Annotated in this window: 50 protein-coding genes and 1 pseudogene; 28 read left to right on the top strand and 23 right to left on the bottom strand. The window is 72.9% G+C overall.

Annotated features, from left to right (window positions below; translation table 11 throughout):
* Positions 1–343: 343 nt before the first annotated feature.
* Complete coding sequence (locus AC07AB_RS32405; protein ID WP_478574540.1) at positions 344–1,357, top strand: DUF4232 domain-containing protein; 1,014 nt, start codon at positions 344–346, stop codon at positions 1,355–1,357.
* Between the two features lie 103 nt (positions 1,358–1,460).
* On the opposite strand, the gene AC07AB_RS32400 is transcribed toward AC07AB_RS32405, so the two are convergent.
* Positions 1,461–2,852, bottom strand: a complete 1,392-nt coding sequence (locus AC07AB_RS32400; protein ID WP_478574685.1) for an amidase — start codon at positions 2,850–2,852, stop codon at positions 1,461–1,463.
* Positions 2,853–3,117: 265 nt separating this feature from the next.
* On the opposite strand from AC07AB_RS32400, the gene AC07AB_RS32395 reads away from it, so the two are divergent.
* The 8 genes from AC07AB_RS32395 to AC07AB_RS32360 all read left to right on the top strand — a co-directional run bounded on the left by AC07AB_RS32395 (position 3,118) and on the right by AC07AB_RS32360 (position 9,719).
* A complete protein-coding gene (locus AC07AB_RS32395; protein WP_478574537.1) occupies positions 3,118–3,789 on the top strand; it encodes a TetR/AcrR family transcriptional regulator in 672 nt (223 codons plus the stop codon).
* Positions 3,790–3,885: 96 nt separating this feature from the next.
* The gene (locus tag AC07AB_RS32390; protein ID WP_478574534.1) at positions 3,886–4,329 is read left to right on the top strand and encodes a hypothetical protein; all 444 of its coding nucleotides are present in this window, start codon (positions 3,886–3,888) and stop codon (positions 4,327–4,329) included.
* A gap of 143 nt (positions 4,330–4,472) precedes the next feature.
* The gene (locus AC07AB_RS32385; RefSeq protein WP_478574531.1) at positions 4,473–5,606 is read left to right on the top strand and encodes a sensor histidine kinase; all 1,134 of its coding nucleotides are present in this window, start codon (positions 4,473–4,475) and stop codon (positions 5,604–5,606) included.
* Positions 5,603–6,211: a response regulator transcription factor gene (locus AC07AB_RS32380; RefSeq protein WP_478574528.1), complete on the top strand. Its 609-nt coding sequence runs from the start codon at positions 5,603–5,605 to the stop codon at positions 6,209–6,211. Before AC07AB_RS32385 ends, AC07AB_RS32380 begins: the two co-directional genes overlap by 4 nt.
* A gap of 279 nt (positions 6,212–6,490) precedes the next feature.
* The gene (locus AC07AB_RS32375) at positions 6,491–7,225 is read left to right on the top strand and encodes a polysaccharide deacetylase family protein (RefSeq protein ID WP_478574525.1); all 735 of its coding nucleotides are present in this window, start codon (positions 6,491–6,493) and stop codon (positions 7,223–7,225) included.
* Between the two features lie 92 nt (positions 7,226–7,317).
* Positions 7,318–8,163: an SDR family oxidoreductase gene (locus AC07AB_RS32370; RefSeq protein ID WP_478574522.1), complete on the top strand. Its 846-nt coding sequence runs from the start codon at positions 7,318–7,320 to the stop codon at positions 8,161–8,163.
* Between the two features lie 222 nt (positions 8,164–8,385).
* Complete coding sequence (locus AC07AB_RS32365) at positions 8,386–9,195, top strand: AAC(3) family N-acetyltransferase (RefSeq protein ID WP_478574519.1); 810 nt, start codon at positions 8,386–8,388, stop codon at positions 9,193–9,195.
* Positions 9,196–9,284: 89 nt separating this feature from the next.
* Positions 9,285–9,719 (top strand): SRPBCC family protein, encoded by a 435-nt coding sequence (locus tag AC07AB_RS32360; protein ID WP_478574516.1) that lies wholly within the window; start codon positions 9,285–9,287, stop codon positions 9,717–9,719.
* Between the two features lie 111 nt (positions 9,720–9,830).
* Here AC07AB_RS32360 and AC07AB_RS32355 read toward each other — a convergent pair whose 3' ends face one another.
* From AC07AB_RS32355 to AC07AB_RS32300, 12 genes and pseudogenes are all read right to left on the bottom strand, one after another.
* Entirely contained in the window at positions 9,831–10,160 is a 330-nt protein-coding gene (locus AC07AB_RS32355) for a putative quinol monooxygenase (RefSeq protein ID WP_478574514.1), read from the bottom strand.
* A gap of 192 nt (positions 10,161–10,352) precedes the next feature.
* A pseudogene (locus AC07AB_RS32350) lies at positions 10,353–11,375 on the bottom strand (acetamidase/formamidase family protein).
* 193 nt (positions 11,376–11,568) lie between these two features.
* Positions 11,569–12,339 carry a maleate cis-trans isomerase family protein gene (locus AC07AB_RS32345; protein ID WP_478574512.1) on the bottom strand — a complete coding sequence of 257 codons (771 nt, stop codon included), beginning with the start codon at positions 12,337–12,339 and terminating at the stop codon, positions 11,569–11,571.
* A gap of 54 nt (positions 12,340–12,393) precedes the next feature.
* Entirely contained in the window at positions 12,394–12,867 is a 474-nt protein-coding gene (locus tag AC07AB_RS32340) for a MarR family winged helix-turn-helix transcriptional regulator (RefSeq protein WP_478574509.1), read from the bottom strand.
* The gene (locus AC07AB_RS32335) at positions 12,860–13,774 is read right to left on the bottom strand and encodes an alpha/beta fold hydrolase (RefSeq protein ID WP_478574507.1); all 915 of its coding nucleotides are present in this window, start codon (positions 13,772–13,774) and stop codon (positions 12,860–12,862) included. Before AC07AB_RS32335 ends, AC07AB_RS32340 begins: the two co-directional genes overlap by 8 nt.
* A gap of 41 nt (positions 13,775–13,815) precedes the next feature.
* Positions 13,816–14,472: an isochorismatase family protein gene (locus tag AC07AB_RS32330; RefSeq protein WP_478574505.1), complete on the bottom strand. Its 657-nt coding sequence runs from the start codon at positions 14,470–14,472 to the stop codon at positions 13,816–13,818.
* Positions 14,469–15,200 carry an SRPBCC family protein gene (locus tag AC07AB_RS32325; protein ID WP_478574503.1) on the bottom strand — a complete coding sequence of 244 codons (732 nt, stop codon included), beginning with the start codon at positions 15,198–15,200 and terminating at the stop codon, positions 14,469–14,471. Before AC07AB_RS32325 ends, AC07AB_RS32330 begins: the two co-directional genes overlap by 4 nt.
* A gap of 33 nt (positions 15,201–15,233) precedes the next feature.
* Positions 15,234–15,758, bottom strand: coding sequence for a (2Fe-2S)-binding protein (locus tag AC07AB_RS32320; protein WP_478574502.1), 525 nt, complete (start codon positions 15,756–15,758; stop codon positions 15,234–15,236).
* A complete protein-coding gene (locus AC07AB_RS32315) occupies positions 15,755–18,214 on the bottom strand; it encodes a xanthine dehydrogenase family protein molybdopterin-binding subunit (RefSeq protein WP_478574499.1) in 2,460 nt (819 codons plus the stop codon). The genes AC07AB_RS32320 and AC07AB_RS32315 overlap by 4 nt, the downstream gene beginning before the upstream one ends.
* Positions 18,211–19,077: an FAD binding domain-containing protein gene (locus AC07AB_RS32310; protein ID WP_478574497.1), complete on the bottom strand. Its 867-nt coding sequence runs from the start codon at positions 19,075–19,077 to the stop codon at positions 18,211–18,213. The genes AC07AB_RS32315 and AC07AB_RS32310 overlap by 4 nt, the downstream gene beginning before the upstream one ends.
* Positions 19,078–19,285: 208 nt before the next feature.
* The gene (locus AC07AB_RS32305; RefSeq protein ID WP_478574494.1) at positions 19,286–20,554 is read right to left on the bottom strand and encodes an FAD-dependent monooxygenase; all 1,269 of its coding nucleotides are present in this window, start codon (positions 20,552–20,554) and stop codon (positions 19,286–19,288) included.
* 112 nt (positions 20,555–20,666) lie between these two features.
* Entirely contained in the window at positions 20,667–21,698 is a 1,032-nt protein-coding gene (locus AC07AB_RS32300; RefSeq protein ID WP_478574491.1) for a 2,5-dihydroxypyridine 5,6-dioxygenase NicX family protein, read from the bottom strand.
* A 544-nt stretch (positions 21,699–22,242) separates the two neighbouring features.
* Between AC07AB_RS32300 and AC07AB_RS32295 the strand changes: the two genes are divergently transcribed.
* Positions 22,243–22,530, top strand: coding sequence for a hypothetical protein (locus tag AC07AB_RS32295; RefSeq protein ID WP_478574488.1), 288 nt, complete (start codon positions 22,243–22,245; stop codon positions 22,528–22,530).
* Between the two features lie 548 nt (positions 22,531–23,078).
* Here the strand turns inward: AC07AB_RS32295 and AC07AB_RS32290 are convergent.
* Both AC07AB_RS32290 and AC07AB_RS32285 read right to left on the bottom strand, forming a co-directional pair.
* On the bottom strand, positions 23,079–23,261 hold the full coding sequence (locus tag AC07AB_RS32290; protein WP_478574485.1) for a hypothetical protein: 183 nt from the start codon (positions 23,259–23,261) through the stop codon (positions 23,079–23,081).
* Between the two features lie 71 nt (positions 23,262–23,332).
* Complete coding sequence (locus tag AC07AB_RS32285; RefSeq protein ID WP_478574482.1) at positions 23,333–24,364, bottom strand: fatty acid desaturase family protein; 1,032 nt, start codon at positions 24,362–24,364, stop codon at positions 23,333–23,335.
* A gap of 243 nt (positions 24,365–24,607) precedes the next feature.
* On the opposite strand from AC07AB_RS32285, the gene AC07AB_RS32280 reads away from it, so the two are divergent.
* The 3 genes from AC07AB_RS32280 to AC07AB_RS32270 all read left to right on the top strand — a co-directional run bounded on the left by AC07AB_RS32280 (position 24,608) and on the right by AC07AB_RS32270 (position 29,907).
* Positions 24,608–27,580 carry an SNF2-related protein gene (locus tag AC07AB_RS32280; RefSeq protein WP_478574479.1) on the top strand — a complete coding sequence of 991 codons (2,973 nt, stop codon included), beginning with the start codon at positions 24,608–24,610 and terminating at the stop codon, positions 27,578–27,580.
* Between the two features lie 14 nt (positions 27,581–27,594).
* Positions 27,595–28,914 (top strand): SWF or SNF family helicase, encoded by a 1,320-nt coding sequence (locus AC07AB_RS32275; protein WP_478574476.1) that lies wholly within the window; start codon positions 27,595–27,597, stop codon positions 28,912–28,914.
* 123 nt (positions 28,915–29,037) lie between these two features.
* Positions 29,038–29,907 carry a YceI family protein gene (locus tag AC07AB_RS32270; protein ID WP_478574473.1) on the top strand — a complete coding sequence of 290 codons (870 nt, stop codon included), beginning with the start codon at positions 29,038–29,040 and terminating at the stop codon, positions 29,905–29,907.
* Positions 29,908–30,124: 217 nt separating this feature from the next.
* Here AC07AB_RS32270 and AC07AB_RS32265 read toward each other — a convergent pair whose 3' ends face one another.
* Positions 30,125–30,682 (bottom strand): hypothetical protein, encoded by a 558-nt coding sequence (locus tag AC07AB_RS32265; protein ID WP_478574470.1) that lies wholly within the window; start codon positions 30,680–30,682, stop codon positions 30,125–30,127.
* 224 nt (positions 30,683–30,906) lie between these two features.
* Between AC07AB_RS32265 and AC07AB_RS32260 the strand changes: the two genes are divergently transcribed.
* Positions 30,907–31,404, top strand: coding sequence for a hypothetical protein (locus AC07AB_RS32260; RefSeq protein WP_478574467.1), 498 nt, complete (start codon positions 30,907–30,909; stop codon positions 31,402–31,404).
* On the opposite strand, the gene AC07AB_RS32255 is transcribed toward AC07AB_RS32260, so the two are convergent.
* Positions 31,352–32,221: a phosphatidylinositol-specific phospholipase C/glycerophosphodiester phosphodiesterase family protein gene (locus AC07AB_RS32255; protein WP_478574464.1), complete on the bottom strand. Its 870-nt coding sequence runs from the start codon at positions 32,219–32,221 to the stop codon at positions 31,352–31,354. The two genes, AC07AB_RS32260 and AC07AB_RS32255, sit on opposite strands and share 53 nt — an antisense overlap.
* Positions 32,222–32,427: 206 nt before the next feature.
* On the opposite strand from AC07AB_RS32255, the gene AC07AB_RS32250 reads away from it, so the two are divergent.
* From AC07AB_RS32250 to AC07AB_RS32240, 3 genes are all read left to right on the top strand, one after another.
* The gene (locus tag AC07AB_RS32250; protein WP_478574461.1) at positions 32,428–33,684 is read left to right on the top strand and encodes a phosphodiester glycosidase family protein; all 1,257 of its coding nucleotides are present in this window, start codon (positions 32,428–32,430) and stop codon (positions 33,682–33,684) included.
* 119 nt (positions 33,685–33,803) lie between these two features.
* Entirely contained in the window at positions 33,804–35,216 is a 1,413-nt protein-coding gene (locus tag AC07AB_RS32245) for a family 2B encapsulin nanocompartment shell protein (RefSeq protein WP_478574458.1), read from the top strand.
* A 169-nt stretch (positions 35,217–35,385) separates the two neighbouring features.
* Positions 35,386–36,798 carry a family 2B encapsulin nanocompartment shell protein gene (locus AC07AB_RS32240; protein ID WP_478574455.1) on the top strand — a complete coding sequence of 471 codons (1,413 nt, stop codon included), beginning with the start codon at positions 35,386–35,388 and terminating at the stop codon, positions 36,796–36,798.
* A gap of 132 nt (positions 36,799–36,930) precedes the next feature.
* Here AC07AB_RS32240 and AC07AB_RS32235 read toward each other — a convergent pair whose 3' ends face one another.
* On the bottom strand, positions 36,931–37,614 hold the full coding sequence (locus AC07AB_RS32235; protein WP_478574452.1) for an AfsR/SARP family transcriptional regulator: 684 nt from the start codon (positions 37,612–37,614) through the stop codon (positions 36,931–36,933).
* Between the two features lie 366 nt (positions 37,615–37,980).
* Positions 37,981–39,651, bottom strand: a complete 1,671-nt coding sequence (locus AC07AB_RS32230; protein ID WP_478574449.1) for an MDR family MFS transporter — start codon at positions 39,649–39,651, stop codon at positions 37,981–37,983.
* A gap of 146 nt (positions 39,652–39,797) precedes the next feature.
* On the opposite strand from AC07AB_RS32230, the gene AC07AB_RS32225 reads away from it, so the two are divergent.
* The 6 genes from AC07AB_RS32225 (at position 39,798) to AC07AB_RS32200 (ending at position 46,431) form a co-directional block, all read left to right on the top strand.
* Positions 39,798–40,325, top strand: a complete 528-nt coding sequence (locus AC07AB_RS32225; RefSeq protein ID WP_478574446.1) for a MarR family winged helix-turn-helix transcriptional regulator — start codon at positions 39,798–39,800, stop codon at positions 40,323–40,325.
* Positions 40,326–40,381: 56 nt separating this feature from the next.
* A complete protein-coding gene (locus AC07AB_RS32220) occupies positions 40,382–41,659 on the top strand; it encodes a beta-ketoacyl-[acyl-carrier-protein] synthase family protein (protein WP_478574443.1) in 1,278 nt (425 codons plus the stop codon).
* Complete coding sequence (locus tag AC07AB_RS32215; RefSeq protein WP_478574440.1) at positions 41,656–42,915, top strand: ketosynthase chain-length factor; 1,260 nt, start codon at positions 41,656–41,658, stop codon at positions 42,913–42,915. The genes AC07AB_RS32220 and AC07AB_RS32215 overlap by 4 nt, the downstream gene beginning before the upstream one ends.
* 91 nt (positions 42,916–43,006) lie before the next feature.
* The gene (locus tag AC07AB_RS32210) at positions 43,007–43,303 is read left to right on the top strand and encodes an acyl carrier protein (RefSeq protein WP_478574437.1); all 297 of its coding nucleotides are present in this window, start codon (positions 43,007–43,009) and stop codon (positions 43,301–43,303) included.
* Between the two features lie 12 nt (positions 43,304–43,315).
* Positions 43,316–45,166: an asparagine synthase (glutamine-hydrolyzing) gene (gene asnB / locus AC07AB_RS32205; protein WP_478574434.1), complete on the top strand. Its 1,851-nt coding sequence runs from the start codon at positions 43,316–43,318 to the stop codon at positions 45,164–45,166.
* Positions 45,163–46,431 (top strand): FAD-dependent monooxygenase, encoded by a 1,269-nt coding sequence (locus AC07AB_RS32200; protein WP_478574431.1) that lies wholly within the window; start codon positions 45,163–45,165, stop codon positions 46,429–46,431. The genes asnB and AC07AB_RS32200 overlap by 4 nt, the downstream gene beginning before the upstream one ends.
* A gap of 131 nt (positions 46,432–46,562) precedes the next feature.
* Here the strand turns inward: AC07AB_RS32200 and AC07AB_RS32195 are convergent, their stop codons facing one another.
* From AC07AB_RS32195 to AC07AB_RS32180, 4 genes are all read right to left on the bottom strand, one after another.
* Positions 46,563–47,597: a methyltransferase gene (locus AC07AB_RS32195; RefSeq protein ID WP_478574428.1), complete on the bottom strand. Its 1,035-nt coding sequence runs from the start codon at positions 47,595–47,597 to the stop codon at positions 46,563–46,565.
* A gap of 88 nt (positions 47,598–47,685) precedes the next feature.
* The gene (locus AC07AB_RS32190) at positions 47,686–47,985 is read right to left on the bottom strand and encodes an antibiotic biosynthesis monooxygenase family protein (protein WP_478574425.1); all 300 of its coding nucleotides are present in this window, start codon (positions 47,983–47,985) and stop codon (positions 47,686–47,688) included.
* Between the two features lie 168 nt (positions 47,986–48,153).
* A complete protein-coding gene (locus tag AC07AB_RS32185) occupies positions 48,154–49,842 on the bottom strand; it encodes a class I adenylate-forming enzyme family protein (protein ID WP_478574422.1) in 1,689 nt (562 codons plus the stop codon).
* A 44-nt stretch (positions 49,843–49,886) separates the two neighbouring features.
* Entirely contained in the window at positions 49,887–50,342 is a 456-nt protein-coding gene (locus tag AC07AB_RS32180; protein ID WP_478574419.1) for a nuclear transport factor 2 family protein, read from the bottom strand.
* Positions 50,343–50,592: 250 nt separating this feature from the next.
* Between AC07AB_RS32180 and fabG the strand changes: the two genes are divergently transcribed.
* The 5 genes from fabG to AC07AB_RS32155 are packed head-to-tail and all read left to right on the top strand — an operon-like array spanning position 50,593 to position 55,666.
* Positions 50,593–51,381, top strand: coding sequence for a 3-oxoacyl-ACP reductase FabG (fabG, locus tag AC07AB_RS32175; protein ID WP_478574416.1), 789 nt, complete (start codon positions 50,593–50,595; stop codon positions 51,379–51,381).
* Between the two features lie 49 nt (positions 51,382–51,430).
* Positions 51,431–52,381 carry an aromatase/cyclase gene (locus tag AC07AB_RS32170; protein ID WP_478574413.1) on the top strand — a complete coding sequence of 317 codons (951 nt, stop codon included), beginning with the start codon at positions 51,431–51,433 and terminating at the stop codon, positions 52,379–52,381.
* On the top strand, positions 52,371–54,026 hold the full coding sequence (locus AC07AB_RS32165) for an FAD-dependent oxidoreductase (protein WP_478574410.1): 1,656 nt from the start codon (positions 52,371–52,373) through the stop codon (positions 54,024–54,026). The genes AC07AB_RS32170 and AC07AB_RS32165 overlap by 11 nt, the downstream gene beginning before the upstream one ends.
* Before the next feature lie 57 nt (positions 54,027–54,083).
* Positions 54,084–54,848: an SDR family oxidoreductase gene (locus AC07AB_RS32160; RefSeq protein WP_478574407.1), complete on the top strand. Its 765-nt coding sequence runs from the start codon at positions 54,084–54,086 to the stop codon at positions 54,846–54,848.
* Positions 54,845–55,666, top strand: coding sequence for a cyclase family protein (locus AC07AB_RS32155; protein ID WP_478574404.1), 822 nt, complete (start codon positions 54,845–54,847; stop codon positions 55,664–55,666). The genes AC07AB_RS32160 and AC07AB_RS32155 overlap by 4 nt, the downstream gene beginning before the upstream one ends.
* The last annotated feature ends 568 nt before the right edge of the window (positions 55,667–56,234 follow it).

Below are 56,234 nucleotides of genomic sequence, written 5' to 3'. Positions count from 1 at the left end.
GGACACTTCCGCGACGCCGCACCGGAAGACACCGCGCCAGAAGCGGAACTCAAGACGCCTGCCCGTACGCACCGTTGTCGGTGTGTACGGGCAGGCGTAAGAGCCGCGCGGTCACGAGCGGGACCGCGCCGCTTGCGGACGAGGCCGCGCAAGCGACGGCGTCACCGCGTGGTGAAGGCTCCGCCGGTGACGAGCACGGTGCGGGACAAGGTCAAGGTTCCTCCTGCTCTTGCGCGTTTAGGTCTAAACCTAGCAGGTCGGCCCGGGTTTCCCGCGACAGGCTGCGATGCGCAGTGCGCTTCTCAGATGGTCCGAAATGATCTATTCCTGATTAACTCAGCACATGCGCAACGTCCCCCTCGCTCTCCCCGCCGCCGCCATCGCCGGTGTCTTCCTGCTCACGGCTTGCGGCTCGCAGAAGGCCGACTCCGGCTCGCCGGGCGACGGCTCGGCGCACGCGGAGGGCGCCGGTTCCCCTGGCGGTCGCCCCGGCGCGGCCTCCTCCTGCGGACCCCAGACCTCCGGCGCCTCGGCCACTCCCAGCGCGCCGGTCCCGCTCGGAGACCCTTCCCGCCTGGAGAAGGACGGGGTAAAGATCACCGGCATGGGCGGCGGCGTCCAGGCTTGCGCCGACTTCACGGTCACCAACCGCGAGTCCAAAGCCCTCACTTACACGATCGCGTTCACGTTCGTGTCCGACGCCGGAGCAGCGCTGACGAACACGGAGAAGACCGTGCCGTCCGTAAAGCCCGGGCAGACCGTGAAGCACACGGTCACCGCGAGTGACCTTCCCCCGGACGCACGTCGCAACGCACATGTGCGCATCAGCACGGTACGGAGTGTCCCCGCAGCCGAAGCGCCCTCCAAGGGGGGAGCATGCCCGCCTTCGGGAGTGCGGGTGTACGCCGATGACGGCGATGCCGCCATGGGGCTCCGCGCCGTGAGCATCCATCTGGAGAACTGCGGCGATCGCATCAGCCAGCTCAACGGCTATCCGCAGCTCCAGCTGCTCGACGCGGCTCATAAACCGGTCGACAGCGTAAAGATCCTGCACGGCGGCGGCTCCATCTCCTCCGGCACCGGAGCCGACGGCGCGCCGCAGCCACTGGCCCTGAAGCCCGGCGAACGCGCGTACGCCGTGCTGGTCTGGCGCAACACCGTCGAGGCCGGTGCTCCCGTGAACGCCCCGTACGTGCGGGTGCGGGTGAAGCCCGGCGCGGACCCGGTGACCGTGACCCCTGAACTCGACCTGGGCACGACGGGAAAGCTCGGCATCGGCCCCTGGAAGAAGGGCGAGACCCGTCGGCCGCCCGTCACCGACGGCGCGTCCGGCGCGCCCGCCCGGACCCGGCCCTGAAGGGATCGGCAGCCGCGCGGGCTGAGAAGCCGGGCCGCATCTCGGCAGCTCGATCTCGTTCGGGGCCGACGCTCCCCCTCGGCTGACGCGCGGACCCTGTGGGCTACGCCGGGTCGATCGGGGTGAGGACTCCGAGGCGGTCCTCGATCGACTGGGCCGCCGCCAGGCATATGTCCTCCCGGAACGCGCGCCCGACGATCTGCACCCCCGACGGGAGGCCGTCGGCCACCCCTGTCGGCACGGCCACCCCGGGCACGCCCACGAAGCTGGTCACCGTGCACAGGCGCATTCCCGACCCGACCCGGTCCCGGCCCGCCCTGTCGCGCGACTCCAGCCCTGGTTCGACCGGCGGCTCGGTGAACGACGGCCCGAGCAACAGCGGGTATTCGTCGAGGAATTCGGCCCATGAGCGGCGGATATTCAGCCAGGTGCCCATCAGCTGCATGAGCTCTTCGGCGTTCGCGGGCGGGGTCTGTTCCATCGCCATGGCGATATAGCGATCCCCGCCGTCACCCAATAGTTTGCGCACCACCGGCCAGGTCGGGGCGAATTCGGTCACGGTGATCCGGCCGTACGCCTCCAACGCCTCGTCCAGGCGCGGTACGTCCCGTACCTCGCGCACGTCGTATCCGGCGTCGGCGAGCGCGTCGGCCGCGGTCGCCACGGCCCTGCGGACCGTGGGGTGGACGCCGTGGCCGCCGGGGTCCGCCACGACGGCGACCTTCACCGGGCCGGGGAGCGGCTCGCCGTAGGCGGGCGCCGGTACGGCCCGCGGGTCGCGTGGATCAGTGCCGGCCAGCACCTCGTAGGCCAGCCGCAGATCGCCCACATTCCGGGCCAGCGGGCCGTCGGTGACCAGCATCTGGGAGGCCGGGCCGGGGTCGTCCGGGCCGAAGACGCGGTGGTCCGCGGGGAACCTGCCGGTGGACGGCTTCAGCCCGGCCACCCCGCAGAACTGGGCCGGGATGCGCACCGACCCACCGGAGTCGTTGCCGAGCCCGAGCGCCGCCATGCCCGTGGCGACGGCCACCGCGTCTCCCCCGCTGGACCCGCCCGGGGTCCGAGTGCTGTCCCAGGGGTTGACGGTGTCGCCGAACAGTTCGCTGCGGGTGTGCATCCCCGCCAGGATCAGCGTCGGCATGTTGCTGTGCCCGATGGGGATGGCCCCGGCCGCGCGCAGCCGCGCCACCGGGGGCGCGTCGGCCGGTGCCACCAGGTCACGGAAGCGCTCCGTGCCGAACGTGGTGGGCACGCCTTCGACGGCGGTGCTCTCCTTCACCGTGAAGGGCACGCCCGCGAGCGGTCCCATCGACTCACCGGCCGCCCGTCGGCGGTCCGTCCGCGCCGCGACCTCACGCGCGCGCTCCCCCATGAGCTGCGTGACCGCGTTCAGCTGGGGGTTGACCTCGGCGATGCGGTCCAGGTGGCTGTCGATCAGCTCGACGGCGGAGATGTCCGCGCGGCGCACCGCCGCCGCCTGCTCGGCGGCCGACATCTTCCACAACGCATCCGCGTCCCGCACCGCCCTGCCTCCCCCGGACTTGTCCCGCTCAGCCACGCCCTTGTCCCGCTCGGCCTTGTCCCGCATGGCCCTGCCTTTCCCGTTCGCGCGTCTTCCGTCCACACGCCGACGCACCCGTGCCCCGCACTGGAATCCCGTACCGATGCGCTTGCATCGGAACCGTATCCTGGAACTGATACGAGCGCATCGAATAAAGTGCGCCACGAACGGAGCGCCACACGACAGGAAGGTCACGCAGATGCCCAGGCAGGTGGATCACGTGAGCCGACGCCGCCTCATCGCCGAGGCCGTCTGCCACCTGACCGACGAACGAGGGCTGGAGGGCGTGACCCTGCGCGACGTCGCCACCCGTGCGCGGGTGTCGATGGGCGCTGTTCAGCGGTGCTTCCGCACGAAGGAAGAAATGCTCGTGTTCGCTCTCGGGCACATCGGCGGGCGAATCAACGAGCGCGTGCGGGCCCGCCTCGTCAGGAGCCCGGCGCAGTCGGCCAGGACCGCCCTGGGGCACGCGGCCACCGAAATCTCACTGCTCCGGGAAGACCACCGCGCCGAGGCCAGGGTGTGGCTCGCCTTCGTCGCGCAGGCGGCTGTCAGCGAGGCGCTCGCCACGACGCTCAAGACCAACTACGCGGCGCTGCAAGAGGTGTTCACCGGCCTCGTCTCCGAGGCGTCGGCAGCGGTGGAAGCGGCGGAGCCCGTCGAGGAGGACGGCCGCGCCGCCGCGCCCGTCGACGCGCGGCGCGAGGCCCGTGCTCTCCTCGCCCTCGCGGACGGCCTCACCACGCACGTCCTCATCGGTCACCTCACCCCGCGAGAGGCCCAAGACGTCCTCCACGCGCACCTGGCAGACCTCTGGGAACGGCCGGCCCGGCCTGCCTCGTACCGCCGCCTGGAGCCCCCGACCCCGTAAGACCTCATACGCCCCAGCGCCCATGACAAATGTCATGGGTGGGTGATGCGCGATCTCACTGCCCGGCCGGCCGCGCCCCCGACGACGATGGGCCGCATGACGGAGAAGACCAGAACCCCGCTCGCGTTCCGCGTCGAAGACCTGACCCATCCGCGCGGCCTCAAAGCGCTCCGCAGCACGAAGTGTCTCGCCGGCGGCTACCTCGCCATCAGTGTGCTGACCCTCGCCGCCATCATATTGATGCGCGACGACGCCTCGGTGGTCAACGACGCCGTCTGGGTCCGAGGGACCATCGTCGTCGCCAGCGCCTTGCTGACATTCACCTTCGCCGCCCGCGCCGCGCGCGGCTCCCGCGGTGCGTTCCGCAGGCTGCGGATCGCCTCGGGCGTCATGGTGGTGGCCATCGCGTGCGTCATCGCGCTGCCCGGGACGTTTCCGCTGTGGATGAAGATCGAGCAGGGGGTGTGCGGACTGGCCCTCCTCGGTGTCGTCCTCCTCGTGAACGGCCGCCGACTGCGGACCCTGTTCGCGGCCGAATGAGCCACGTGCGCCGCGCGAGTCGAACGCCCCATGGCCTCGACGGTGGTACGCCGCGACGCACGGCGATGCGGTGGGCGGCTGCGTGGAGGGCGGCTGTGTGGAGGGCGGATTCGCGCAGAGGTGGCGGTGTTAGCGTTCCCGCCATGGAGAACACCGGGAAAGAGCCGGTGAGCGGCGGTCCGGAGGGCGACTCGCTGCGGTGGGCTCGGGGGTGGCGGCGCACGGTGCTGGCCGCCGGAATGCTCGTCTATCCGTGCGTGACGGTGGTCGGGGCGGGGCAGTACGCGACCGGTGCCGCCGCCATCGCCGGGTATGTGATCGTGGCCGGTTTCTGCTGCTGTTACGTACTCTCCGCCCTCTCGGCGGCCCAGCGCGCCTGGCGCCGCCAAGGGGTGCTGCTCGCAGTCATGACGGTGCTGTTCGTCGCCGAACTGCCCATCGCCAGGGAGTACGCCTTCTTCCTGTGCGCCGTCGTCGTATCGTTCGCCGCCGCCTTCTTGAAGCGCCATGCGGTGGTGATCGTGGCGGCCGGCGCGCTCGCCGCGCTCGTCGTGCCGTGGGCGGTGCGCCCGTGGCACAGCGGGCCCGGCTGGTTCGAGGCGATCGCCGTCGTCTTCACCGCTCTGACGGTGTACGGATTCTCCGAGATCGCCACCGCCCACCGTGCGCTGCTGGAGGCGCGCGCGGAGGTCGCCCGGCTGGCATCGGAGGCCGAACGGGCCCGGATCGCACGCGATCTGCACGACCTGCTCGGTCATTCGCTCACGGTCATCACGGTCAAGAGCGCTCTCGCGCGCCGGCTCACCGTGAGCGGCTCCCCCCGAGCGCTGCACGAGATCACGGAGGTGGAGAGCCTCTCCCGGCAAGCGCTCACCGATGTACGGGCCGCGGTGTCCGGTTACCGGGACGTGACCCTCACGGGCGAGATCGCTCGCGGCCGGGAACTGCTGCGGGCGGCCGGCGTCCTGGCCGACCTGCCGACGGCCACCGACATGGTCGACGGCGCGCACCAGGAACTGTTCGGCTGGGTGGTGCGCGAGGGCCTGACCAACGTCGTACGCCACGCGCACGCCACCCGGTGCGCGGTCACCCTCTCGGCGTCGCACGTGGAGATCCGCGACGACGGCGTGGGAGGCGCGGCGGCCTCCGGCAACGGCCTCAGCGGGCTCCGGGAACGGGTCGCGGCGGTCGGCGGCAGCGTGGACGCCGGGCCGTTGGGCCCGGGTGGCTGGCGGCTGCGCGTATCCCTCGACTCGACGGACGGTGTCCCGGTATGACGATCCGACTGCTGCTCGCCGACGACCAGGAGCTGATCCGCAGCGCCCTGTCGGCGCTGCTGGAACTGGAGGAGGATTTCCGGGTCGTCTGCTCCGTGGGCCGGGGTGACGAGGTCATCCAGGCGGCCCGCGAACACCGGCCCGACGTGGCCTTGCTCGACATCGAGATGCCGGGCCTCGACGGACTGGCAGCGGCGGCGGTGCTCGCCGCCCAGGTGCCGGACTGCCGCGTGGTGATCCTCACGACCTTCGGGCGCTCGGGCTATCTGCGCCGGGCGATGGAGGCCGGCGCCGTCGGGTTCGTCGTGAAGGACGCCCCGCCCGAGGCGCTCGCGGACGCCATCCGCCGGGTGATGAAGGGGGAACGCGTCGTCGATCCGGCCCTGGCGGCCGCGACGCTGGCGGCGGGCGAGTCCCCGCTCACCGCCCGGGAGCGCGACGTGCTGAACGTGGCGCGCTCGGGTGCCACCGTGGCCGGGATCGCCGCCAAGCTCTACCTCTCCGAGGGGACGGTCCGCAACTACCTCTCGGCGGCGATCGCCAAGACCTCGGCTCACAACCGGATGGAAGCGCTGCGCGTCGCGGACGAGCGCGGCTGGCTGTAGCGGGGCGAGTCCGGGCAGCGGCGTCGGCGACGAGAATCTGGGGCGTGCAGAACTCCGCCCCCGGGGTCCGGCGCCGCTTCAGGTGGCTCGGGCTCTCGCCTCAGGCCCCGTTCCTGGTCCCGGTCTTCCTTGATCTTGACGCGTCGTCACCCGGTCGGCCTCCGCGACGCTCCGGGTTCGGCGGGCGTTGGGGTGATGTGGCGGGCGGACGCGGCGGGGCGGGCGGGGCGCGGCGCCGGGGTGGCGGAGGCTGGGGAGATGGCCATTGACCGTCAAGCCGTGCCACGACGCCGTTTCCTCACCGGTTGCGGATTGGGGCTGTTCTCGCTGTCCGCCCTCCCGCCGGCCCACGCCGCGAGCGGCGCTCCGCCTCCGGCGCGGCCGGAACGTACCGTACGGGCCGGGGCCATGACGCTGGCCCTCACCTTCGACGACGGCCCCAGCCCGCTGTACACCCCCCGAGTGCTCGCCGTCCTCGCCCGCCATGACGTACGGGCGACGTTCTTCATGCTCGGCGCCAACGTCGTGAAGTACCCCGACACCGTGCGCCAAGTCGCCGACGCCGGGCACGCGCTCGGCAACCACAGCTGGTCGCACCCCAACCTCGACACCTTGAGCCCCGCGCAGGTCCGCGACCAGATCCGGCGCACCCAGGACGCCATCGACCGGGCGGCGGGCCGACGGCCCGTGCTCTTCCGCGCGCCCGGCGGCCACTTCGCCCCCGCCGCGATGGCCGAGTGCGCCGCGCTCGGACTGCGGCCGATCTCCTGGTCGGTCGACCCGCGGGACTGGTCCAACCCGGGCAGCGGCCGTATCGCCGACAGGGTGCTGGCCGAGGCCCGTACGGGCTCGATCGTCCTCAACCACGACGGCACCCTCAGCGGGCAGGACGTCCCCGAGCACGAGGGGCTGGCCGACCGTACCCAGACCATCGAGGCGCTCAAGGTCTTCCTCCCCCGCCTCCAGGCCGGCGGATACCGCTTCACCACCCCCGACGCGCACCCCTTGCGCTGACTCCACCGGCGTCGGCCCCCCGTGTGTCCGGCCGCCGGCACGCTCCTTGACCGGTGCCGTTGGCACGTGGACGGCAGAAAGGCGGTACGAGCATGACGGGCACGGTCCTCATCACCGGTGCGGGCACCGGTTTCGGCAAGGAGGTCGCGCTGCGCCTGGCCGCGGCCGGGCACCGGGTGATCGCGGGCGTGGAGATCGTCGCGCAGATCGCCGCGGTACGGGCCGAGGCGCGGCAGCGCGGAGCGGACCTGCGAGTGGAGAAGCTGGACGTCACCGATCCCGGCGACCGGGAGAACGCCTGGTCCTGGAATGTGGACGTACTGCTCAACAACGCGGGCGTCTCCGAGGGCGGCTCGACGGTGGACATCCCCGCCGACCGGCTGCGCCGCCAGTTCGAAGTGAACGTCTTCGGACCCATTCTGCTGACGCAGGGTTTCGCGAAGAGGATGGCCGCCCGCAACAGCGGGCGGATCGTCTTCATGTCGTCGGTCGCGGGGCTGACGGTGGACCCGTTCACGGGTGCGTACGCCGGGTCGAAACACGCCGTGGAGGCGTTCGCCGACGCCCTCGACCAGGAACTCGCCGAATTCGGCGTCACCGTCGCCACGATCAACCCCGGTCCGTTCCTCACCGGCTTCAACGACACGATGTTCGAGGCGTGGAAGACATGGCGGGACGACCCCTCCCAGCGGCTCTTCGACTACTCCGAGCTGGCGTTCCCGCACGAGCAGTACGATCCCGAGCCGGTCTTCGAAGCGACGGTCGCGGTGCTTCTGGGCGAGGACACCCGCTACCGGCACGTGCTGCCCACCGAGATGGAACCGCAGGTACGCCGCCAGGTGGAGAGCCAGTGGGAACGGCGGCTCAACGACGGCCGCCGGCCCGAACTGGTCCAGAAGGCTCATGACATCGCCCCCGCCACGGCTGTTCGCCCCTGACGGCGGCGGGTCGGAGACGAGCGCCGGTGCGACGCCGGCGCCGGTGCGACGCCGGCGCCGGCGCTCGCAGCGCCGAGCGTGATGCCGCCGCCCGCGGTCGAGCACGTTTCCCGGCAGTTTCACCAGCAAATCGTGTGCCCCTGGAACCAAGGGCACCCAGGGCGCACAGGGCTTCGAAAATCAGTAGAACAGGGACGTGGCGACCGTGCAGACTGGTTGCCCATGTCGACAACATTTCCTTCCGGCCCCTTGTGCACGCGTGATTCCCTCGCCGCCGACCTGCGGGGCACCGGCGTCCGACCGGGCGAGACCCTCCTGGTGCATTCCTCGCTCAGTTCGCTCGGGTGGGTCTGCGGTGGCCCCGGCACGGTGGTGCAAGCCCTGCTCGATGTGCTCGGCGTGGAGGGGACGCTGGTGGTGCCGACGCACTCCGGTGAGAATTCGGATCCGTCGCACTGGAGCAATCCGCCGGTGCCCGAGGCGTGGTGGGCGGGGATTCGGGCCTCGATGCCGGCGTATGACGCGCGTACCACGCCTGCCTTCGGCATCGGCGTCATCCCGGAGACCGCGCGCAACTGGCCCGGGGCCGTGCGCAGTGCCCATCCGCAGACCTCTTTCGCCGCCATCGGGCCGCTGTCCTCCGCGATCGTGGACGGGCACGCGCTGGACTGCCGGCTCGGCGAGCGGAGTCCGCTGGCTCGGCTGGAGGAAGCGGGGGCGCGGATTCTGCTGCTGGGGGCGGAGTTCGAGTCCTGTACGGCGTTCCACCTCGCCGAGTGCCGTGTGCCCGCGCCGCAGGTCGACAACTCCTTCGCCGTCATGACCCCGCAGGGGCGCCGCTGGCTGACCGTGCGGGACACCGGGATCAGCGGGGGCCGCTTCGACGAACTGGGCGCGGACTTCGAGAAGGAGCGGCCGGTGGTGCGGGGCACGGTGGGTGCGGCCGAAGCCCGGCTGTTCCCGCTGGCCGACGCCGTGGCGTATGCCCAGACCTGGATCACGCGGCACCGGCCGTACACGGCCGAGTCCTGAGCGGCGGTGCCGGGGCCCGGCCGTACACCGCCTCGTCCTGAGGGGCGCGGTGCCGGGGCCCGGTCGGCGCCGGTGCCTACGATGTCGCCATGGCCCCGTTCCTGATCGAATGCCGGACCCGGCTGCCGGTGGATGAGGCGTGGCGGCGGCTCACCGACTGGGAGCGGCACGCCGCGTACGTACCGCTCACCCGCGTCACCGTGACGACCTCGCCGCCGAGCGGGACGGGTACCCGGTTCACGGCGCGTACCGGTGCCGGGCCCGTGGCCGTCGACGACATCATGGAGGTCGTCCACTGGCGGCCGCCGTCCGGGGGCGGCCCGGGCCGCTGCCGGCTGGAGAAGCGCGGGACAGTGATCACCGGCTGGGCCGAGATCGAGGTGTCCGCGCACGGGGCCGGGTCGCGTGCGCGCTGGACCGAGGAGCTGCGCGTCCGCGGGGTGCCGCGGGTGCTCGACGCGCCGACGTCGTGGGCCGGCCGGCTTCTCTTCGGGAGAGTGATGAGGCGCTTGCTCGACGCGTGAAAGGGCGGCGCCCGGAGCCGACCGCCACCGGCTCCCGTCGCCGCCCCTCGGGTACGTCAGCCGGGCTCGGGCGCACACGCCGGACGCCGCGCGCCGATCCGCCCCGGGCTCTCAGCCCTCGCGCGGGGTCAGCTCGCCCATCGGGCCCCAGCCCTCGGCCGGGATCTCGGCGTTGATGATCTTCGGCGTGGTGGCGATCAGTTCCGGCATCCATGCCATCGCGGCCTGGAAGTGCTCCGAGTTGACGTGCGTCTCGCCCGCGGCGGCGTCCTTGAACGCCTCAAGGAGAACGAACTCGTTGGGGTTCTCCACGCTCCGCGACCACTCGAAGAAGACGTTGCCCGGCTCCGCGCGGGTGGCGCGGGTGAACTCCTCGGTCCGCGGCAGCCACTCCTCGCCGTGTTCGGGCCGGACGGTGAACTTGACGTTGATGAGGATCATGGCGCTGCTCCTTCGCTGCACGGCGGGCCGACCGCCGGGTCGGCTCGGAAGCCCCCAGCGTGCCGGGTACGGTACCGGGCCTGGAAGCGCGGACCGCGCCGATTCCGGCCCTGCCGGAAAACCGGCCGCTTTCGAGCGGCCGCCGGACGGCTCTGCCGGGGCGTCTCCGCGGCGACGGCCCCGGCAGCCGCCTCAGCCGAGCACCGCCGCCCTCTCCCGCAGGTGGTCGTGGAGGCCGCGGTGCGGTTCGGCCGCCGGCAGCCACTCCTTGCGGATCTTGGCCACGCAGGTGTAGTTGCTGTCGCAGACGTTCGCGAGCGGGGATTCGACCGCTTGCGTCACGAATTGGTAGGCGTCCAGTTCGCTCAGGCCGTAGTCCCGGGCCAGCCACTGGATCAGGTCCAGCTGGGAGATGCGGAAGGCGTCCTCCAGCGGGCGGGCCGAGCCCGTCGAGATGATGTGGGTGTCCGACTCCAGGCGTGGCCAAGGGGTGGCGACGCCCTTGAGCAGTTCCACGATCACGACGCTGTGCATCGCCGTCTCCACCGCGACGCCGCATGTCTCGCCCTCGCCCTAGCGGGCGTGTCCGTCGCCCAGGCTGAAGAGGGCGCCTTCGACGTTGACGCCGAGATAGCAGGTGACGCCCGCGCGCATTTCGGGCGTGTCCATGTTGCCGCCGTGCGCGTCCGGGACCAGGGCGGAGCGCACCTCCAAGTTGGCGGGGGCGACGCCGACCGTGCCGTGCATCGGGTCCATCGGCAGGGTGAGTTCCAGTTCGCTGTCGCGGGCCTGGAACCGGCACTGCCGCCGCTCGCGGTCCAGCTGCCAGATCCATACGGCTTCGGGGAGCGGCGGGTGCAGGGCGGCGGTGGCGTGGGTGGCGCTCAGGGCTCCGAAGAGCGGCACGGTGGTGGAGGCGGCCCAGTCCCTGCGGGGTTCGATGGACACGAAGTGCACGGCCAGGGTGTCGCCGGGCTCCGCGCCCTCGACGTGGAAGGGCCCGGTCTGCGGGTTGACGAAGGGGAACTCGCAGACCTCGGACACCAGGTCCTTCTCCGTCCGCACCCGGCCGCCGAAGCAGTCCTCGGTGAAGACGTCCAGGACGGTGCCGGGGGCGATACGGGCCACCGGAGCGGCCCCGCCGAACGTCCACGCGTAGTCCTGCGCGCCGGGCCGGACGGTGACGATCCGGGGGTCTGAAACGGGGTCGTTCATACGGGCTCCTGGTCGCGGTGGCGGTGTGCCGGGCGGCGGGAGGAAGACGGAGCGGGTGGCCGTGGGCTCGGCGCCTCGGTGCCCTCTCGTCACTCCTGCCTCTTCTGCCTCTTCTGCCTTGCCTCTTCCCTAGAGGGTAGGGAGGCGGCGGCGGGCGCGGAAGACGCCGTGCTCCTTGCGGCCGGCGCACCGTTCAGCCGGCGGCCGGGGCCGGGTACGCGCCGCTCAGGAGGCGGCCCGCCTCGGGGACCACCGTCGGCAGGTCCAGTTCGGTGAGGATGCGATGGACCGTGGCCGTCGCCGCCGACAGGACCGGCAGCCCCGACGCGTCCTCCACGTACTGGATCGCCGACAGCGAGGGCATCTGCACACACGCGGAGAGCACGATCGCGTCGGCGCCGGACAGGTCCAGGCGCCGCCAGTGCTCACGCAGCGCGTCCGGGTCGAGGCGGGCCACCGCGAGGTTGTCGGGGACCTCCAGGCTCAGCGCGTCCACGACCTCGGTCCCCGCGTCCTCCAGATAGCCGGTGACCATGGCGGTCAGGTCCTTCATGTACGGGGTGACGACGGCCACCCGCCGCGCCCCGAGCGCCTCGATGCCGCTCAGCAGGGCCCCCGCGCTGGAGACGACCGGCGCCGACGACCCCTGCCCCCGGAGCGCGGCCGTGATCTCCGCCTCCGCCACGCAGTGGTGGCCGGGGCCCTGCGCCATGATCGCCACCAGGCAGGCGGAGGCGACGACGTCGGGGCGGGCGTCGGCGAGTTCCATGGCGGCGCGCTCCGTCTGGGCGTTCATGCCGCGCAGTTGCTCGGGGGTCACCCGCTGCATCCGGGTGCGGCTGCTGTGGAAGATGAAGTGGTCCTCCGGCTCCACGCTCTCGCGGGAGCGCAGCATCCGCGGCAGTTCGGTCTCCATGGTGAGGTTGGAGCTGGGGACGATCATGCCTATGTGATGGTTCGTCATATCGCTTTCTCGCTTCGCTGTTCGCCGGGTCGGCGTCGGATGGGTTTCGGTGGGTCAGATGCCGCGGGTCAGGCCCTCCCAGTGGTCGGCCAGCACCGTCAGCTCCCCCAGCAGCGCCGTACGCTCGCCCGGCCCGTACGGCTCCAGCAACCGCTCGTCCAGCAGCCGCGCCCGCCGATCCGCCTCCGCCAGTGCCCCCCGACCCGACTCCGTCAGAAACAGCAGCTTGCGACGCCCGTCATCCGGAGCCGTACGCCGCACCAGCAACCCACGCCCCTCCAACCGCCGCGCCACATCCGCCATCGTCGACGTATCCAACGCCACCGCCGACGCCATCGACGACTGATCCTCACCCGGCGCCGCCCCCACCGCCGTCAACACCGCGAACTGCGGACCCGTCAACACCGGATCGACCAACCGCACCCACGCCGCCACATACGCCTGGTACAACCGCCGCACCTGATACCCAGGAGCAGCCGACAGAGCGGTGGGCGGTGTCTCCGCCCGCGCCGGAGGGGCGTCAGCCACGAGCGCGCCCGGGCGCGCTCCCGGCCCGGTCGGCGACGTCGGTGATCGCCTCGCGCAACAGCTTCAGCGCGGTGGGCGGGTTGTCCCAGAACACCATGTGGCCCGCCTCCGGCACCGGTGTCAACCGGGCTTCGGGGTGCGTCGCGGTCAGCTCCCGTACGCCTTCGGCCGTGACCACCGGGCTCTGGGCGCCGTAGAGCAGCGCCACCGGCGACGGCACGCCGGGCCACCAGTCGAAGAAGTCCTCCGACTCGAATCCCCGGTGGGTGGCCGCGATCGCCCGCTCGCCGCAGCTCGCGAGCCAGCGCGCCCGCAGTCCCTGTTCCCGGCGCGGCCACCGGGGCCACGCACGCGCCACCTCGTCGGCGTCCGTACCCCGCACGGCCTGCTCCAACTGCCCCAGGAATACGGGCAGTGAGGTGGGGTACGGGTCGCGTCCGTCGCCGCTCAGCGGCGGGTCGACGGCGATGACGCCGCTCACCGCCACCTCGGCGCGCACGGCGGTCACCGCCGCGATCCGGGCCCCCATCGAGTGGCCGAGCAGCAGCGGGCGGTCCAGGCCCAGGCCCGTGATGACCGCTTCGGCGTCCTGTGCGTACGTCTGGATGTCGTAGGCGTCGCCGTCGTCTCCGTCGGAGAGCCCGCGGCCCCGCACGTCCAGGACCACGGGCCGTACCAGGTCGGTCAGTTCGCGGGCGACGAAGTCCATGGTGATCGCGGGGCTGGTGATGCCGGGCAGTACGAGCAGCGGTACGCCGTCGCCGCCGTAGTCGAGTACGTGCAGGCGCAGCGAGCCGGAGCGGACCCAGCGGCTGGTGGCCGGGGCGTCGGCGAGGTCGGCGAGCGCGGGCTGGCCGAGGGACCGTGGGGACACGGGTTCCTCCTGGTGATGATGGGTCAGGTCCATGACTGATGAATCGTCAGGTGGATTCGGCGGCTGACACGCGGTCAGGCACCCGGCAGGCGGCGGAGGTAGTCCGTCGCATCGGCCAAGTCGATGACGTCGCCGTACTTGGCGTCGATGTCGAACAGCGCCGCCTCGTGGGGGCCTTGGGCGCGGTCGCCCGCGCACTCGCGCGGCACCAGCACGGGGAAGCCGCTCTGTACGGCGTCGACCGCGCTCGCCCGCAGGCAGCCGCTGGTGGTGGCCCCGCACAGCAGGACCGTGTCGCAGCCGAACGCCACGAGGGTCGCGGCCAGCGAGGTGCCGAAGAACGCGGAGGCGCCCTTCTTCACCACCAGGACGTCCTCGGGCTCGCGGGGCAGCCGGGGGTCGATGGCCACCGCCTCGCTGCCCTCGGTCAGTACGCGCAGGCCGGGGGCCTTGTCGAGCCAGGTGACGCAGTGCCCCTCGGCCTCGGCCGGGGTATAGACGATCGCGGTGTAGAGCACGGGCGCCCCGGCCGCGCGGGCGGCCCGTACGAGCATCGCGGTCGCCTCCACCACGTCGGTGAGGTCGGCTCCGCACGCGAAGCGGTCCTCGGTGAATCCGCGGGTGAGGTCCACGACGACGAGGGCGGGGCGGCTGCCGCGCCGTACGGCGGCGCCGAAGCCGGCGCGCTCGTACGTGCGGTCGGTCTCCGGTCCGTACCGGCCGCCGCTCACCGGACGCTCCCGGCGGCGCGGCAGCAGTGCTTCTCCCGGGTCAGGACGCGGCCGAGGAGCCAGCCTTCGAAGAGGCCGAAGGCGAAGGCCGCGGCGGGCGGCCCGTACTTGGCCAGCGCGGGGCCGACGATCATCGAGATCCCGTTCAGTTCACCCTGTCCGGCGAAGGCGGGCTGCTGCGGCAGCGCGGGCCCGGCGGCGGAAGCGGCCTGCGGGGCGGCTGCCCCGGGCCGCGCGGCACCGGGCTGCGGCGCGGCGGCCGTGGCCTCCGGGCCGGCCGCGCGGTCCTGGTCGAGCAGGGTGCCGAGGTTCTGGGCGAACTGTTCGAGGATCTTGCCCGAGACCGTGGCCACCGCGCCCTTGCCGAACTGGGCGATCTTGCCGCGGATGACCAGGTCCGTGGTCAGTTCCAGCCGCGAGCCCTCGGGGGCCTCGGTCACGGCGAGGGCCACCAGTGCCTCGGCGTCGCCGCTGCCGTGGGTGTCGGCGCCGCGGGCCTGGACGCGCAGCCGGCGGGCGGCGGCGTCGCTCTCCAGGAAGCGGACGGTGCCCGAGTACGCGGCCGTGATCGGTCCGACCTTCACCTTCACCTTTCCCTGCCAGGCGTCGCCGTCGCGGCCGTCCAGGGCGGCGCCCGGCATACAGGAGGCGACCCGTTCGACGTCGTTGACGAGGGCGAACACCTCGTCCGGGGCCGCCTTCACCGGGACCGTGTGGTTGAGCTGCATGGAATCTCCGTAGGTTGTCAGCGGACGGCGCGGTCAGTCGTCCTGCGCGGGAGCGAGAGCGGCGGCCCGGCGGCGGGTGGCGCAGTCGTCGATGGCCTCGACGATGGTCTGGTAGCCGGTGCAGCGGCACAGATTGGAGGCGACGACCTCGCGGATCTCCTCCTTGGTCGCGTCGGGCCGCTCCGCGAGGAACCCCTCGGCGAGCATCAGGAAGCCCGGTGTGCAGAAGCCGCACTGGAGGCCGTGGTGCGCGCTGAACGCCTGTTGCAGGTCGCTCAGCCGGCGGCCGTCGGCCAGCGACTCCACGGTGCGGATCCGCGCGCCCTCGGCCTGGGCGGCGAACATCAGGCAGGCCCGTACGGGCGCGCCGTCGAGCAGCACCGTGCAGGCGCCGCAGATGCCGTGCTCGCAGCCGATGTGGGTGCCGGTGATCCGCAGGTCGTGGCGGAGCGCGTCGGCGAGGGTGCGGCGGGGCTCGGTGAGGATCTCGTACTGCTCGCCGTTGACGTGCAGGCTGATGAGCTGCTGGTGGTGCGGGTGGTGGGTGGTGTCGCTCATCGCGCCTGCTCCAGTCGGGTCTGCTCCGGTCGGGTCTGCTCCGGTCGGGTGTCCGCCGGCTCCAGGGCGCGGGCGACCGTCTCGGGGGTGATGGGGGTGGAGTCGAGTTCGACGCCGGTGGGCAGCAGGGCGTCGTTGACGGCGTTGAGAACCGCGGCGGGCGCGCCGATGGTGCCGCCCTCGCCGGCGCCCTTGGCCCCGGTCTCGGTGAAGGCGCAGGGGGTTTCCAGGTGCGCGACGGTGATGTAGGGGATCTCGTGGGCGGTCGGGACCTTGTAGTCCATGAAGCTGGTGGCGGAGGGTTCGCCCTGGTCGTCGTAGGTGATCTGCTCGAAGAGGGCGCCGGCGATGCCCTGGGCGATGCCACCGCGCGCCTGGCCCTCGACGACCTTCGGGTTGATGGCGACGCCGCAGTCCTCGACGCAGGCGTAGCGCAGGATCTCCACCTGGCCGGTGCCTTCGTGGAGTTCGACGACGACGCCGTGGGCGGCGTTGGAGAAGGTGCCGTCGTTGAAGACGTCGAAGGTGGCGGTGGCGCTCAGGCCGGGCTCCAGGTCCTTGGGGAGCAGGTGCGCCTTGAGGTAGGCGATGTCGGCGAGCCGCTCGAAGGTGAGGTGCTCGTCGTGGGCGCCGCGGCGGCGTACGAGGCCCCGGCCCAGTTCCGTCTCCTCCGGGGGGATGTCCCACTGGGAGGCGGCGATGCGGCGGAGTTTGGTGCCCAGCTTGGCGGCGGCGAGGCGGACGGCGCTGCCGCCGACGGCGATGGAGCGGCTGGCGAAGGTGCCCCAGCCGTAGCTGACGCGATCGGTGTCGCCCTGGTGGATACGGACCTTGGCGAGGTCGAGGCCGAGCTGGTCGGCGGCGATCTGGGCCATGGTGGTCTCGTGGCTCTGGCCGTGGCTCATGGTGCCGGTGGTGACGACCAGGGCTCCGCTGGTGTCCATCCGGGCCTCGGCGATGTCGTAGCCGGGCACGACCTCCATCTTGCGCTGGGCGAACGCGGTGGAGCCGTAGCCGGTGCGTTCGCTGAAGCAGGAGTAGCCGATGCCGAGGTGGCGCCCCGCTGCCGCGGCGGCCGCGCGCCGCTCGTACCAGCCTTCGTCGCGCAGGGTCTGTTCGCACAGGTCCAGCGCCTCGCGGTACGAGCCGGGGTCGTAGGTGATGTTGTTGACGCCGGTGTAGGGGAATTCGGTGATGAGGTTGCGGCGGCGGAGTTCGACGGCGTCGATGCCCAGTTCCCGGGCGGCCCGTTCGAAGAGCCGCTCCATCACCATCACGTACTGGGGGCGGCTCACGCCCCGGTAGGGGGCGGAGGGGGCCTTGTTGGTGGTGATGGCGCGGGCCCTGACCCGGTAGGCGGGCACCTTGTAGACGCCGGGCATCTCGGCGGAGGCCATCAGGGGCTCGATGCCGGCGGTGAAGGGGTAGCAGGAGTAGGCGCCCATGTCGCAGACGATGTCGGCGTCGAGGGCGAGGATGCGTCCGTCGGCGTCGAAGGCGGCGCGGGCGTCGTAGTGCTGTTCGCGGGCGAGGAAGGAGGCGGTCAGCGCGTCCTTGCGGTCCTCGGTCCACTTGACGGGGCGGTTCAGGCGCAGCGCCGCCGCGGCGGTGGCGATCTCCTCGCGGCCGACGGCGCACTTCTGGCCGAAGCCGCCGCCCATGTCGGGGACGAGGACGCGTACGGAGCGTTCGTCCAGGCCCAGGCAGCGGGCCGCGACGGTCCGTACCTGGTGCGGGGTCTGGCTGGACGTCTGGAGGAGCAGCTGTTCCTCCCGGTCGTCCCAGCTCGCGACGGCTCCGCGGGTCTCCAGGGGCAGGGCGTTCTGGCGGCCGGTGCGGGCCTCGACGGCGACGACGCAAGGGGCGTCGTCGAAGACGGCGTCGATGCCCTCGGTCGCGAACATCGAGACGTCGACCAGGGTGTTGGCCGGTGCTTCGTCGTGCACGAGGGGTGCGCCGGGGGCGAGGGCGTCGGCCTCGCGGGTGATGGGCGGTCGGGCGTCGTATGTCACCTTGGCGGCCTCCAGTCCGTCCTCGGCGGCGTACGCGTCGCGGGCCACGACGATGGCCAGCGGCTCGCCCGCGTAGCGGACCCGGTCGCGGGCGAGTACGGGCATGTCGGTGGGGACGTACTCCGAGCGGGGGCGGTCCAGGCGGGCGGTGATGTCGCCGAGGTCCAGGTCGGCGGCGGTGAACGCGGCGACGACGCCCGGCACTTGGCGTACGTCGTCGAGGTCGATGGAGGTGACGGTGGCGTGGGCCATGGTGCTGCGGACGAACTGGGCGTGCAGCATGCCGGGGAGGTGGATGTCGTCGGTGAACCGGCCGCGGCCGGTGAGCAGCCGGGGGTCCTCGCGGCGGCCGACGGACGCGCCGATCCAGGCGCCGTCCGGGCCGGGGGTGCGGGCTTCGCCGGTGGTGCCGTCCGGCTCGGGGGTGCGGGCTTCGCCGCTCATCGGGCCATCGCCTCCTCGCAGGCACGGGTGACAAGGGTGCGGGTCAGGGCCCTGCGGTAGTGGGCGCTGCCGTTCGCGTCGTCGGGGGGTTCGATGGCGGCGGCGGCCGCTTCCGCGCAGCGGGCGAACGCTTCGGGGCCGGGCGGCCGGCCTCGGCCCAGGGCTTCCTCGGCCTCGGGTACGCGCACGGGCAGCGCGTCGACGCCGCCGAGGGCGATGCGGCCGCCGCTGAGGGTGCCGTCGTCCGCGAGGTCGAGGGCGACGGCGGCGGAGACGGTGGCGAAGTCGCCCTGGCGTTCGGCGAATTCGGTGAGGGCGGCGTGCGGCGCGGGGTGGGGAAAGGTGATCTCGGTGAGCATCTCGTGGGGTTCGAGGGCGGTGGTGTAGTAGCCGTGGAAGAAGTCCCGGGCGGCGATGCGGCGTTCGCCGTCGGGGCCGCGGGCGGTGAGTTCGGCGTCGAGCAGGGTGGCGAGCAGGCACCATTCGGCGGTGGCGTCGGCGTGGGCGAGGCTGCCGCCGACGGTGCCGCGGGTGCGGATGGGCAGGTGGCCGATCCAGCGCATGGCGTCGCGGATGACGGCGTGGCCGGGTCCGAGCCGGTCCGCGGGCGCGGTGTGCACGGCGTGGTGGGTGGCCAGGGCGCCGATGCGCAGGGCGCCGTCGGCGTCGGTGCGCAGCTGGTCGAGGCCGTCGATGGAGCCGATGTCGATGAGGTGCCGCGGCCTGGCCAGCCGGAAGTTCATCATCGCGACCAGGCTCTGGCCGCCGGCGATGAGCTTCGCCTCGTCGCCGAGCTCGGCGAGCAGGCGGGTGGCGCCGTCGACGTCGCGCGCGCGGTGGTAGGTGAACGCGGCGGGCTTCATGGTCCTCCTCTTCGTGCTGGTGGGGCGGTTCGCGCTGGCCGGGGCCGGGGGTGTGGGGCGGTGGGCGGGGCGCCGTAGGGGCTCAGGGGGGAGTGTGGCCCGTACGGCGCCCCTGTCTGTGGGGGCCGGGTCTTCGGGGCCCGGCCCGGTTCGGCCGCGGTTCAGCCGGGACCGGCCCGGTCGCGGCTCAGCGCGGCCCGGTCCTGGCTCAGCGCGCGAACGGGTAGGAGAACCGGCCCAGGTCGGGGGTGGCGATCGGGGAACCGCTCCACAGCCAGTCGTAGGAGACGTCCGACTCCCCGTCGAAGCTGCGGAGTTTCGCGTCGCGGTCCTGCTGCATCGGCCCGTCCGGGAAGTGGTAGAAGGTCTTGTTGCGCAGCGAGGCGTCCTGCACCATCCCGGCGTGGGTGGCGCGCCGGTTCACATAGCGGCGCAGCGCGCCCTCGATGCCGCTCGCGGTGACGCCGCCGAGCTCCTCGGCGAGTACGGCGGCGTCCTCCATGGCCTGGGACGCGCCCTGGGCCTGGTAGGGCAGCATGGCGTGGCAGGCGTCGCCGAGCAGGGCGACGTTGCCGTCCATCCAGACGGGGTCGCGGCGGCGGTGGTAGAGGGCGAAGCAGGAGACGTCGTCCTTGGCCTTGGAGAGCATCGCGGGGACCCGGTCGTCCCAGCCGGGGAACGCCCCTGCCAGCTCGCCGGGGGTGGCGGGCGCGCTCCAGCGCTCGGCGACGTCGTCGGTGCAGGGCACGCAGGCGACGATGTTCAGATACTGGCCGCCGCGGATCATGTAGTGGACGAGGTGCCGGTCCGGCCCGTACCAGATGGTGCTCTGGTAGCGGTCGGCCAGCCAGCGGGTGGCGGGGTCGGCCGCGATCAGCTCGCCGGGGATGAGCGCCCGGTAGGCCATCTCGCCGGAGAAGACGAGGGTGTCCTCGGCGCCCATCAGGTCGCGGACTCGGGAGCGGATGCCGTCGGCGCCGATGAGGGCGTCCGCGGTGTGGCGGGCGCCGTCCTCGGTGACGGCGGTGGGGCGCCCGGGGTCGGCGCGGTCGAGGCCGACGACCTTGCTGCCGGTGATGAGCCGGACGGCGGGGCCGGGGCCGTCGGGGTCGGTGCAGGCGTCCATGATGACGCGGTGCAGGTCGGCGCGGTGGTAGTGCCAATAGGGGGCGTTATAGGTGTCTTTGCAGAAGTCGCCGAGCGAGGTGAGGGCGACGATCCTGCCGTCCTTCCAGCGCCGGCGGACCTGGTCCTGGGGTTCGGTGTGGATGGCTTCGAGCTGTTCGCGCAGGCCGAGGGAGAGCAGGACCCGGCTGGCGTTGGGGGCGGTCTGGATGCCCGCGCCGACCTCGCCGAGCCGGTCGGCCTGTTCGAGTACGGTGACGCGGACGCCGCGGTGGCGCAGGGCGAGGGCGGCGGTGAGGCCGCCGAGTCCGCCGCCTACGACGGTGACTTCGTACGACTGGCTGGGCGCCAAGTCTCCTCCAGGGCGAGGGCTCGCGGTGCGGGGCGGGCGAGCTGGGGGCGGTGGGGGCGGGCGAGCCGGGGCGGTGATGGCTCGCGGGCCGGGGGCGGCGGTGGCCGCCGGGTCAGCGCTCGGCGAGTACGCCGTCGGTCACGGTCTCGGTGCCGTCGACGGAGACGGTGCAGCCGCGCATCGCGATGTCCAGGTGCGCGTAGGACTCCCGGCCGAGGACGGGGTGCGGGCCGGTGGACCACAGGAAGTTGCCCGCGAAGGCCCGGGCGTCCATGCCCATCAGGTCGCCCTTGCCGTACAGGGCGGTGGCGAACCAGTCGGCGCTGCGCATCAGGCCCCACCCCATGTGGGAGAGGCTGCGCGCCCACTGGTCCTTCGCGTCCTCGAAGAAGGTCGTGAGCAGCTTCGCCTCCGCGCCGCCCGTGACGCCGTCGATGTGGCCGTCGCGGATTTCGAGGGTGACGGGTTCGCGTACGTACTCCTTGAAGGGGAGCAGGATGTCGCCCTCGGCCAGCACGATCCGTCCGTTGGAGATCTCCGGCCAGCACAGCACCATCGTGCTGGGCCAGTGGTCCCATCGGCCGGGGTCGTCGGCGTAGCCGCACTGGAACTCCGGGTGGGCCCCTTCGAGCCGGACGCTCAGATCGGTGCCCGCGCCGGAGGTGACCCGCATTTCGACGGATCGCTTCAGCAGGTCGGCGGCCTGCTGGCAGCGGTCCTTGTCGCCGTCCTGGGGGAGGTTGCGGATCAGCACGTCGGGCGCGTCGCAGACGAAGATGATGCGGGTGCCGGCCTGGAGGATCTGCTGCTGTACGGGCGCGTGGATGAACCCTTCCTGGGTGAGGTCGACCACGAGGTCCGCGGATTTCAGCAGGTCCTGGGCGGTGGTGTCGTTGAGGACGGAGGTCAGGCCGGGGCCGGAGCCGGTGTGGGTGCTGGGGGTGGGGGCCGGGCTGCCACCGGGGACGGTCGCGGAGATGACGTGGGCGCCGCACGCCTTCGCGGCGCCGAAGGCCGCGGCGACGTAATCGCCGCGGCTCGCTGGTTCGGAGAGGACGACCACGTGTTCACCGGGGCGTACCCGGCACATCGTCAGTTCGCGGGTGAAGGCGTCCAGCAGGTCGACGGACGAGAAGTCGAACACGATTTGTCCTCCAGGAGTCGTCTCGGAGTACGGGGCTTCGGGCGGCGGCGCGAGGGTGCCTGAGGGCAGCCCGAACAGCCCGCCGCATACCCGCCTGAGCAGCGGAAACGCGGGTGGGGTTGGCGTCCCGACAGAGATAATCCGAACACGTACTAACCCGTCGGGGCAAGGGCCTCGGCGGTCTTCGGCACCGCTTCCGCGCCGCCCGCCTGCTCCGCCGGGCGTCCGCGCGGCAGTCTCGCGGGCGCCGTCCTGCCTGCTCAGGCGGCGGGTCGAGGGGTGGGGCGGAGGGGGGCGAGGGGGTGGCGGGAGCACGGTGAATTTTCTGGGCGCGTCCGGCCGTTGGGGTGCCGGGGGCGCGGCCCTCGTACGGTCCGGCCGGCGTACGGCCCGGCGGACGTGAGCGGCGGAGCGCCTCATGACGCGGTGGCCGGTGACTCACCGCCGGCCGTTCGCCCGCCGTTCCCGAAGGGTTGAGGTCCGCGTCCCCGGGCACACGGGAACGGTCCTTGGGACGGACCTCGGTGTGGGGCGGGTGATCCGCGTGTTCGACAGACTCCGCAGGCGAATCGAGGCGGCCTGGACGCTGCCCGGGACCGTGCGTCCGGTCGGCAGGCAGCGCAATCTCTTCGAAGCGGCGGCGACGTATGTGGCGGCGTGCGCCGAGAACGACGAGCAGCGGAGTTCGGAGGCGGCGCGCTGGGTGCCGCCGGAGGCGCTCGCTTTCGGGGTGAACGAGCTCGCCTGCCGTGCGGTCATCGCGCTGGCGCGCGAGCGCGACGAGTCGCCGCACACGGTGGCCCGTTCGCTGCTGGGCCTGCCCGCCGCCTGACGCGGACGGACGGCGGGGTCGCCGGTCGGGATCCCCGGGCGCGGTCGCCGGGCGCGGTCGCGGCGGAGTGCCGCGGAAGGATACGGGCGTGCCCCTCCCCCGTCGGCTCGCGCCGTATCGACACGGTGCGGGGCTCGGTTCCGTCACGCGGACCACGGCCATGGCCGCCGTAATCCGTGCCGAATACACTCACTGACACCCGGTCAGTCTCATTACATCGCCGGGGAGTTGGCCATGCGTTCGGGGCCGGATCGGACGGGCCGGGCCCGTACCGGCGCTCGCGCCGACGTGGCGGCGGCGCCGCGCCCCCGGCGGGCCCGCCTACGCCTCGGCGCGCCCGCGGGCGACGCCACGCGGCCGGTCCGCGATCACGGCCGCCGGAATGAGGGCGCACCCGGCAGCCGGGGCGCGCCCCGCACGCGGCGCTGCCGCCGGCATGGCGCTCCCCCGCCGCCGGGGCAGGAGGCGTACTTTCCGGGCCGGGACCGGCCGCCGGGCCCATGACGCCCGTAAAAGCTCGGACGGGGGCCGGAGGACCGGCCGGGCCGTCAGCGGCCCAGCTCCTTGCGCGAGACCCGCTTGAGCCGACGCCGCTGCGACGGGTCCAGCAGCAGATACGCGCCGACCGGCACCCCGACCATCACCAGCAGCGCCGCCCAGAAGGGCAGCAGCCACAGCAGGATCACCCCTACGGCCACCCCGCCGACCGCGACCTTCGCCCTGTTGGTCATCTTCTCCGCCTCCTCCTGCGGCGACTGCCGCTCCGTCTCCTTGCAACGTCCGCCGGACGCTCCCGGTTCCTTCACCCGGTCCGCAGCGGCGCTCCCACCTCGTGCATGTGGCGCAGCGCCTGCCCGTAGGAGTCGATAAGTCCAGTCTCCGTGTACGGGAGCCCCAGCGCACGGCAGTGGTGGCGCACCAGGGGCTGGGCGAGTCGCAGGTGGGGGCGGGGCATGTTCGGGAAGAGGTGGTGCTCGATCTGGTAGTTCAGGCCGCCCAGGAACCAGTCAGTGAGCAGCGCGCCGCGCACGTTGCGCGAGGTCACGACCTGGCGCCGCAGGTGGCCCCAGCGCTCTCCGTTCGGGTCGGGCATCTCCATGCCCTTGTGGTTGGGCGCGAAGGCCATCCCGAGGTGGAGCCCGAAGAACGCGTGGTGCGTAAAGGCGAAGGCCGCGGCCATCCCCGGACTCATACAGGACAGGAGCAGCGTGCAGTACCCGACGTAGTGCAGAACCAGCAGGACGGCCTCGGCGGCCCGCTCGCGCGGCTGCTGCCGCTTGAGGTCCTGGATGCTGGAGACCTTCAGCGCGATCCCTTCGAGCAGCAGCATCGGGATGAACAGCCGGGCCTGGTTGCGGGTGAGCCAGCGCGCGAAGCCCTCGCGCTCAGCCGCCTGCCGCTGGGTCCACACGAGCGCGCCGACGCCGACGTCGGGGTCCTTGTCTATGTGGTTGGGGTTGGCGTGGTGGCGGTTGTGCTTGTCGTTCCACCACGCGACGCTCATACCGAGAAGCAGATTGGCGTGAACGAGCCCTATGACGCGGTTACCGCGGCGGGTTCCGGCTATCTGGGAGTGCCCGCTGTCGTGTCCGACGAAGGCCGTACGAGCCCAGAAGACAGCGGCGAGGGGCGCGAGCAGCAGCGTCCACCAGGAGCCGTCGAGGAGGACGATCCCCGCGCCGATCGCGGCCAGGACGAGCAGGTTGGCGGTGATGCCCGCCGTGTACCAGCCCCTGCGCCGTTCGAGAAGTCCCTGTTCCCGCACCTGGCGCAGGAGCGGGGCGAAGTCGCTGCCCGCTGATGGTTCGGCGAGGACGGCGCTTGATTGGGGCATGAGGTCTCCGGGGATCGTTATGACTGGCCTCACGAAAGGTACGGTTCGGGGCGCGGGCGGACCATGGCGTCACCACCCCGATCAACCTGGGGGCAACCCCCCGCAAAGGACCGGGGGTTGAGTACACCATGGACGGGCCGGTAGCGGAGTCCACGGGCGAGGCGCTATGCGCGCGCCCGCGGGGCATGTACCCTCGGCGATTCCCAGCCCCCAGTGGTCAAATTTGAGGAATGCGTCGACGCTGTGACACCTCCCTCTGCCCGCCCTGCCTCCTCCGCTCTCTCTGCCGCCTCCGGCGCCCCCGCTCCCTCCGCTCCGACACCTTCCGAGACCGCCTCGCTCGCCCACTGCTCGGCCGTCTTCCTCCCCGGCGACCCGGCGCGCACCGGGCACGTCGCCTTCTGGCGGCCCGGCGAGGAACCGCCCGCGGCCCCCGGCCCCGTCGAGGAGCTGACCGTCGTGGTGCCCGACGGTACGGGCATCGCGACCGTGACCGTACGGGCCCTCCTGCTGCCCGTACGCGACGCGCTGCCCGTCCTCACCCGGGCCCGTACGGCCCGGGCCGACGAGGCCGCCGCCTTCTGGGGCGCGGCGGCGGTGCTGGCCCTCCAACTCGCCGCGCGGGGGCGGCTGCTGCCGGGTCTTTCCGCCACCGACCATGATGCCTGGCGGATGGGGCCGCTCACCCCGGAGGATCTGCGGCGGGTCCGTGAGCTGGCCGCCGCGATGCCGCCCGCCGCGCACGCCGCGCCGCTTCCGGGGACCGGTCCCGCGCTGCTGCCCGAACCCGAGCGGCTGGTGCGCGCGTTCCTCGACGCGGTCGCCGACGGCCTGCCCCGCTCCCCCGCCGCGGCGCTGGCCGCGGGCGGGCCCGCGTTCGCCGCCGCCGAACCGCAGCACCTGCCCGAGCAGCGCGCCTGGGCCGCGGACATCGCCGCCGGGCACGACGAGGGCGTACGCCTGTCGCTGCGCGTCGAAGCGCGCGAGGTGTCCGCACCGCGCGCGGCCGAAGGCGACGGGGACGCGCCGGCCCGGCTGAGCCTGCGGGCCGTTCTCCAGTTGCACAGCCTCACCGATCCGGCCCTCGTCGCGGACGCCGTCGAGATCTGGTCCGGCGCCGGTGACGCGGCGGCGTTCGGCCCGCGCGCCCGGATGGACGCGCTGCTCGCGCTGCGCCGCGCCGCCCGCGCCTGGCCCGCGCTCACCCCGCTGCTGTCCGCGGCGGTTCCCGACGCGCTCGACCTGGACGACGAGGAGGTGGCCGAACTGCTCGGCGCCGCCTCCCGGGCGCTGGGCGCGGCCGGGGTCCAGGTCCACTGGCCCAAGGAGCTGGTACGGGGCCTCACCACCCGCGCCGTCATCGGCCCGCCCGACGGGCACGGTTTGTCCGACGGGCACGGCCCGCCCGACCGCGCCGAGTCGGGCATGCCGTCCGTCCTCTCGGCCGACGCGCTGCTGAACTTCAGCTGGCAATTCACCGTCGGCGGGCAGGAGTTGACACGGCGGGAGCTGGACGAGCTGGCCGAGGCGAGCCGTCCCGCCGTACGGCTGCGCGACCAGTGGGTGCTCATCGACCCGGAGGCGCTGCGCCGGGCGCGGGAGCGGCCGGACCGCAAACTCGCGCCGGTCGAGGCGCTCGGGGCGGCCCTCACCGGACGCGCCGAGGCCGACGGCGACACCGTGGAGGTACGGGCCACCGGCTGGCTGGCCGCCCTGCGCGACCGGATCGCCGACCCCGACTCGACGGCCCGGGAGCCGGTCCGCTGTCCCGCCGCCCTCTCCGCGACGCTGCGCGACTACCAGCTGCGCGGCCTCGGCTGGCTCAGCCGGATGACCGGACTGGGCCTCGGCGGCTGCCTGGCCGACGACATGGGGCTCGGCAAGACGATCACGCTGATCGCGCTCCATCTGCACCGGCAGGAGGCGCCGGAGTCCGCCGGCCCGACGCTCGTCGTCTGCCCCACGTCGCTGCTGGGCAACTGGCAGCGCGAGATCGAGAGGTTCGCGCCGGGCACCCCGGTGCGCCGCTTCCACGGCGGCTCGCGCAGCCTGGCCGGGCTGGCGGACGGGGAGTTCGTGCTCACCACGTACGGCACCATGCGGCTCGACGACGGGGCCCTCGCCGAAAGCGGCTGGGGCATGGTCGTCGCCGACGAGGCGCAGCACGTCAAGAACCCGTACTCGGCGACCGCACGGCAGTTGCGCACCATCGGCGCCAAGGCGCGGGTCGCCCTGACCGGCACGCCCGTCGAGAACAACCTGTCCGAGCTGTGGGCGATCCTCGACTGGACGACGCCGGGGCTGCTCGGCCCGCTCGCCCGGTTCCGTACCCGCTACGCGCGTGCCGTCGAGAGCGGCGCGGACCCGGCCGCGGCGGAGCGGCTGGCCAGGCTCGTCGGCCCATTCCTGCTGCGCCGCCGCAAGTCCGACCCGGGCATCGCCCCCGAGCTGCCGCCCAAGACCGAGACGGACCGGGCGGTCGCGCTCACCAAGGAGCAGACCGGGCTGTACGAGGCCGTGGTGCGCGAGATGATGGCGGAGGTGGCCGCGGCGGACGGGATGCGGCGGCGGGGGCTGATCGTGAAACTGCTGACCGGCCTCAAACAAGTCTGCAACCACCCCGCCCAGTATCTGAAGGAGGGCGGCGGCGCGCGGGGGCCCGGCGGCGGGACGCGGATCCAGGGCCGCTCGGGCAAGGTGGAGCTGCTCGACGAGCTGCTGGACACGATTCTCGCGGAGGGCGCGAGCGTGCTGGTCTTCACGCAGTACGTGCAGATGGCGCGGCTGCTCCAGGAGCATCTGGCGGCGCGCGGGGTGCCCACCCAGTTCCTGCACGGCGGTACGCCCGTGGCGCGGCGCGAGGAGATGGTGCGCCGCTTCCAGGACGGTGAGGTCCCGGTGTTCCTGCTGTCGCTGAAGGCGGCGGGGACGGGCCTGAACCTGACGCGCGCCGGGCATGTCGTGCACTTCGACCGCTGGTGGAACCCGGCCGTCGAGGCGCAGGCCACCGACCGCGCGTACCGCATCGGCCAGACGCAGCCCGTGCAGGTGCACCGGCTGATCGCCGAGGGCACGATCGAGGACCGGATCGCCGACATGCTGGTACGCAAGCAGGCACTGGCCGACGCGGTGCTGGGGTCGGGCGAGGCCGCGCTGAGTGAGTTGAGCGACGCCGATCTGGCGGAGCTCGTCGAGTTGAGGGGGGTCGCCCGATGAGCGGGGCGAGGGATATGACCGGTGCGGACGGGTGGCGCGGCGGCGGGGAACTCGGGGGCGGGGAGCGGACGTTCACGGCTCTGCCGCCGGCCCAGGGCCGCGGCTTCGCGCGGAGCTGGTGGGGTCTGGCGTGGCTGAAGGCGCTGGAGGAGACGGCGCTGGACGGCCGGCAGTTGAAGAGGGGCCGTCAGCGGGCGCGGGAGGGCGCGGTCGGTGCGGTGTCGGTGCGGCCGGGGCGGATCACGGCGGTGGTGCGGGACCGCGACGGCACGCAGGTCCGTTCCGATGTGCTGGTCCAGGTGCTGTCGGCCGACGAGTGGGACCGGCTGCTGGAGATGGTGGCGGACCGGGCGGGGCATATCGCGGCGCTGCTGGACCGTGACATGCCGCCGGACCTGGCGGAGGAAGCATCGGCCTGCGGGGTCGAACTACTGCCGGGCATAGGCGACTTGGAGCCGGAGTGCGGCTGCGAGGCGTGGGACCACTGTCCGCATTCGGCGGCGCTGTGCTACCAGGTGGCCCGGTTGCTGGACGAGGATCCGTTCGTGCTGCTGCTGATGCGCGGCCGTGGTGAGCGCGAACTGCTGGACGAGTTGCAGCGGCGCAGCGCGGCGCACGCGGAAGGGGGCCGCGCTGCGGGCGGTCCGGCGGCCGAGCGGCCCGCGGCGGGGGTCGACGCCCGGGAGGTGTTCGCCGCCCGGGGCGCTGTGCCGCCGCTGCCCGCGCCACCGCCCGCCGTGGCCGAGGCGGGCGAGCCGCCCGCGCTGGGCGGGGAGGCGGCCCCGGCGGCTGGGGTCGACGTGGGCGCGCTGGAGTTCCTGGCGTCGGCCGCGGCCGTACGGGCCCAGCTGCTGCTGGCGCAGGCGCTCGCGCCCGGCCATGAGGGGACGACCGTACCGGCGCGGCTCACGGTCGGGCAGGACGCCGTGCGGCTCGCCGCGGCGGGGCCCGAACCGCGGATCGCCGCCCGGCTCGCGGCGGGCCGCGGGCGCGACGGCGCGGATCTCGCGCGGGCCGTACGGGCCTGGGGGCACGGCGGGGCCGCGGCGCTCGCCGTGCTCGACGAGGAGTGGACGCCGGGCCCGGCGGAGCTGGCGCGGGCGCGGGCCCGGCTGGACGCCGCGTGGGAGGGGGAGGAGAGTCCGCCGCGGCTGCGCGCGGCCCGCAACCGCTGGACGGTGGTGGGCGCCGACGCGCAGTTGCGATGGGCGCGGGACGGCCGGTGGTGGCCGTACCGCAAGGAGCGGGGGCGCTGGGACCCGGCCGGTCCGGGCGACGCGGATCCGGCGGCGGCGCTGGCGATGATCCTCTCCACATCCCTCATTGAGGAGTGAATCGAAGGGTTAAGCGGGGCGACACCAACGGTTTCATAGGCGATGGGCAACCTCTTCCTGAGCAGTGACAGAATGTGGTGTTCTCGCATTCGACGACCGACTGATTCAGAAAGGCCCACCGGGATGGCATTCGCCCTGTTGCGCCGTAGCAACCGCTCCGCCACGCGAGCCGCCGCACCGATACCCCGCGGCGCGGGAGCCCTCGACTGCGTCGTCCTCGACCCGGTGCAGCTGCCGCTGCACCGGGCGGAGGTCTCGGTCCGTGACACGGAGGGGCGCGAGGTGGTGCACGGCCAGACCGACCCGAACGGCTGCTTCTCGGCGACGGTGGCCCCGGGCGAGTACAGCATCGCCGTGACGTCGGACGGGTTCCAGCCCGTACGGCAGTCCTGCGAGGCGACGGTGGGCGTACGGGCCTCCACCGGCCCGCTGCGGATGGAGCTGGCCCCCTCCCCCGCCATGCCCGAGCCCGGCCGGTGGAAGGTCGATCCGGATCACACGGCCGTGCGCTTCATCGCGCGGCACATCGGGCTGGCCGAGATCCACGGCCGGTTCAACCGGTTCGAGGGCGCGCTGTGGATCGCCGAGCGCATGGAGGAGTCGCAGCTGGAGGTGACGATCGACGCGGCGAGCATCGACACGGGCGTCGAGGCGCGCGACGAGCACCTGCGCTCGAAGGACTTCCTCGACGTCAACCACTACCCGTATCTCCAGTTCGCCAGCGAGCGCTTCGTGCACCGGGGCGGCTCCCGGTGGTCGGTGCAGGGCGTGCTGAGCCTGCACGGCGTCAGCCGCAGCATCAATCTCGACACCCGCTACCTGGGCATCGGCACCGGCATCATGGGCGAGACCCGCACCGCCTGCTCGGCCGCCACCGAGCTGCACCGCGAGGACTTCACGCTGGACTGGCGCACGATGCTCGCGCGCGGCATCGCCGCGATCGGCGCGACGATCCGCATCGAGCTCGACATCCAGGCCATCCGCGACGAGTAGAGCCCACCGGGCTTCGCCCCAGCGCGAGAAGCGGTGTGTGCGGAGGGCGTGCAGAGCCTGTGTCATCCCTGGCCGGGCGTACGACGTCTGGCGCGCACGCTCGCGGCGGTGCGCCGAAACGCCCTGGCGGCTCCGGTACAAGGACCTTCCGGCGCCTGGCGATCGCACGCGCACCGGGCACCGCGCGCCGATCCGGCCAGGGGTGTGACCCCGGCCCTCAGCCGCCGGGGCTCGGCACGGGCCGCTGATGGGACAGCTCGCCGAGCCCGTCGGTGGGCAGCACCGTCGGCATCTCCGTGGGGACGCCGGTCGGCAGATCGCTCCAGATGTCGCTGGGCAGCCCGGTGGGGACGCCGGGCGGCAGGCTCGTCGGAATCCCGGTGGGGACGCTCGTCGGCAGGCGGGGCGGCGCCGATGAGGCAGGGGCCGAACCGCTCGGCGCCTGGGCCGAACCGCTGGGCGACGCGCCCTTGGCGGGCTCGCTCCCGTTCCCGCCGGTGACGGTCAGCAGCACCCCCACGGCGATGGCCGCGATCACGATCAGCAGGACGGCCGCGATAACGATCCGGCGGCGGTTGCCCCGGTCCGGCGGCGGCTGGGACCACGGCGGCTCGCCGGGGCCGAAGCCGCCGGGACCGCCGGGACCTCCAGGGCCGCCGCCCCCGCCCGGTGGCTCGCCGGGCGGACCGTAACCGCCGTAGCCGGGCGGCGGCTGGGACGGCGGCGGTGGAGGTCCGGACGGTGGGCCGGGCGGCTGTCCAGGTGGCATTGCCATACGGACCAGAGTCGCCGCCCTCGCGAGGCAGCCGCGCGCCCGTGACGAACCCGGGACACGTTTCCTGACGGACCGCTACATTCCGCCCGGGCGCGGGCCCCGGCCACGAAGTCATGACGCGGCCGCAGCGCGGCGTTGTCCGGCGGAAAGGTCCAAAAACAGTACGATTTACCGGTGACCGCCAAGATCGACATATTCCCGCCGCTGACGAATGGCGAACACTGGTGACCGCCGAGATCTCCGAGATACGCGTCGCCGAGGCGAAGGCGCGGGCCGCGCGCCTCCTTCTGGCCTTCCGCCACGGCAACCAGCAATCGTTCGACGCCGCCCTGCCCGAGGACATGGGAGCCGATGAGTCCAAGGATCTCGTCTCCGCGCTGGCCTGGGTCGCCAACGAGTCTGTACGCAAGGCGTACCAGCCCGACGTCGCCGACCGCGTGCTGCGCCACCTCGCGCGCCGCTCCCCCGACGAGCCGGGGTGGGCGCAGACCGACGAGGAGGCCGCGCCGGACGTGGCCGTGCTGCTGGAGTCCGTCTGGCATGGCGACGTGGACGCGGTGCGCGAACTGGTGCGCGCCACGCCCGACACCACCTTCGTGCTGGGCAAGCTGGTGCACGCGGTCGCGATGCTGCTGCCCTCGGTGGCCGACACGGACGTGCGCGAGGTGCTCAGTGAGCTGCGCGCAGAAACGCCTCAAGACCCGCCAGGTCATCCGTGTTGAGGTAGTCGACGCCGGCGGCGAGGAGCTCGCGCCAGACGGCCTCGCGGGCCGGTCCGGGCTCGTCGGGGGTGGCCCACCACCGTACGCGCCGGCCCTCCTCGTGCGCGGCGGCGGCGATCCGGCGCAGCTCCGCGCGCTCGTCCGGCGGCATCGGGCCGACGCCCTGCCAGCCGAAGCTGAGCGACCAGTTGTCGCTGATCAGCGGGGCGAAGGAGGCCGGCGCCGGGCCGCCGAGATCGCCCAGGCGGCCGTCGTAGAAGGCGTGCCGGACGGTCTCGGCCTCCATCGGCGCGCGGGCGCCGCGGTCGCCGGAGACGACCGCGGTCACGGCGCCGGGATGGACGCGGCCGCCGGCGCAGACGCTGAGCATGGAGCGGTAGCGGCGCAGGCGGCGGGAGAGCTCGCGGTAGGTGGGGCCACCGGGTGTCTTGATGTCGATGAGCAGTTGCAGGGAGAGCCGGTAGCCGCGGTACACGCGGCCGTGCCGTGCCCGTACGCGGCGCAGCAGCGGGTCGAGGTAGAGGGCTTCGAGGGTGCGGGCCGGGTCGAGTTCGGACGCGTCGTGGGCGACGAGGAGCCGGCCGTCGACGAGCCAGATGTCCGCTTCGACGCTGCCGAATCCGTGCCCGAGCGCGTCGGTCAGCGGGTGTGGGTGCTCGTAGTCGTTGTGCGCGTGGGCGCGGCGGAGCGGGGGTCTGCCGCGTCCGCGGTCCGCCGTGCCGGCCAGGGCCGGGGTGGCGAAGGAGCCCGCGAGCGCGGCCGCGGCCGTCACGACGGCCGCGCGGCGGGTGTGCGGGGTCCGGGTGGGCGCTGTCATGGTGCCTCCTGGGTCCGGGCGTCCCGGTCGATGTCTGCGCACATGCCTGAGTCGCTGTCTGTGAGTATCGGGGCTGAGCTGCCTGCCTGGCAGAGGCGTGCGAAGAGTTGCGCACGATGATGCCGCCCCGTCACCCGCTGTTCTCGTCCTCCTTCCGCGGCATGGTGAACTCCCTTGCGCCATGGGAGAGTTCAGGGGACGTCTGGATGTCTGGGGGGACCGTGGGGCGAGAGTCCGGCCGCGTTCGTACGGTGGTGGCGGTGTGCGCGGCGTGGGTCGCGCTGGTGGGCGGGGGCACGGCGTGGGCCGGTGACGGCGAGCCGTCCGAGGCGCTGCGGCTGGGTGTACGGACGGCGCTCGCGCCGGGCGTCGGCTACCAGGAGTTCTCGCTGCCGGCCTCGCACGGTCCGGTCCACGGGCATCTGCTGACGGTGGATCTGCGCGAGCGGCGGGTCTCCTTGGACCTGCTGCATCCGGGCGCGGTGGCCGCCCGCGCCCCCGTCTCCCGGCTGGCGGACGGGTCCGGCGCGGTGGGCGCGGTCAACGGCGACTTCTTCAACATCACGGAGGCGCAGCATCCCGGCGTCGAGCCGACCGGCGCCCCGGTGGGCCCGGCCGTCGCGGGCGGCCGGGCGTTGAAGGCGGCGGTGCCGGACGGGCAGCGCTTCGGCCCGGCGATGCCCCCGGGGGTCACCACCGAGGCGGTGCTGGGCGTCGGTACGGACCGCCGTGCGCGGCTGGACCGGCTCACGCTGGAGGGCGCGGTACTGACGGGCCGCGGCGCGCTGCGGCTGCGGGGGTTCAACCAGTACGCGCTGCCGGTGGGCGGCGTCGGGGCGTTCACCTCGCGGTGGGGCGCGGCCTCGCGGGTCCGCGCGACGTGCGGCACGGACACCGACCGGTCCGCGCCGTGCAGTACGCGGACCTATGAGGTGACCGTCCGGGGTGGGCGGGTGGTCTCCGCGGCCGAAACCCCCGGCGGCGGGCCGGTGGCGGCGGGGACGGTGGTGCTGGTCGGCCGAGAGGCGGGCGCGCGGGAGCTGCGGCGGCTGCGGGTGGGCGACCGGGTGCGGGTGGCGGAGCGGTTGCGGTCCGAGGGCCGGGGGCCGCTGCGGCTCGCGCTCGGCGGTTTTCCGGTGCTGCGCGACGACGTGCCGCTGGGCGGACTTGACACGGTGACCGCGGCCGTACGGACCTCGGCGGGCATCGGCGACCATGGGCGGCGGCTGTACCTGCTCGCGCTGGACGGCGCCGCGGAATACCGCTCCGGGCTGACTGTCAGTGAGCTGGCTTCCGTGATGCGGGAGTTGGGGGCCGACGACGCGGTGAACCTGGACGGCGGCGGTTCGTCGACCTTGGTGACGCGCGCCGCGGGTGAGGGACGCGTGAGCGTGCGCAATCATCCCTCGGGCGGCGCGGAGCGTCCGGTGCCCAATGGCATCGGAGTATTTACCCGACCTTAACCAATCGGATCATGCCACCCTTTCGAGTGACTGCGATCACCAAAGTCCGCTGCTAGCTTCTGTGTTGCTCCAGCGGCGATCACGCTGCTGTTCCGCACGGTGATGGGTGGGCATTCAATATGACGACGTCAGTGGAATCGGGTTCCGATACCGAGAATTCACCGGCGCCGCTGAGTCTGGGCACCGCCGCGGCCCGGAATCTGGCGACCACGACCAAGTCCGTACCGCAGATGCAGGGCATCAGCTCGCGCTGGCTGCTGCGCATGCTGCCCTGGGTCCAGGTCCCCGGTGGCACGTACCGCGTCAACCGGCGGCTGACGCACACGCTCGGCGACGGGCGGGTGGAGTTCGTCTCCCGCGGGTCCGAGGTCAGAGTGATCCCCGCGGAGCTCGGGGAACTGCCGCTGCTGCGCGGCTACACAGACGCAACGATTCTGCAGAGGCTCGCGGACGGCTTCACCCAGCGCGAGTTCGCCCCCGGGGACGTGCTCGCCCAGCGGGGGCAGCCGGCGGACCAGGTGGTCCTGATCGCGCACGGCAAGGTCGACCTGGTCGGCGAGGGCGCGTACGACCGGCCCAGCGTGCTGCGGGTGCTCGCCGGCGGCGAGTTCTTCGGCGACCGGACCCTGGCCTCGCCCGAGGGCGGCCTCTGGGACTTCACGGCCAGGGCGCTCACCGCCGGCACGGCGCTGACGCTGCCGCGCCAGGCGTTCGAGGAGCTGCTGGGCCGCTCCGAGGGGCTGCGCGCCCATGTCGAAACGTTTCACGCGACGCCCGGCCGCCCGCACAACGAGCACGGCGAGTCGGCGATCGACCTGGCCTCCGGGCACGAGGGCGAGCCGGTCCTCCCCGGCGTCTTCGTCGACTATGAACTCGCCCCGCGCGAATTCGAGTTGAGCGTCGCCCAGACCGTGCTGCGCGTGCACAGCCGCGTCGCCGACCTCTACAACGAGCCGATGAACCAGATCGAGCAGCAATTGCGTCTGACCGTCGAGGCGCTGAGGGAGCGCCAGGAGCACGAGATGGTCAACAACCGGGAGTTCGGGCTGCTGCACAACGCCGACCTCAAGCAGCGCATCCACACCCGCGGCGGCCCGCCCACCCCAGACGACCTCGACGAGCTGCTCGCCACGGTGTGGAAGAACCCGGGGTTCCTGCTCGCCCATCCGCGCGCCATCGCGGCGATCGGCCGGGAGCTCAACAGCCGCGGCCTCTACCCGGAGAGCGTGGACGTCGGCGGTCACGCGATCCCCGCCTGGCGCGGCGTTCCGATCCTCCCGTGCGCGAAGATCCCGGTCTCGGCGGCCGGCACCACCTCCGTACTCCTCATGCGCACCGGCGAGGAGGAGCGGGGCGTCGTGGGGCTGCACCGGACCGGAATTCCCGATGAATACCAGCCGAGCCTTTCGGTGCGCTTCATGGGCATCAACGAACAGGCCGTCCTCTCCTATCTGGTGAGCGCCTATTACTCGGCGGCCGTCCTGGTGCCCGACGCGCTCGGCATTCTTGAGGACGTCGAGGTCGGGCTCTGAGGGCCTGAGCCGCACGCACGGGGCCCGCGGTCCGGGCACCGCGCCACGAACACGTAGGGGCACGCGCGGGCACCGCGGCGCCCGTACGCCCGAGCACCGTGCCACGAGCACGCATGAGTACCGCAGCTCCACCGCTTCGCCGTTCACGCACAGAGATGGATGATCACATATGACCACGTCAGTGGAGTCCGGACGTCCCGCGCAGCCGGGTGAGGAATCGTCACAGCTCAGCCTGGGCACGGCGGCGGCACGTCAGCTGGCGACGACCACCAAGTCCGTACCGCAGATGCAGGGCATCAGCTCGCGCTGGCTGCTGCGCGTACTGCCCTGGGTGCAGGTGTCCGCGGGCACGTACCGGGTGAACCGGCGCCTCGCCTACACCGTCGGCGACGGCCGGATCGAGTTCGTCACACAGGGCGCGGAGGTCCGCGTCATCCCGCCCGAGCTGGGTGAACTGCCGCTGCTGCGCGGCTTCGAGGACAGCGCGGTACTGGAGTCGCTCGCGGGCGCGTTCGTGCAGCGGGAATACGCGCCGGGGGACGCGATCACCGAGGCGGGGCGGCCGGCGGACCGGATCTTCCTGCTGGCGCACGGCAAGGTGCGCAAGGTGGGAGCGGGTCAGTACGGCGACGAGAGCACGCTCGGCGTGCTGGGCGACGGGGACTTCTTCGGCGAGCGGGTGCCGCTGGAGCCGGACGGGACCTGGGAGTTCACGGCGCGGGCCATCACCCGCACCACCGTGCTGGCCCTCTCCCGCTTCGCCTTCCAGGAACTCGCGGACCGGTCCGAGGCCCTGCGCGCCCACGTGGCGGGGTTCGCGTCGCGGCCCACCCCGGCGCAGAACAAGCGCGGCGAGGCCGATATCGCGGTGGCCTCCGGCCATGTCGGGGAGCCCGCCATCGCGGGCACCTTCGTCGACTACGAACTCGCGCCGCGTGAGTACGAGTTGAGCGTCGCCCAGACCGTGCTGCGCGTGCACAGCCGCGTCGCCGACCTCTACAACGACCCCATGAGCCAGGTGGAGCAGCAGCTCAGGCTCACGATCGAGGCGCTGAGGGAGCGTCAGGAGCACGAGATCGTCAACAACCGGGAGTTCGGGCTGCTGCACAACGCCGACCTCAAGCAGCGCATCCACACCCACAGCGGCCCGCCCACCCCCGACGACCTCGACGAGCTGCTGTCGCGCCGCCGCAAGACGCAGTATCTGCTCGCGCACCCGCGCACGATCGCCGCGTTCGGCCGGGAGTGCAGCAGCCGCGGTCTGTACCCGAAGGAGCTCGACTTCCACGGCGCGTCCGTACGGGCCTGGCGCGGGGTGCCGCTGCTGCCGTGCAACAAGATCCCCGTCACCGACGCCGGCACCAGCTCGATCCTGGCGCTGCGCACGGGCGAGGAGAACCAGGGCGTCGTCGGCCTGCACCAGACGGGCATCCCCGACGAGTACGAGCCGAGCCTCAACGTCCGGTTCATGGGCATCAACGAACAGGCGGTGACGTCCTACCTGGTCAGCGCGTACTACTCGGCCGCTGTCCTGGTGCCGGACGCGCTCGGCGTGCTGGAGGACGTCGAGACCGGCCGCTGACCGGGACGCCGCCCGCCGGTGGAGCGGAGGGCCGGGCCGTGTCACACAGGTGACGCGGTCCGGCCCCGGCCGTCCGGCCGTCCCGGCCGAAGATGTTCGGCGGATCGGGCCGGTGAGTCCGCGGCGGCGGGTTCAAGAGGCCGAGTTCAGCACTTCCTGCTGGGCGCGCCGAAGATCGTCGGAGGGGTCGAGGCCGAGTTCGTCCCGGAGCAGGACGCGGGCCTTCTGGTACGCCTGGAGCGCCTCGACCCGGCGGCCCGCCTTGTTGAGCGCCAGTACGAGCTGGGTCTGGAACCATTCGTTGAACGGATACTCCACGACCAGGGAGCGCAGTTCCGCGACCAGTTCGTGATACCTCTTCAGCTCCATCGCCGACCGTATGTGCAGTTCGCGGACCGATACGCGTTTCTCCTCCAGTCGGCTCACATAGTTCTGGAGTACTCCGCCGCGTTCCACATTCGCCAACGGAACGCCCTGCCACATCGCGAGGGCCGACTCCGTCCACCGTGCGGACGCTTCGATGTCGCCGGCGGTCCGGCAGGCCCGCGCCCTTTCCGCGAGCCGCTCGAAGTTGCGGAAATCCAGCGACTCGTCCGGCGTCCGCAGAACATAGCCGGGCGGTGCCGTGACGATGGCGCGGTCCCCGAGCTTGTCGCCGAGCTCCATCACAAAGGCCCTGCGCAGCTGGTAGATATAGGTCTGCGCCGTGGTGATCGCGGTGCGCGGCGGATTGTCCCCCCAGAGTTCGTCAATGATGGTCTCCAGGCTGACGACATGATTCGCGCGCAGCACGAGAAGTGCCAGAACTTGTTTCACCTTGGGTGCACTGGGTGTGAATACGAGTCGTTTATTGACGGCTACGATCGGACCTAGAACCTTGAATTCCATTGCCTCTCCTGCCCTCGCCGAGGAGCTGCGGCCCGCCGTCGACCGCGTCTCTTGGGGACCATAGGAGCGAGGGAAATGGACTTCAAGGGAAGAGAACCGAAGAGACCGTGATCCCCGGGGCTTCGGAAAGCAAACTACTCCCTTGGACGCACCGGGCGCCGCCAAAAATGGCCCGCCGAGCCGCCGGTGCCGGGCACCGCCGACAGCCCGGCGGGCCGCCGGCACCGTCACCGCCAGCGCCCCGCCGGGCCTCCAGGCCGCAGGCGCCGTCACCGCCGGCGGTCCACCGGACCGCTACCCCTCGGCGGCGGCCCGGCCGTCCGCGGCCTCGGCCGGTGCGGCCTCGGTCGGCGTCTCCTCCGGCTGCAGTTCGCGCAGGAACCACGTCATGGCGAATCCGGCCAGCAGGACCACGCCGCCGATGAGGTACATGGTGTGGAAGCCGCTCGCGAAGGCGTCCATGACGGGGTGGGCGAGCCGCTTGTCGATGTTGTGCAGGAACGAGGTGTCGTTCAGGTCGATGGCCTTGCCGTTCGCGGACTTCGCCATCTCCAGGAAGCGGTGGTTGGCGGGGTCGGCCGCGACCGCGGGGTCGGCGACGACGGGCGCGAGGCGGGGCCCGTGCAGCAGGTCGGAGATCTTGGCCAGGGCCACCCCGAACATGACGGAGAACAGCACGGCGACGCCCGTCGAACCGCCGATCTGGCGGCACAGCCCGGACGCGGCGTTGGCCACTCCCAGTTCGCTCTTGGGGGCCGCGTTCTGCATGGCCAGGGTGACGACGGTCTGGGCGAGGCCGATGCCCACGCCCAGCCATCCGGCGAGGAGGGCGACCGTCCACAGCGGGGTGCCGGCGTCGATGACGCTGAGGACCAGCAGGGCGCCGGCCATCGAGCCCAGCCCCACGATCGCCAGCTTCTTGAACCTGCCCGAGGCGGAGATCAGCTTGCCGGAGACGATCTGGGAGGCGATGGTGCCGACCATCAGCGGGATGACGACGAGCCCCGCCTGGGTCGGTGTGCGCCCCTGCACCAGCTGGAGGAAGAGCGGCAGGGTGGTCACCGCGCCGAAGATGCCGACGCCGACGGTGAAGTTGACCATGGTGCACAGGGCGACGCCGCCGGTCTTGAAGAGCCGCAGCGGCAGCATGGCCTCCGCTCCCCGGCGCGATTCGACCATCAGGAACAGTACGAGCCCGACGACGCCGAGGCCGATGAGGGCCAGCGCGGTGGGCGAGGACCACCCCCAGGCCCGGCCCTGTTCGGCGACGATCAGCAGGGGCACCAGGAACAGCGCGAGGAGCAGGGCGCCCAGAAAGTCGACGCGGTGCTCGGTGCGCTGGTGCGGCAGATCGAGCGCCTTGCGGACGGTGAACAGGGCCAGCAGCCCGAGGGGCACGTTGGCCACGAAGATCCAGCGCCAGCCGTCGAGCCCGAGGGTGTGCCCCATGCCCGCGAGCGCGCCGCCCGCCAGCGGGCCGATGACGCTCGCCGCGACCCAGGCCATCTGGAGGTAGGCGAAGTAGCGGCCGCGCTCGCGGACCGGTGCGAGGTCGGCGACGATCGCCGTCGGCAGCGACATCAGCCCGCCGCCGCCCAGCCCCTGGAGGGCGCGGAAGAGGGCCAGCTGCTCCATGTTCTGAGCCATGCCGCACAGGCACGACCCCACGATGAAGACGCCGATGGCCGCGAGGTAGAGGGGCTTGCGGCCGTAGATGTCGGAGAGCTTGCCGTAGAAGGGCATGGACAGCGCGGCGGCGATCAGGTAGGCGGTGGTCGCCCATGCCTGCACCGTCTGTCCGTGCAGCTGGTCGGCGATGGTGCGCATGGCCGTCGCGACGACGGTCTGGTCCAGCGCCGCGAGGAGCACCGCCAGCAGCAGACCGGACATCGCCGTCATGATCTGCGCGTGGGTGAACCCGGCGGCGCCCTTATCCGTGGTGGCGCTCGGACTCGTGGGTGACACGGTTTCCTCATTCCCCGGCCGGTCGGGTCACCGGCCCTGTACGCAGACGTTCCGACAAGCCCTTGCCGTGTGCCGAAGGTAGCCAGAGGTTACTCTTTTTGACAAGCTCTTGTCGAAATGCGAGTGGCGCGAAATAGGCTGAAGCCATGACATCGCCAACGCCCCGATCGGATGCCGTGGTGGAGCTGACCGCCGAGGTCTTCGCGGTCAACGGCCGCCTGCTGCGCGCCGGAGACCAGCTGTCCGCCGACGCGGGGCTCACCTCGGCCCGCTGGCAGGTGGCGGGCCTGCTGCTGGACGGCCCGGCCACGGTCGCCCAGCTCGCCCGCGAACGGGGCCTGCGCCGCCAGGCCGTCCAGCAGACCGTCGACCGCCTCCGCGCCGAGGGCATGGTCGCGACCAGCCCCAACCCGCACGACCAGCGCAGCCCGCTGGTCGAGCTGACGGACGCCGGCCGGGGCGCGCTCGACGACCTCGCCCCGCGCGAACAGCGGTGGCTCGACGAGCTGTCGGCTGGCATCACCGCCGAGGATCTGCGCGTCGCGGTCGAGGTGCTGCGGGCCGTACGCACCCGGCTCGACGCCCAGCTGGACGAGAGCAGCCCGGCCCCGCGGGCCGGCCGCCGGCCCTCGAAGCGGGCTCCAAGCCGCCTTGAACACCGCGGGCCACTCTGACCTGAATCGATCTCGCCGCCCGGCAGGGGCGACGGGATGACAGCAGAGGAGACGCAGTGTCCGATACCAACGGCACGCGACGCGTCGTGATCACCGGGATCGGTGTGGTCGCCCCGGGAGGCGTGGGCACCAAGGCGTACTGGGAGATGCTCACGGCGGGGCGCACCGCGACTCGCACCATCTCCTCCTTCGACGCCTCGCAGTTCCGCTCCCGGGTCGCGGCCGAGTGCGACTTCGACCCGGTCGCGGCGGGCCTGAGCCAGTTGCAGATCCGCAAATGGGACCGGACCACGCAGTTCGCCTACACGGCCGCGAAGGAAGCGCTGGAGGACAGCGGCACGATCGGGGAGCTGGACCCGGCCCGTACGGGCGTGATGATGGGCACCGCGTGCGGCATGACCATCAGCCTGGACCGCGAATACGCCGTGGTCAGCGACGAGGGGCGGCTCTGGCAGGTCGACGACGCGCACGGGGTCCCGTATCTGTACGACTACTTCATCCCCTCCTCCATGGCCAAGGAGATCGCCTGGCTCGCGGAGGCCGAGGGGCCGGTCGGCGTGGTCTCGACGGGCTGCACCTCCGGCATCGACGTGATCAGCCACGCGGTGGACCTGATCCGCGACGGCGAGGCGGATGTGATGGTCGCGGGGGCCGCCGACGCCGCGATCTCGCCGATCACCGTGGCCTGCTTCGACGCGATCAAGGCGACGACGCCCCGCAACGACGAGCCGGAGACCGCCTCCCGCCCCTTCGACCGCACCCGCAACGGGTTCGCGCTCGGCGAGGGCTCGGCCGTCTTCGTGCTGGAGGAGCTCTCGCACGCCCGGCGGCGCGGCGCCCACATCTACGCCGAGGTCGCCGGGTACGCCTCCCGGTGCAACGCGTACAGCATGACCGGGCTCCGGTCGGACGGGAAGGAGATGGCCGAGGCGATCCGCGCCGCGCTGGACCACGCGCGGATCGACGCGTCGGCCATCGACTACGTCAACGCCCACGGCTCGGCGACCAAGCAGAACGACCGCCATGAGACGGCGGCGTTCAAGCGGAGCCTGGGGGCGCACGCCTACACCACACCCATCAGCTCCATCAAGTCGATGATCGGCCACTCCCTGGGGGCGATCTGCTCGCTGGAGGTCGCGGCGTGCGCGCTGGCCATCGAGCACTCGCTGATACCGCCCACCGCCAACCTCCACGAACCCGACCCGGAGTGCGACCTGGACTATGTCCCGCTGGTGGCACGGGAGTTGCCGGTATCCACCGTGCTCTCGGTGGCCAGCGGGTTCGGTGGGTTCCAGAGCGCCATCGTGGTCACCAAGCCGGGGAGGACGATATGAGCGGCTCTACCGCACCCGCGCTCTCGTCGGCGCCCCGCACGGCGGACACCGCGCTCCCCGTCGTCACCGGCATCGGCGTGATCGCCCCCAACGGGCTGGGCGTCGAGCCCTATTGGGCGGCGACGCTGCGCGGGGAGAGCGGCATCGCGCGGGTCACCCGGTTCGATCCGAGCGGCTACGCCTGCTCGCTCGCGGGCGAGATCAAGGATTTCGTGCCGCAGGACCATCTGCCCGGACGGCTGCTGCCGCAGACGGACCATATGACCCGGCTCGCGCTGGTCGCCGCCGACGAGGCGCTGGCCGACGCGGGCGCCGACCCCAAGCGGATGCCCGAGTACGCGGCGGGCGTGGTGACCGCGGCGTCGGCGGGCGGCTTCGAGTTCGGCCAGCGCGAGCTGGAGGCTTTGTGGAGCAAGGGCGGCTCGTACGTCAGCGCGTACCAGTCGTTCGCCTGGTTCTACCCCGTCAACTCGGGGCAGGTGTCGATCCGGCACGGCATGCGCGGACCGGGCGGCGCCCTGGTGGCCGAGCAGGCCGGCGGCCTGGACGCCGTCGCCAAGGCCCGGCGGCATGTGCGTACGGGAACGCCGCTGATGCTGACCGGCGGCGTGGACGGCGCGCTGTGCCCCTGGGGGTGGCTGTGCGCGAGCCGCTCCGGGCGGCTGAGCCCGCACACCGATCCGCGCCGGGCGTACCTGCCGTTCACCGCCGATGCCACGGGCTATGTGCCCGGCGAGGGCGGTGCGCTGCTGGTGCTGGAGGACGCGAAGGCCGCGGCCGACCGGGGCGCGCGCGAGTACGGGCGGATCGCCGGGTACGCCGCGACCTTCGACCCCCGCCCCGGCTCGGGGCGCGAGCCCGGGTTGCGCAGGGCCATCCACCTCGCGCTGGCCGACGCGCGGCTGTCACCGGACGCCGTGGACGTGGTCTTCGCCGACGCCATGGGCGTCGGGGAGCTGGACGCCGCGGAGGCGGCGGCGCTGACCGCCGTGTTCGGCCCGTACGGCGTGCCGGTGACGGCGCCCAAGACGATGACCGGCCGGCTGCTGGCGGGCGGCGCCCCGCTGGATGTGGCGACGGCGCTGTTGTCGCTGCGGGACCAGGTGATCCCGCCCACCGCGCACATCGACGGGGCCGTCGCCCCCCTCGACCTGGTGACCGGCTCGGCCCGCGAGGCGGAGCTGGGCTGCGCGCTGGTTCTCGCGCGCGGCCACGGCGGGTTCAACTCGGCGCTGGTGGTACGCCGCCCGGCGTGAGGAACGCCCTCGCCGCGATGGTCCGGCCCGGCCCGGCCCGCCGCCCGTACACCACGGAAATCTTCTACCGCTCACGATGAAAGGACCCCCCATGCCCACCATGCTCACGGTCGGTGACCTCCTCGTTCTGCTGCGCGAGTGCGCCGGTGAGGAGGAGTCGGTCGATCTGGAGGGGGACATCCTGGATGTCCCGTTCGAAGATCTCGGCTATGACTCGCTGGCCCTGCTCAACACCGTGGGTCGCATCGAGCGCGACCGCTCCGTCCGGCTCGGGGACGACACGGTGGAGAAGGCGCTGACGCCCCGTGACCTGATCGACATGACCAACACGGCGCTCACCGCCGGGCGGCCCGCGTCCGCCGCCGACTCCGCCGACGGCAAGGTGTGAGGGGTCCACGACATGTGCGGAATCACGGGCTGGATCGATTTCGGCAAGGATCTCACTCGGGAACGCGCCACGGCCCAGGCGATGACCGACACCATGGCCTGCCGGGGCCCGGACGCCGAGGGGCTGTGGCTCGGCGCGCACGCGGCGCTCGGCCACCGCAGGCTCGCGGTCATCGATCCGGCGGGCGGCGGGCAGCCGATGTCCGCCGACACCGGGGCCGGCTCCGCCGCGGTGATCACATTCAGCGGCGAGATCTACAACTTCCAGGAGCTGCGCGCCGAGCTCCTCTCGTACGGGCACCGCTTCCGTACCCGGTGCGACACCGAGGTCGTGCTGCGCGCCTATGTGCAGTGGGGCGCGGCGCTCGTCGACCGGCTCAACGGCATGTACGCGTTCGGCATCTGGGACGAGGCGCGCCAGGAACTGCTGCTGGTGCGCGACCGGATGGGCGTCAAGCCGCTCTACTACTACCCCACCGCGCGCGGGGTGCTGTTCGGCTCGGAGCCCAAGGCGGTGCTGGCCAATCCGCTGGTGCCCCGGCGGGTGACGGCCACCGGTCTGTGCGAGGTGCTGGACATGGTGAAGACGCCCGGGGAGGCCGTCTTCGCCGGGCTGCGGGAGGTGCGCCCCGGCGAGCTCGTACGGGTCACCCGGTCCGGCACCGCGGCGAAGCGGTACTGGTCGCTCCGGGCCCAGGAGCACACCGACGATCTGCCGACCACCATCGCCACGGTGCGCGAGCTGCTGGAGGACATCGTCTCGCGCCAGCTGGTGTCCGATGTGCCGTTGTGCGGTCTGCTCTCGGGCGGCCTGGACTCCTCGGCCGTGACGGCGCTCGCGGCGCGCTCGCGTGCCGCGTCCGGCGGTGGCGCGGTGCGCAGTTTCTCCGTCGACTTCACCGGCGCGGACGCGGCGTTCGAGCCCGATGCCGTACGGGCGTCGCCGGACGCCCCGTACATCCGGGAGATGGTCCGGCATGTGGCGGGCGAGCACACCGAGGTCCTGCTCGGCAGCGAGGAGCTGAGCAGCCCGGCCGTACGGGCGGCCGTGCTGAGGGCCACCGATCTGCCGCCGGTGTACTGGGGCGACATGTGGCCCTCCCTCTACCTCTTCTTCCAGCGGGTGCGGCGGCACTGCACGGTGGCGCTGTCCGGGGAGTCGGCCGACGAACTGTTCGGCGGCTACCAGTGGTTCCACCGCCCGGCGGCCGTCAACGCCGACACCTTTCCCTGGCTGACGTCGGGCTCGGCCCGCTACTTCGGCGGCAAGTCGCTGCTCGACCCGCGGCTGCTGGAGAAGCTCGACCTGCCCGGGTACCGGCGGGCGCGCTATCAGGAGGCGCTCGACGAGGTGCCGGAGCTGCCCGGTGAGGACCTCGGGGAGCGGCGGATGCGCGAGGTGACGTATCTGAACCTGACCCGGTTCGTACAGACTCTCCTGGACCGCAAGGACCGGATGAGCATGGCCACCGGGCTGGAGGTCCGCGTGCCGTTCTGCGACCACCGGCTGGTGGAGTACGTCTTCAACGTGCCGTGGGCCATGAAGAGTTTCGACGGCCGGGAGAAGAGCCTGCTGCGGGCAGCGGTCCGCGATCTGCTGCCGCGGTCCGTGCTCGACCGGGTCAAGACGCCGTACCCCGCCACCCAGGACCCGGGATACGAGCGGCTGCTGCGGCGGGAGCTCGCCGCCGTGCTGGCCGACCGCAACGCCCCGGTACGGGACCTGCTGGACCTGGAGCGCGCGCGGGCGACGGCCGGGCGGTCCGTCGGGGCGGTCAGCCGCCCGTACGACCGCGGCAGCCTGGAGCTGGTGCTGTGGCTGAACGCGTGGCTGACCTCCTACGGCATCACCCTCGAACTGTGAGCCCGCGCGAGGAGCCCGGCGGGTGCGAGGGGGCCCGCCGGGCCGACGTGTGCATCGTCGGCGCGGGGCCCGCCGGGCTGACCCTGGCGCTGCTCATGGTCCGGTCCGGGGCGCGGGTCGTCGTGGTCGAGCGCAGCCGGTCGCTGGACCGGGCCTACCGGGGGGAGATCCTCCAGCCCGGCGGGCAGCGGCTGCTGCACTCCCTGGGGGTGCTGGCGGGGGCCCGGCGGCGGGGCTGCCACGAGCACGGCGGCTTCCGGCTGGAGGAGCGCGGGAAGGTCCTCATCGACGGGGACTACCGGCGACTGGCGGGCCCGTTCAACTGCCTGCTGAGCATCCCGCAGCGCCATATCCTGGCGGAGCTGCTGGAGCGCTGCCGCGCGTACCCGGGCTTCGCATACGTCGAAGGGGCCAAGGTCACCGGGCTGCTGGAGGAGGGCGGCGCGGTGCGCGGCGTGACCTGCCGGGCCGCCGGGGGACGGCCGCCGGTGGAGGTGCGGGCGCTGTGCGTGGTCGGCGCGGACGGCCGCTTCTCGACCGTGCGCCGGCTGGCCGGCATCGTCCATGACCGGCTGGACCTCTTCGACCAGGACGTGCTGTGGTTCCGGCTCGCGGAGCCGGCGCTGGAGAACGTCCGCATCTTCCGGGCCGGCGGAAGCCCGCTCCTCGCCTATACGTCCTTCCCCGACAGCGTGCAGCTGGGCTGGACGCTGCCGCACGGGGGGTATCCGGCGATGGCGAGCCAAGGCTTCGCGCATGTGAAGGACCAGCTCCGGCGCGCGGTGCCGCACTACGCGGACGCCATAGACGCTCAGGTGCGCGGCTTCGGGGACCTCTCGCTGCTGGACGTCTTCGCCGGGAGCGTACGGCAGTGGGCGCGGGACGGGCTGCTGCTGATCGGCGACAGCGCGCACACCCACAGCCCCATCGGCGCGCAGGGCATCAACCTCGCCATCCAGGACGCGGTGGCCGCGCACCCGGTGCTGTGCGAGGGCGTCCGGCGCGGGGAGGTGAGCGAGGCGCTGCTGGCGCCGTTCGCCGCGGAACGGGGGCGCGAGGTAAAGAACATGACGCGCATTCAGGTCATGCAGAGCCGGATGATGCTCTCGCGGGGGCGTGTCTCCTCGCTGGTGCGGCCCAGGGCCGCGGCCCTGGTCTCCCGCACGCCGGCCTACCGGTCGCTGCTGCGGCGGATCGCGTTCGGCGACGAGGCCATCGAGGTCCGCTCCGATCTGTTCACCGAGGACGAGTCCACGGCCGCTTGAACGGCGCGCCCGCTGCGGCTGACCGGATACGGCGAACCCCACCGCTCGCTTGCCAGCGGTGGGGTTCGCCGTATGCCGTGCGGCCGGCCACCGCACGGCGGTGGGGTCCGCCGTGCGGTCCGGGCCGCCGGTTACCGCACGGTGCTCTCGAACATGTGGAGGTAGGAGTTGACGGGGGTGACGGCGTCGAGCCGGAGGCCGGCCTGGCGGATGAGCTCCCTCAGCCCCTGCTCGGTGTGTTTCTTCCCGCCGACGTTGAGCAGCAGCATCAGGTCCATGGCCGTGGTGAAGCGGGCCTCGGGGCTGCCGTCCACCAGGTTCTCGATGACGACGACGCGGGCGCCGGGGCGGGCCGCGGCGGCGGCGTTGCGCAGGGTGCGCACGGTGCTCTCGTCGTCCCATTCCAGGATGTTCTTCAGGAGGTAGACGTCGGCGGAGACCGGGATCTCCTGGCGGCAGTCGCCGCCCACCAGCCGTGCGCGGTCGGCGAGTTCGCCGCCGGGGCGCAGCCGGGGGTCGGCCCCGGCGACGACGTCCGGGAGGTCGAAGAGCGTTCCGCGCAGCGCCGGGTGCCGCTCCAGGAGGGTGGCCAGCACGCGGCCCTGTCCCCCGGCGATGTCCACGATGCGCTCGGCGCCGTCGAGGCTCAGCACATCGGCGATGGCCCGCGCCGAGAGGATGCTGGACTGGGTCATCGCCTTGTCGAACACCTCGGACGACTCGCGCGCCTCGGCGGTGTGCAGGTAGTCGAAGAACTCGGTGCCGAACAGGCCGGCGAAGGCGCTCTTGCCCGTACGGACGGCCTCGTCGAGGTGCGGCCACAACTCCCAGGTCCAGGGTTCGGTGGCCCACAGGCAGGTGTAGCGCAGGCTGCGCGGGGCGTCCTCGCGCAGCAGCCGCGAGGTGTCGGTGTGCGCGAAGCGCCCGTCGGGGAGTTCGGCGCCGATGCCGTGGGAGGCGAGGGCGCGCAACAGCCTGGCCAGCGCCTCGGGCTGGGCGTTCACGGCCGCGGCGAGGTGCTCGGCGGTGGCGGGCTCGTCGCCGAGCTCGTCCATGACGCCGAGGCGTGCCGCCGCGCGGACGGCGGCGGCACAGGCGGCGCTGAGGGCGAGTTCGCGCAGCTGGGTCACTGCGGGCGGTATGGCCGTGGGCGAAGCGTCGGTCACGGTGAGGACCCTTCCGTTCGGTGCGGAGATGCGGAGATGCGGAGGTGCGGAGATGCGGAGGTACTGCGGGCAGCGCTGGACGAAGGACCTAGCGCGCCGGTGTCCCGTGCGTGGTGACCAGGGCGAAGGGCGCCGGTTCGGCGGTGGCCAGCGCCATGACCGGGCGGACGGCCCGCTGGAACCCCTCGGTGCGCGCGGCGCGCTGGTGGGAGTCGGCGTCGTCCCACTCCGCCACTTCCACATAGACCGCGGCGTCCTTCGCGGAGTGGTAGAGCCGGTGGGAGCGGAAGCCCGGCTGCTGGGTCATGTGCTCGGTGATCTCGGCGATCCGGGCCTCGAATTCGGCGGTGTCGCCGCCGACGGTGAAGCGGTTGATGAAGGTGAACATGGCGCGTCGTCCTCTCCGTGCGTACTCGTTGATGGGTGCGGGGCGTACTCGCTGATGGATGCGGGGTACTCGCTGACGCGTACGGGGCGTACTCGCTGACGCGTACGGGCTGATGCGTACGGGCTGATGCGTATGGGCTGATGCGTGCAGGGCCGTCGTGGTGCCGCCTTACGCCGGCCGGCGGCCCGCGAGGGCCTGTTCGCGCAGGTCACGGCGTTGGACCTTGCCCGTGGGCGAGCGCGGTATCCGCTCCACCACGTCCAGGTACCGGATGTGCGCGTAGTAGGGAAGCCGGCCGTTGACCTCCCGCACGATGGCGTCGACGTCGACTCCGGCGGCGTCGCCCGCCGCTCCGCCGCGCGGCACGATCCAGGCGTGCGCGACGGCCCCGCTGGTCTCCTCGGGGTGGTCGAAGACCACGCAGTCGGCGACCTCGGGGCTGCGCAGCAGGACGCTCTCGATCTCCAGCGGCGACACCAGCCAGTTGTCGCACTTGAAGACGTCCTTGATCCGGTCGACGACGAACAGCCGCCCCTCCCCGTCCGCGTAGCCGATGTCCCCGGTGGAGAACCAGCCGTCTGCGTCGACGGCGCCGGGTGCGCCGGCGGCCGGGCCGAGGTACCCCTTCATCAGCTGCGGGCCGCGGACCTGTATCTCGCCGCGGGTGTCGGTGGGCAGCACGGCGCGGGTCTCCGGGTCGACGATGCGGCATTCGGCGCCGGGTACGGGCGGCCCGCAGGACCCGGCGACGGGCCGGTCCAGGGTGTCGAAGTGGGTGGACGGGGAGGTCTCGGCGAGCCCGTACCCCTGGCCGACCGGTACGCCGAAGTGCGCGCTCAGCACCGAGCCGGTGCGGCCGGGCAGCGCCGAGCCCCCGGAGAGCACGGCCCGGAGGGTGGGCACGGTCAGTTCCGGCAGCCGGGGGTGGGCGGCCAGCCGGGCGAGGCGGACGGGCAGGCTGTAGTAGTGGGTGGCGCCGTGCCGGGCGGCGGTGCGGACCACGTGTTCGCTGTCGTCCTCGGGGCACAGCACATGGGTGGCGGCGACGGCCACGGCGATGTTCAGGTGCATCAGGTGGAACGACGGCAGGTTGTTGAGCAGCACGGAGTCCGGGGTCAGCCGGTGGACGTGCGCGGTCTGGGCGGCGTTGACGGTCAGATTGCGGTGGGTGAGCATGACGGTCTTCGGGGCGCCGGTGGTGCCGCTGGTGAACTGGAGGTTCGCCACGGAACCGGCGTCGTGCTCGGCCGCGGGCGGCCCCGCCGGGGCGTCGCAGATCAGTTCGTCGAGCGTCGGCACCCCGGCGGTGCCGTCCGTGCCCGGTGCGTCCCGGTGGGTGAGCACCACGGTCCGCAGGGCGGGCAGGCGGGGCCGTACCGCTTCGATCAGCGGGTGCATCGCGGGCGGGACGATCACCGCCTGTGCGCCGGAGGACGCCAGGACGTGTTCCAGGCGCTCCTCGCGCAGCAGCGGGTTGAAGATGGCGCTGATGTTCTGTGCCCGGGCGAGGCCGAAGTAGGCGACGGCGAACGGCAGATCGAGCACCGCCGCGACGCCCACCACGGTGTCGGGGCCGCCGACCGCGGCGCGCAGCGCGGCGGCGCAGCGGCTCACGCGCTCGTCGAGGGCGGCGTAGGTCAGCTCCCCCGACGGGCCGCTCAGCGCGAGCCGTCCGGGGGCGCGGGCCGCGGCGCGCCGCAGCAGATCGTCGATCCGGGGGCCGCCAAGCAGTTCGCCGATCGTCTCCAGCGGGGCGCCGGCGGCGGTGCTGTCGCGGGCGGCGGTGCTGTCGCGGGCGGCGATGCTGTCACCAGGGGCGGTGCTGTCGCGGGCGGGCAGGGGTCGGGGCGTGGCCATGGAGGTGGGCCCTTCCTTGGGTGGCGGCTGGTGAAGGGCTCGGCTCACCGGCCGCTCCGCAGGTCGTCCCGCTCGACCTTGCGGTGCTTGACCAGCAGGTTCCCGTCCTGACGTACCAGCAGGTCATCGCAGGAGCAGCTCAGGTGGACGGCCGCCTGGCCGCCGCGCGGGGTGCTCAGGATGAGGGCGTAGGTCTGGGCCCGTACGGTGCCGTCGGCCAGCTCGTCGACCTGGAGCATGCCCAGCCAGTGGCGGCGCTGGATGCCCTGCTCGGCGAGTTGGTCCGCGGCCTTGCGGGCTCCGGCGGCGATTTCGGCGCGGCCGGTGGAGGGCTGGGGGTGCGCGTTGGCGGTGAACACGCCGTCCTCGGTGAAGGTCCGGGCCCAGTCCGTGACCCGCGCCTCGTCGAGATACCGCATCTGGCGCCCGTAGAAGTGCTGGACCTCCTGGTAGAGCGCCGTTTCCCGGCCGGTGTCGGTCGGCCGCTGCGAAGGCGACATGCTCTCTCCCTCTGTCTCGGGTTCGTCTCTCGGGTCTTGCCTCTCGGGCTCTGTCTCCCGACGGGTTCGGCCGCGTCCGGTGCTGCGCCGCGGCCGTCCGGCGAGCGTGGCAGCCGGTCTTCGAACGGTTTTGGAGGCGGGGTCGGACGGCGGGCGGCGGCGTCGGCACCACCGGCGTTCGGCTCAGCCTCGAAGAGCGCTGTGCACCCTGAGCCGCACAGGCAACGCGCGACACGATGGAGGAACGGTCATGAGCAGCACGGGTGTGCCCCGAACCGCCCTGGTCACGGGCGGAACCAGTGGTATCGGCCTCGCCGTGGCGAGGACGCTCGCCGAGCGCGGTGTGCGGGTGTTCCTCTGCGCGCGGAGCGCCGAGAACGTGGCGGCGGTCGTCAAGGAGCTGCGCGCCGAGGGGCTCGACGTGGACGGCCGCGAGGGGGACGTGCGGTCGCCGGAGTCGGTGCGGCAGGTGGTGCGCGCGGCCGTCGACCGGTACGGGCCGCTGACCGTGCTGGTCAACAACGCGGGGCGCAGTGGCGGCGGGCCGACGGCACGGATCAGCGACGAGCTGTGGCACGACGTGATCGACACCAACCTCAACAGCGTCTTCCTGGTGACGCGCGAGGCGCTGACGACCGGCGGTCTGGAGGGCACGGAGGGCGGGCGCATCATCAGCATCGCCTCGACGGGCGGCAAGCAGGGGGTGCCGCTGGGCGCGCCGTACTCGGCGTCCAAGAGCGGCGTGATCGGCTTCACCAAGGCACTGGCCAAGGAGCTGGCCCCGACGGGCGTCACCGTCAACGCGGTGTGCCCGGGCTATGTCGAGACGCCCATGGCGGTGCGGGTCCGCCAGGCGTACGCGGCGACCTGGGAGACCACCGAGGACGACGTGCTGAGCCGCTTCAACGAAAAGATTCCGATGGGGCGCTACTCCACTCCGCGGGAGGTGGCGGGGCTGGTCGGCTACCTGGTGACCGAGGAGGCCGCGTCCATCACCGCGCAGGCTCTCAACGTCTGCGGCGGGCTGGGGAGTTACTGAAACCCGCTCGCCCTGCCCGCACCCCCTCGATGAGAAGGAAGGCTGCTCCATGACCTCGTACGGACGCCATCGCACCGTGCACGAGATCGACATCGACGCTCCGGCCGACCGGGTGTACGCGATCATCGCGGACGCCGCGGCGTGGCCGGGGCGGTTCGCGCCCACCGTCCATGTCGAGCGCGAGGCGCTCGGCCCCGCCGGTGAGCGGCTGCGGATCTGGGCCACCGCCAACGGCGAGGTGAAGCACTGGACTTCGCGCCGGGAGCTGGACGCGGCGGCACGGCGCGTGCGGTTCCGGCAGGAGGTGTGCTCGCCGCCGGTCGCCGCCATGGGCGGCGAGTGGGTGGTCGAGGAGCGGCCCGGCGGTGCGGCGCGGCTGGTGCTGCACCATGACTTCGAAGCCGTCGACGACGACGCCGGGCGAGTGGACTGGATCGGGACGGCGACCGACCGCAACAGCCGGACCGAGCTGGCCAACATCAAGGAACTGGCGGAGAGTTGGCAGGACCGCTCGGAGCTGGTCTTCTCCTTCGACGACTCGGTGGTGATCGACGGCCCGGCCGGCGTCGCGTACGACTTCCTCCACCAGGCCGCGAAGTGGCCGGACCGGCTGCCGCACGTCTCGCGGATGGAGTTGACCGAACCGGTGGCCAACGTCCAGGCGATGACGATGGTCACCCGCGCCGGCAACGGCTCGGAGCACACCACCGAGTCGGTGCGCGTCTGCTTCCCCGGCGACCGCATCGTCTACAAACAGCTCGTCACCCCGCCCTTGATGGCGGCGCACACCGGCACCTGGCTGCTGGAGGACGTCGCCGGCGGCCTGCGGGTGACGTCCCGTCACACCATCGCGCTCAACGCGTCGGCGATCCCGGCCGTGCTGGGCGAGGAGGCGACCCCGGCGTCCGCGCGGGCTTATGTCCGGGCGGCCGTCGGCGGCAACAGCGCCGCGACCCTCGCGCACGCCAAGCGGTTCACGGAGTCGGCCCATGCGGAGTGAGGGGCCGGGCCCGGCCGCCGACGACGTCGAGGTGCTGGTCGTCGGCGGCGGCCCGGCGGGGCTGACCGTCGCGCACGAACTCGCCCGGCGGGGCGTGCGGTTGCGTGTGGTGGACCGGGCGCCGGGGCCGGCGACCACCAGCCGCGCGCTGGCCACGCATCCGCGCACCATGGAGGTCTGCCACCAGATGGGGGTGGCCGACGCGCTGCTCGCGCGCGGGCAGCGCGTCGAGCACTTCACGCTGCACATGAGGGGCCGGCCCCTCATCCGGTTCGACACCAACTACGCGCGGCTTCCCACCAGATACCCGTACACGCTGATGGTGGATCAGGTGCTGACGGAGGAGGTGCTCCGGGACGGCCTGCGGCGGCTCGGCGTCGAGGTCGAGTGGGGCGTGGAGCTGGTGGACTTCACGCCGGGGCCGCGGCGGGTCACGGCCCGGCTGCGGAGCACGGGCGCGCAGGCGGCGGCGGAGGAGGTCGCCGCGGGGTGGCTGGTGGGCGCGGACGGTTCGCGCAGCACCGTACGCGAGCGGCTCGGGCTGCGGCTGCACGGCGGCGCGGCCCGCAACTGGCTCAACGCCGACGTGGTGCTGGACGCCCCGCTCCCCCGTGACTCCAACCACCTGCTGCACACCGGGCAGGGCACACTCCTGCTGGTCCCGTTCCCCGCGCCGGGCAAGTGGCGGATCGTGGACACGCAGGACATCGGGGACGCGGACGACCCGGAGGCGGTACAGGCCCGGCTGAGCCGCAAGCTGGAGCGGGCGCTCGGGCGGCCGGTCGCGGTGTCGGCGCCCACCTGGATCTCGGTGTTCCGGGTGCAGCAGCGCATGATCACGGCCATGCGGTCCGGGCGCTGCTTCGTGGCCGGGGACGCGGCGCACGTGCACAGCCCGGCGTCCGGCCAGGGCATGAACACCGGCATCCAGGACGCGTACAACCTGGCCTGGAAGCTGGCCGACGTGGTGCGGGGGCACGCCCGGGACGCGCTGCTCGACACCTACCCGGCGGAGCGGCTGCCGGTGGGCGGCCGGTTGCTGGGATCGACGAAGAAGGCCACGGCGCTCGTGGCGCTGCGCAATGTCGCCGCTCCCGTACTGATGCCCGTGGGGCTGTCCGCGCTCAAGGCGCTGCGGCCCGTGAAGCGGCGCGTCGAGCACCGGATGATGGCGGGCATGTCCGGCCTCGCCCTGCATTACGAGGACGGCCCGCTGGCCCCGCGGCCGGCGCCGGACGCCGCTGCCGGCGTCCGGCCGGGGCACCGGGTGGGGTGCTCGGCCGACGAGGAGAAGCGGCACCCCGGCTGGCGGGCGCTGTGCGAGGAGCTCACCGATCCGCGCTGGACGCTGCTGCTGTTCGGCGGCGACGGGGAACGGTGCGCGGCGCGGGTGGACGGGGCGTACGGCGGGGCCGTGTCCGTACGCGTCGTCACGAGCGGATCCGCGGGCGGCGAGGGACCGTTCGCGCTGGCGGACCCGGATGGCGCGCTGGGCCGGGCGCTGGGTCCGGGCCCCGGTGCGTACGCGCTGATCAGGCCGGACGGCTATCTCGCGGACCGGGGCCCACTGGCCGGTTTCGCGGGCCTGGCGGCGGTGTTCGACGGCTTCCATCTGCTGCCCGGCGGCGCGAGCGCCGGCGCGTGACAGCCGCGGGCCGGGCGTCGGCCCCGTACGGAGAAGACGAAGGGAAGGGCCACAGATATGACTGCACAAGCCGAAAATGGCGCGAGCGGCGGCTCGTTGGCGCTGGTCACCGGGGCGACGAGCGGCGTCGGGCTGGCCGTCGCCCGGCGGCTCGCCGCCGCCGGGTGCGAGGTGCTGATGAATTACGCCCATGACGAGGAGCGGGCGCTGCGCGCCGAGAAGGAACTGGCCGAGGCCGGGGGCAGGGTGCGGCTGATGCGCGCGGACATCGGCACGCCGCTGGGGGTGGTGCGGCTGTTGGAGGAGATCCGGGGCGAGTACGGGCGGCTCGACGTGCTGGTGCACAGCGCCGGCTCGTTCCATCCGATGTCCACCGCCGCGCCCCGCGTCGAGGGGTGTGTGCGGGACGGGGCGGTGGCGCTCGGGCCGCTGGTGTACGGGGCCGGGCGGCTCGGCGACCTGCTGACGCCGGGCGCCGGGCGGCTGGTCGCGGTCTCCAGTACGGGCGCCCGTTCCGTGGTGCCGGGCTATGCGGGCCTGGGCATGGCCAAGGCGGCGCTGGAGTCCCTGGTGCGCTATCTGGCCGTGGAGCTGGCCGGGCGGGGCATCGCCGTCAACGCGGTGGCCGGGGGCAGGCTCGCGCCCGACGGCCCGGACCGGCTGCCGGCCGAGGCGCTGGCGCGGATCGTGGCGCGGACCCCGGTGGGCCGGCTGACCACCGCCGACGAGGTGGCGGACGTGGTGGCGCTGCTGTGCCGGCCGGAGGCGGCCGCGCTCCACGGCCAGGTGCTCACCGTGGACGGCGGGGCCGGTCTGCTGTGACGGAGACGGTGCGGCGGAACACGGCGAACGGGCCCGGCGCGGCGACGCGGTTCATCGATCTGTCCCAGGCGGTGGACGCCGGGCAGTGGGAGGTCGATCCGGTCAAGCACGAGATCATGAGTCCGGCCGAGGGCGGCCGGCACATGGCGGAGGGGATGCGGCGCCATCACGGTGTGGAGTTCGATCCGGCCGAGCTGCCCGGCGGCGAGCTGCTGTCGCTGGACACCCTGACACTCACGACGCATACCGGCACGCATGTCGACGCGCCGTCGCACTACGGGTCGAGCGCCGCGTACGGCACGCCGCGCCATATCGACCGGATGCCGCTGGACTGGTTCCACCGGCCGGGGTTCCGGCTGGATCTGCGGGGCGAGCCCGTCGGGGCGATCGGCGCGGACCGGGTGCGCCGGGCGCTGGACGAGGCCGGGAGCGCTCCCGGGCCGCTCGACATCGTGCTGCTGTACACCGGGGCGGACCGGCTGGCGGGCACGCCCGCGTTCTTCACGGACTTCGCGGGGCTCGACGCGGCGGCCACGCATCTGCTGCTGGATCTCGGGGTCCGGGTGATCGGCACCGACGCGTTCAGCCTGGACGCGCCCTTCGGACACATGATCGCGGAGTATCAGCGCACCGGGGACCGGGGCGTGCTGTGGCCGGCGCACTTCGTGGGGCGCGAGCGGGAGTACTGCCAGATCGAGCGGCTCGCCAACCTCGGCGCCCTGCCGGGGCCCACCGGCTTCATGGTGTCGTGCTTCCCGGTGAAGATCGCGGGAGCGGGGGCGGGCTGGACGCGGGCGGTCGCCACTGTCGAGGAGTGAGCGGTCGTCCGTCGGCGCCCGGTTCCGGGTAGCCGGGTCCGGCGGTACGGCCGGCCGCCGCGCGGTCTGGTGCAGGCGCGGCGGCGGGGGTGGAGTCGGGGCCCGGCCCGCACAGCGCGGCGGCCGATATGAGGCCCCGGCTCGGCCCGCAAGCGAGCCGGTCGAGCCGCCCAGCGGTGAAACCCCGGATTCTCCCTGGCGAGAATCCGGGGGTATCGGCATTTCGCCGCTGCCGGCTCGACGCCGCGCCGCATGGCCTCCCTGCGTCAGCGGCCGACGAGCGAGCGACTCACAGGTCTGGCCAGAGCGATGAGGCGAGTGGCGTCACCCGGCGAACGGCGCTGCGGCGGGGTGCCGGCGGCGCCGCGATGGGCGCGGCCTCCACGTCCGCCAACGCGGTGCCCAATCCACCGACTGCCGCCGCTTCGGAGCCCGGATCGCACGGCTACCGGGCCCCGGGGGGGGGGGGGGGGGGGGGGGGGGGGGGGGGGGCCCAAAAAGATGGGGGCAAGGGAGGGGTAGACCTCTCACAACGTGTCCCGACCGTCAGAGAGAGGGAAGAGGCGTC

The organism is Streptomyces sp. NPDC044033, from assembly GCF_056434425.1.
This window is presented reverse-complemented; position numbering and strand designations above follow the sequence as displayed.

Bases quoted from the DNA above. Each gene is read 5' to 3' on its own strand.
- AC07AB_RS32355 (WP_478574514.1), bottom strand. From the start codon at position 10,160: ATGATCCTCATCAACGTCAAGTTCACCGTCCGGCCCGAACACGGCGAG.
- AC07AB_RS32320 (WP_478574502.1), bottom strand. From the start codon at position 15,758: ATGAGCGACACCACCCACCACCCGCACCACCAGCAGCTCATCAGCCTG.
- AC07AB_RS32215 (WP_478574440.1), top strand. From the start codon at position 41,656: ATGAGCGGCTCTACCGCACCCGCGCTCTCGTCGGCGCCCCGCACGGCG.
- AC07AB_RS32210 (WP_478574437.1), top strand. From the start codon at position 43,007: ATGCCCACCATGCTCACGGTCGGTGACCTCCTCGTTCTGCTGCGCGAG.
- AC07AB_RS32250 (WP_478574461.1), top strand. From the start codon at position 32,428: ATGTCTGGGGGGACCGTGGGGCGAGAGTCCGGCCGCGTTCGTACGGTG.
- AC07AB_RS32325 (WP_478574503.1), bottom strand. From the start codon at position 15,200: ATGCAGCTCAACCACACGGTCCCGGTGAAGGCGGCCCCGGACGAGGTG.
- AC07AB_RS32335 (WP_478574507.1), bottom strand. From the start codon at position 13,774: ATGGACCTGACCCATCATCACCAGGAGGAACCCGTGTCCCCACGGTCC.
- AC07AB_RS32365 (WP_478574519.1), top strand. From the start codon at position 8,386: ATGTCGACAACATTTCCTTCCGGCCCCTTGTGCACGCGTGATTCCCTC.
- AC07AB_RS32180 (WP_478574419.1), bottom strand. From the start codon at position 50,342: ATGTCGCCTTCGCAGCGGCCGACCGACACCGGCCGGGAAACGGCGCTC.
- AC07AB_RS32290 (WP_478574485.1), bottom strand. From the start codon at position 23,261: ATGACCAACAGGGCGAAGGTCGCGGTCGGCGGGGTGGCCGTAGGGGTG.
- AC07AB_RS32380 (WP_478574528.1), top strand. From the start codon at position 5,603: ATGACGATCCGACTGCTGCTCGCCGACGACCAGGAGCTGATCCGCAGC.
- AC07AB_RS32255 (WP_478574464.1), bottom strand. From the start codon at position 32,221: ATGACAGCGCCCACCCGGACCCCGCACACCCGCCGCGCGGCCGTCGTG.
- AC07AB_RS32310 (WP_478574497.1), bottom strand. From the start codon at position 19,077: ATGAAGCCCGCCGCGTTCACCTACCACCGCGCGCGCGACGTCGACGGC.
- AC07AB_RS32190 (WP_478574425.1), bottom strand. From the start codon at position 47,985: ATGTTCACCTTCATCAACCGCTTCACCGTCGGCGGCGACACCGCCGAA.
- AC07AB_RS32360 (WP_478574516.1), top strand. From the start codon at position 9,285: ATGGCCCCGTTCCTGATCGAATGCCGGACCCGGCTGCCGGTGGATGAG.
- AC07AB_RS32400 (WP_478574685.1), bottom strand. From the start codon at position 2,852: ATGTCGGCCGCCGAGCAGGCGGCGGCGGTGCGCCGCGCGGACATCTCC.
- AC07AB_RS32160 (WP_478574407.1), top strand. From the start codon at position 54,084: ATGACTGCACAAGCCGAAAATGGCGCGAGCGGCGGCTCGTTGGCGCTG.
- AC07AB_RS32240 (WP_478574455.1), top strand. From the start codon at position 35,386: ATGACCACGTCAGTGGAGTCCGGACGTCCCGCGCAGCCGGGTGAGGAA.
- AC07AB_RS32315 (WP_478574499.1), bottom strand. From the start codon at position 18,214: ATGAGCGGCGAAGCCCGCACCCCCGAGCCGGACGGCACCACCGGCGAA.
- AC07AB_RS32370 (WP_478574522.1), top strand. From the start codon at position 7,318: ATGACGGGCACGGTCCTCATCACCGGTGCGGGCACCGGTTTCGGCAAG.
- AC07AB_RS32245 (WP_478574458.1), top strand. From the start codon at position 33,804: ATGACGACGTCAGTGGAATCGGGTTCCGATACCGAGAATTCACCGGCG.
- AC07AB_RS32185 (WP_478574422.1), bottom strand. From the start codon at position 49,842: ATGGCCACGCCCCGACCCCTGCCCGCCCGCGACAGCACCGCCCCTGGT.
- AC07AB_RS32345 (WP_478574512.1), bottom strand. From the start codon at position 12,339: ATGACGAACCATCACATAGGCATGATCGTCCCCAGCTCCAACCTCACC.
- AC07AB_RS32265 (WP_478574470.1), bottom strand. From the start codon at position 30,682: ATGGCAATGCCACCTGGACAGCCGCCCGGCCCACCGTCCGGACCTCCA.
- AC07AB_RS32395 (WP_478574537.1), top strand. From the start codon at position 3,118: ATGCCCAGGCAGGTGGATCACGTGAGCCGACGCCGCCTCATCGCCGAG.
- AC07AB_RS32170 (WP_478574413.1), top strand. From the start codon at position 51,431: ATGACCTCGTACGGACGCCATCGCACCGTGCACGAGATCGACATCGAC.
- AC07AB_RS32270 (WP_478574473.1), top strand. From the start codon at position 29,038: ATGGCATTCGCCCTGTTGCGCCGTAGCAACCGCTCCGCCACGCGAGCC.
- AC07AB_RS32225 (WP_478574446.1), top strand. From the start codon at position 39,798: ATGACATCGCCAACGCCCCGATCGGATGCCGTGGTGGAGCTGACCGCC.
- AC07AB_RS32390 (WP_478574534.1), top strand. From the start codon at position 3,886: ATGACGGAGAAGACCAGAACCCCGCTCGCGTTCCGCGTCGAAGACCTG.
- fabG (WP_478574416.1), top strand. From the start codon at position 50,593: ATGAGCAGCACGGGTGTGCCCCGAACCGCCCTGGTCACGGGCGGAACC.
- AC07AB_RS32405 (WP_478574540.1), top strand. From the start codon at position 344: ATGCGCAACGTCCCCCTCGCTCTCCCCGCCGCCGCCATCGCCGGTGTC.
- AC07AB_RS32165 (WP_478574410.1), top strand. From the start codon at position 52,371: ATGCGGAGTGAGGGGCCGGGCCCGGCCGCCGACGACGTCGAGGTGCTG.
- AC07AB_RS32285 (WP_478574482.1), bottom strand. From the start codon at position 24,364: ATGCCCCAATCAAGCGCCGTCCTCGCCGAACCATCAGCGGGCAGCGAC.
- asnB (WP_478574434.1), top strand. From the start codon at position 43,316: ATGTGCGGAATCACGGGCTGGATCGATTTCGGCAAGGATCTCACTCGG.
- AC07AB_RS32385 (WP_478574531.1), top strand. From the start codon at position 4,473: ATGGAGAACACCGGGAAAGAGCCGGTGAGCGGCGGTCCGGAGGGCGAC.
- AC07AB_RS32275 (WP_478574476.1), top strand. From the start codon at position 27,595: ATGACCGGTGCGGACGGGTGGCGCGGCGGCGGGGAACTCGGGGGCGGG.